Raw genomic sequence first — 57,671 nt, forward strand, 5'->3', positions numbered from 1 at the left:
CGACACGCAGGCCAGCACCGCCGCGAGCGTGCCCGGACGCGGCCCGAGCCGGGCGGAAAAACGCCCGCGCCGCGCCACTTCGAAGGTGCCGGCTTCCTGCTCCGGCAGTACGAAGCAGTGGTCGCGCAACTGCGCGGACCGGATGCTCGCGAAGCCGGCGAGCGGGCAATCGGCCCGCAGTGCAAGCACGAACCGGTCGCGGTGCACCGTGACGGCCTGAATGCCGTCGGCCAGCGGCATGGGCGGGCGCACATAGGCCGCGTCGAGCAGGCCGTCGCGCAGCATCGCGGCGACGTTGTCCATCGGCACTTCGCGAATTGAAATGTCGACCCCCTGATGCGTGCCGCGAAAGCCGCCGACCGCCCGTTGCAACACGCCCGCATAGGCCGCCGACGCCACATAGCCGACTTCGATCCGCCCCAGTTCGCCGCGTTCGGCCAGCACCGCGCGCTCCCCGGCGCGCGTGAGATGGTCTAGCGCACTGAGCGCCTCGGCGAGATATGCGCTGCCCGCCGCGCTCAGCGCCACCGAGCGCTTGCTGCGATGAAAGAGCCGTACGCCGAGCAGGCGTTCGGCTTCCTGGATCAGCTTGGTCAGCGACGGCGCGGCGATACCCAGTTCGTCGGCGGCACGCGAGAAATGCAGGTGTTTTGCAACGCAAACGAACGCGTGGATATGGCGAAGTTCGAGCTGTCGCATGATTTTCCGTATTGTCTCTGAGATTAATTATTTTGTGATTTTATGGCAATGACAGGTAATAGACGCATTGCTACCATGACGTGACTTCGAATCGTCCCCGCCTGCCCGTATGTCATCCGTCTCTACCACTAGCACAGCGCCCGCGCAGCCACCAGCCACCCAGCCGGCGTTCGTGCTCGCCACTGCGTCCGCCACCTGCGCGCTGATCGTGCTGGATACCAATGTCGTGGCCGTCTCGTTGCCGTCGATCGCACGTTCGTTCCACGCGAGTTTCGCCGATGTCGAATGGGTCGTCAGCGCGTATATGGTTGCCTTCGCCGCGTGTCTGATGCCCGCGGGCGCGCTTGCCGATCGCGTCGGCCGCAAGAAGATGCTGCTGGTGGGTCTCGCGGTGTTCTTCTTCGCCTCCTTCGGGTGCGGCGTTGCGGGTTCGGCGGCCGCGCTGAACCTCGCGCGCGCGGTCAAGGGCGTGGGTGCTGCGATGCTGTTGACCGCCGCGCTGGCCGTGATCGCGAACACCTTTCACGAGGGACCCGCACGCGCGCGCGCATGGGCCGTGTGGGGGACCTGCATGGGCGTGGCCACCACGGTGGCGCCGCTGGTCGGCGGCGTCATCACGCAATGGTTCGGCTGGCGCTGGATCTTTCTGCTCAATCTGCCTGTGTGCGCGGTGCTCGCCTGGTGTGCGTCGCGTGTGCTGCGGGAGTCGCGTAATCCCGCGCGCGGACCGCTCGATGCCGCCGGCAGCCTGCTGTTCGGTGTCGCGCTCGCGCTCGGCATCTGGGCATTGATCGAGGTGCCGGCGCACGGCCTCGCGAGCTGGACTACCGGCGCGAGGCTTCTCGCGTGCGCGCTGCTGTTCGGCGCGTTCATCCAGGTGCAGCGGGTCCGGGCGCACGCCATGATCGATCTCGCGTTGTTCCGGCAAGCGCGGTTCGTCGCCGCCGTGCTCGCGATGTTCGGCTACGCCGCGTGCGCGCAGGTGATGATGACGTTCCTGCCGTTGTATTTGCAGAACGCGTTCGGTCTGTCGGCGGTGGCGGCGGGTGTCGGCATGCTGCCGTTCGCGCTGGCGATGGTGGTGGGGCCGTACCTCGGCGCGGCGCTTGGCAGGCGGATTTCCGCCATGACGCTGCTGTCCGCAGCCTTGCTGCTGATCGCGTGCGGCAATCTGCTGACCGCGTCGGTGGCACAGGGCGAGCGGTACGCGTGGGTCGCCCTCGGCATGATCGTGACGGGGCTGGGCGCGGGGATGCTGAACGGCGATACGCAGAAGGCCATCATGGCGTGCGTGCCGCCGGAGCGGACCGGGATGGCGTCCGGTGTCAGCACGACCACGCGCTTCACGGCGATCGTCACTTCGGTCGGCGTGCTCGGCGCGGTGCTCGCGGCGCGCACGCACGCGGCTTTTAGCGCGGCCGTCCCATTGACGCCCGGCGTGAAAGCCGCACTCGACGCGGGCTTCATGTCGCGCGTGTTGGCCGGCGACACCGCACAGGCCACTGCGCATCTGCCGCCCGCGCTGGGTGCTGCACTGACAGCGGCCGCGCACGCGAGCTTCGCCGATGGGTTTGCAGCCGCGCTTCGCGTGGCGGCGCTCGTCGCGGCGTCGGTCGCCGCTGGCGTGTGGTTGCTGGCCGGCAGAGCGCAAGCCCGGCCGGTACGTGGCGCGGGGCGGGACGGAACGTGAGTTGGCGTTGCCCGTGAGTGCCGTTTTCCGCTATCGTGCTGCATTCCCGCAGTCGAGTCCGTGCGGCATACATCGCCTGGTGGCTTTTCGCCATACTCCGGCCACGCACGACACAAGAAACAATGAGCCATCCCAACTCCGAACTGATCGAACGTTTTTACACCGCGTTTCAGCGACGCGATGCCGAAACGATGGTCGCCTGCTATGCCGATGACGTCGTCTTCAGCGATCCCGTGTTCGGTGAGCTGCGCGGCGAAGAAGCGCGCGACATGTGGCGCATGCTGGTGGAGCGTGCGCAGGATTTCTCGCTGACGTTCGGCGGCGTCGCCGCGGACGAGCATGCCGGTCAAGTCCATTGGGTCGCCCGCTATCAGTTCAGCCAGACGGGCCGCGCGGTGGTCAACCAGATCGACGCGCGTTTCGCGTTTCGCGACGGACGCATCGTCGAGCACCGCGACCGCTTCGGCCTGTGGCTGTGGCTGCGCCAGGCGCTGGGCGTGCGCGGCGCGCTACTCGGCTGGTCGCCGCTCGTGCATCGCTTGATCCGCGCGCAGGCACGCAAGGGACTCGCTACCTATCGCAATCGCGAACGGGATCGTTGAAAGCGGTGTCGTCGTTCTGAGATCATGCGCGCAGCGTGCTTGCTATGATTCGGGCAGTTGATCCAGTATCCGTTCAGGCCGACCGACAGGGAGTGCTATGCCAGTAGTGAATGCCGCGTGGGAAGAGTGGCTGGGCAGCAATGTGGCGCGCGGTTGCAGCCCGGACTCGATGATCGAGGCGATGGTGCGCGCGGGCTTCGCCGCCGACGCGGCGCGCGTCGCGGTGCATGAAACGTTTGAGCGGCGCGTAGCGCTTGCCGGGCTTGCCGCGCGGGCCTCGACCGAGGCGGCACTTGCGCAAGCCGCGCGGCAAACCTACCAGTACGACGAGTCGCCGGTCGCGCGCGGCAATGTGATTCGCGCGTACGACCGCGATGTGCGCGTGCTGATGCGCTGCGAACGTCCTCAGGTGATCGTGTTCGCTGACGTGCTGTCCGCCGACGAGTGCGGCGAGATGATCGAACGTTCGCGTCATCGGTTGAAGCGCTCCACCACGATCAATCCCGACACCGGCCACGAGGACGTGATCCGCAACCGCACCAGTGAAGGCATCTGGTATCAGCGCGGCGAAGATCCGTTTATCGAGAAGCTCGACCGGCGCATCGCGAGTCTGATGAACTGGCCGGTCGAAAACGGCGAAGGGCTGCAGATCCTGCACTACGGCACGACCGGCGAATACCGCGCGCATTTCGACTACTTCCCGCCCGATCAGCCGGGCAGCGCGGTGCATACCGCAAAGGGCGGCCAGCGGGTGGCGACGCTGGTGATCTATCTGAACGACGTGCCCGACGGCGGCGAAACCACTTTCCCGGAAGCGCGCATCTCGGTCGCGGCGAAGCAGGGCGGCGCGGTGTATTTCCGCTATATGAACGGCCAGCGGCAACTCGATCCGCTGACCTTGCACGCGGGCGCGCCGGTGCTTGCCGGCGACAAGTGGATCATGACGAAGTGGATGCGCGAGCGCGCTTACGGTTGAGTCCGCGTCATTCGGCTGCCTGGCGGGCGGGGGCAGTGCCGGTCGAGGTGGTCAACAGTTGCTTCAGCGCGTCGCGGGCGCTCGCATGGCCCATGCGCAGGATCAGCAGGCCGATCGCCGCGCCCGCGAGGTGATCGAGCATCGGCAAGCCCGCGAGACTGCCGGCCAGACCCATGGTCGCGACCAGTGCAGACACGGCATCGACGCGCGCATGGCAGGCGCTGGCATCAGAATGGCCGAGCCGCTGCGGCGGCCTTCGGCGCGCAGGTAGCGAAACAGCATTTCCTTGGCGACCATCACGAAACTGCTGACGGCGAGCGCGCCGGTGTGCATCGCGGTGCCGCCGCTCAGCGGCGAGCTTTGATCGATGCTCCGCCAGAGCATTTCCACGGCGGTGAGGATCAGCACGGCGGCGATCAACAGCGAGGCGAGGCCTTGCTCGATGGTGTGGTCGGTGTGGCGTGCGTCGCTCGCCGTCACGCTGATGTGTCTCGCGCTGAGGCACAGCACGACCAGCACGATGGCATCGGCGGCCACATCGCTCAGCGTATGAACGCCGTCGGCGAGCAGTCCGTCCGACTGTGCGGTGATGCCGAGGGCGATCTGCATCGGCGACAGAAACGCGTTGAGCAGCGCGCTGGTGGAGGCGGCCTAAGCAAGGCATCCGCCGTTCTGGATGGGGCCACGCTGGCGGCTGTCCCACACGTTCGATTGACGCATGGGCTGGGACTTTTTCTGATTGTCGCAGCAAAGTACCCGCCGAACGTGGCACGCCGATGACAGCGCGCGCTCGTGTGGTGGTGCGCTTACGCTATCCGCCAGATCTGCGCTCAAGCCGTTGTCTTGTAGACGTCCGGATCGTGCAACTCCATATAGCGCTCGGGATTCGCCACTTGCCTGAAGCCGTGCGGTTCGTAGACGTGGTGCGCGTCGGTCGTCACCAGCACGATTCTTCGCAGACCTGTGAGCGACGGGCTCGCGAATATCTGCTTCATCAAGGTCGACGCATAGCCTCTGCCGCGATACGCGGGCAGCACGAATACGTCGCACAGGTAAGCGAAGGTCGCCTCGTCGGTGATCAGGCGTGCGAACGCAATCTGCTTGCCGTCGATATAGCCGCCGAAACATAGCGAGCCCGCAACAGCCCGCTCGAACGTGTCGCGCGGCATGCCCTTGGCCCAGGCGGTTTCCTGCGACAGGAACGCATAAACCATCTCGATGTCGAGCAAGGTCTTGTCGTTCGAGACGGTCAGTTCACTGGTTTGCACCGCGTGTCTCCGCTTGGTTTCGGGTTGCCGACGCCAGCCTCACTCGCCATCACCCTTTCGCTGGGTCCTCGCTGCCGCGCGAGCCGCCGCCGATGCTCTGTCCGGCGTTGGGTGCGAGGCCCATGTAACCCGCCACGGACACCAGCGTCAGCACCCCGGCAAATAGAAACGCGAGCCGGAAGTCGTCGAGCGTGAAGATGCGCCCTGTCGTCTCGCCGTTGAAGAACGCCGCCGCGCGCAGCGAGACCGCGCCGAACGCGATGCCCAGGCCGATGGTCATCTGCGCCGCCGCGCTCCATAGTGTGCTCGCCGCGCTCATCTGCGGCTGCGCGACATCGGCGTAGGCAAGCGTCGCGAGCGTCGAGAATTGCATCGAGCGCGCCACGCCATACACGAACACGACGAACAGCACGAGCGCGAGCGGCACGTTCGGCGTCAACAGCCCGCATGCGATGATGAATATCCCGGCCACCGCGACATCGACGATCGACACCATGCGGAAACCGTAGCGCTGCAAGATGCGCGTGGTCAGCGCCTTCATGCCGAGGTTGCCGAGCGCGCTCGCGAGCAACAACAGCCCCGATCTGAACGCGGACAAACCAAAGCCGACCTGGAACAGCAGCGGCATCAGATACGGCACCGCGCCGATGCCGATGCGCGTGAACGAGCCCGTCACCACCGTCACAGAGAACGTGGGAATTTTCAGGGTCGAGACGTCAATCAACGGATAGGGATGGTGCTTCGCATGCTGAAACGCCACCACGCCCGCGAGCAGGCCGCCTAGCACCACCGCACCAGCGATCCACGGATTCGTGCCGGGCTGGCTCGCGAGTTCCGCGCCGTACAGGATCGCGGTGAGCGTGAGGCCGCTCAGTAGCAGGCCGACCACGTCGAGCGGCTTGCGTTCGGCGCCGCGCAGATTCGGCACCAGCGCGAGCGCGAGCGCCATCGCCGCCAGACCGAACGGTACGTTCAGCAGAAAGATCCAGCGCCACGACGCGTAGGTGGTGATGAAGCCGCCCACCGGCGGCCCGACCACCGGCGCGGCGATGGCCGGCCATGTGATCGTCGAGATGGCCTGCATCATGCGGCTCTTCTCGGTGCTGCGGACCACGATCAGGCGGCCCACCGGCACCATCATCGCGCCGCCCACGCCTTGCAGCACGCGCGCCGCGGTGAATTCGCCGACGTTCTGCGACAGGCCGCACAGCACCGAGGCCGCCGTGAACACGGCGATCGCGCTGAAGAATACCGTGCGCGCGCCGCAGCGGTCCGCGACCCAGCCGCTGGCCGGAATGAAGATCGCCAGCGCCAGCATGTAGGCGGTCATGCCGAGACTGAGGCTGTTCGGGCCGACGCCGAACGAGTGCGCCATCTGCGGCAGCGCGGTGGCGATCACCGTGGTGTCGAGATACTCCATGAAGAAGGTGGCCGCGACGAGATACGGCAGCCAGCCGACATGCGCGTTGGGTGTGCTGGCGCTGGTCATTGCGCGGTCTCCGCTGCAATGCGTGCGGGGGCGTCGAGGTTGTGGGCGTGCTGGCGCAGGGCGGGCGATGGAGTGGACTTCATGTTGGTTGCGACTACCTTTCGATAACGTGTTTCCGGCGTCCGGGTTTCCGGCGTCGGAGCTTCATGCATCCAGGCTTCCGGCACCGGGGCATCCGGCATCGGGCATCCTGCGTTCGGCTTCCGGCGCCCCCCGTCCGTGCGAGACCCCCGGGCTTCAGCATGGCCGGCGCTGGGCCGGTGCACGCGTGAAGCCGTAATGGATCGCACGCGCGCGGCCAGCCCTGAATCCTAACGCAATAAATCGCGCCATACCGTTGCCGAACACAGGACGCGCCGCTAAACGCACCCTCCAACGCACAGCCAGCACGGCGCGTGCCGGTGCGCCGGCCGGTCCGCGCGGCGCGCCGCGCAACGGACGGGCGCGGGAAACACGCTCGTCGCGCGCCGCTCAGTCCTTCGCGGCGTATTCGCGATCCAGCCGGTCGTACAGCGGCTTGTTGACGAGCCGCTGGCGTTCGCTGAACGGCGCGACGAGCGTCGCGTCCTCGTCGAGACGGCCGTTGCTCTTCAGGCTGCCGAGCGCGCGCTGCATGCCCAGGACCGCGCCCTGCAGCGCCGCGTTCGCATACAGCACGATGCCGTAGCCGAGCTTCGCGAGCGCCTCGCGCGACTGCACCGGCGTCTTGCCGCCGATCACGATGTTGATCAGTTGCGGCTTGTCGAACAGCGCCGGCAGCCGCTCGATGTCGGCAAGCGACTCGGTCGCCTCGATGAACAGGATGTCGGCGCCGGCTTCGATGAAACGATGGCCGCGCTCGATCGCATCCTCGATGCCGTGGACCGCCGCGGAGTCGGTGCGGGCCATGATCTGCAGATTGCCGTCTTCGCGGGCGTCGACAGCCGCGCGGATCTTGCCGACCATCTCGCTCGCCGAGACCACTTCCTTGCCGGCAAAGTGGCCGCATTTCTTCGGCATCACTTGGTCTTCGAACTGGATCACGTCGGCGCCGCTGCGCTCGAGCACGCGCACGGTCTGGCGCACGTTCAGCGCGTTGCCGAAGCCGGTGTCGGCATCGACGATCAGCGGCAGTGCGACCGCGTCGCGAATGCGCGCCGTGTGTTCGGCGACTTCGGCGAGTCCGATGAAACCGAGATCGGGCAGTCCGAGCGACATATTCGTGACGCCCGCGCCGGTGATGTAGAGCGCCTCGAAGCCGGCGTCCTCGATCACGCGGGCGCTCATCGCATTAAAAGCGCCGGGCACGAGGAGGCCTTGGCGTTGGTCGACTTTGGCGCGGAAGGCGGCGCGACGGGTAGCGGAAGTGGTCATGACAGTGAGTCTCCAGAAGGAAAGTCGTTGGGGGATGGGGCGCTATAGTGCAGGAAGCGTGCCATTTGCCGACGGTCGCGGTTTTGTCTCGAATAATCAATGAGTTGGGTCGTTTTGGCCAGGTTGTGCCGTTCGTGGCAGAATACGGTCTCGGTTCCATGAAACGTTTCATGGAACGTTTCAACGCTCTGGCATCGAAAGCTGAACGTCCAGCCTCGAAGCGTAGGAAAAGGAGTGCCTGCGGTGTCCACCCTCACGTCGTCTCTTGTCAATTCCAATCCCGGCCGGCCGGGCGTCGCACTCGTGAGTATCAGCCGGCTGCAGTCGCTTTGCGAGACGGTCGCGCCGCGCTACGCCGAGCGCGCGAAATTTTTCCCGGTCCGGGAAGGTTATGGCGCGGCGGTCGCCATGCTGCAAGCCTACGTGGATGCGGGCGCGGTCGACGTCGTGCTGGCCGCCGGCTCGAACGGCGCGTATCTGCGCGAGCATCTGAACGTACCGGTCGTGATGGTCAAGGTGAACGGCTTCGACGTGCTGAACGCGATCACGCTCGCCGCCACCACGTGGCCCGGCGCGCGGATCGGCCTCGCGCTGCATGAAACGGTCTCGCAGGAACTCGCCGAGCTGGGTCCTTGGCTGAACGTCGGCCTGAATCAGTGCGCGTACCGCTCGGTTGACGAAGTGCGGCTCGCCGTCGACAAGCTCGCCGCCGAAGGCTGCGGCGTGATCATCGGCCCCGGCATGGCCTGCGATCTCGCGCAGCAGGCCGGCATGGAGAGCGTCTTTCTGTATTCGCTCGGCGCGGTCGAAGAGGCGTTCGAGCGTTCCGTCGAGCTGGCGCGCGTGAGCCGTCAGAAGGAGTCCAAGCGCGTGCGGCTGAACACGATCGTCGCGCATCTGCGCGACGGCGTCGCCGCCTTCGACGACGCCGGCCAGCTCGAAGCGGTCAATCCGGCGATGCTGGAACTGCTCGGCCTGGGTGCTCCGAAGGAGGCCCGCTTGGCCAACGCCCTGCAGGAAGCGCCCGTTGGCGGCCTTGAACACGACGTGGCCGCGCAGGTGGCGCGCCTGGTTGCTCCGCTGCTGCGCGAAACGCTCGCGCACGATCAGCCGATCGAGGAGCGCATCGAGCAGATCGGCGGCCGCGCGCTGATCGTCAACTGCGTGCCGATCGTCGAGCACGGCGTGCGCTCCGGCTCGGTGGTGACGGTGCAGGACGCGCTGGTCGCGCAGCGGATCGACCGCTCGCTGCGCACCAGCCAGCGGCCGAAACATCTGGTGGCGCGGCACCAGCTCGACGATCTGATCGGCGGCTCGCCGGCGCTGGAACGGGTGCGCCGCCTCGCGCGGGCCGGCGCGGCGCACGACGCGACCGTGCTGCTCACCGGCGAAAGCGGCACCGGCAAGGAGCTGGTCGCGCAGGGCATCCACAACGCCAGCCGGCGGCGCGGCAACCCCTTCGTCGCGTTCAATTGCGCGGCGCTGCCTGAAGGCTTGATCGAGAGCGAATTGTTCGGCCATGAAGAGGGCGCGTTCACCGGCGCGCGCCGCGGCGGCAAGCCGGGCCTGTTCGAGATCGCGCACACCGGCACGATCTTCCTCGATGAAATCGGCGAGATGCCGGCCGCGCTGCAAAGCCGGCTGTTGCGTGTGCTGCAGGAGCGCGAGGTGATGAAGCTCGGCTCGGGACGGGCGACGCCGGTCGACGTGCGGGTCATTGCCGCAACCCACCGCGACTTGCATGCGCTCGTCGAGCAGGGCGCGTTTCGGGCGGATCTGTATTTTCGTCTGAACCTGCTTCAGATAAAATTGCCGCCGCTGCGCGAGCGGCGCGGCGATGTCGCCCAACTGGCGCGGCACCTATTGAGCCGCGGCGCGCTCCAATATGGTTTGCCGGACGCTGCGCAGCAGCGGGTACTGGCGTTTCTCGCGCCCCTATTCGAGCACTACGCGTGGCCCGGCAACGTCCGGGAACTGGAAAACCTGCTGGTGCGCGCGGCGATCTATTTCGGCGACGCCGCGGCGGATGCGTCGCAGGATTGGCCGGCGGTGTTCCCCGAGTTCGGGCGGACGACGCGGGCGTTGCCGGTCAAGACCGCGCCGGGCCTCGCGGATGCGACCATCAGCAATATTTCTGCCCGCGCCACGCCCACCCGCAAGGACGTGCTGCATGCCCTCGAACATTCCGGCGGCAATCGCGCCGCGGCAAGCCGGGCGCTGGGAATCAGCCGTACCATGCTGTGGCGGCTTCTGAAGGACTGACCCGGTGCGATAGGCGGTAGGGACAAGATAAATAGTGTAAAACTATCGCAAAGATTAAAACAATCCGCTTTACCTATTAAGCGTCGTCTGACATACTGACTCTACTTTCCAACCCACTCAGAAAGAGGATTCAGTAAATGCCGATCATCAACAGTCAAGTCAAACCGTTTAAGGCACAGGCTTATCACAACGGCGATTTCACGACCGTTACTGAAGAAAGCCTGAAGGGCAAGTGGTCGGTTTTCGTTTTCTATCCGGCTGACTTCACGTTTGTGTGCCCGACCGAACTGGGTGACCTGGCCGACCGCTACGCCGATTTCCAGAAGCTCGGGGTCGAAATCTATAGCGTGTCGACCGACACGCACTTCACGCACAAGGCATGGCACGACACGTCGGACACGATCCAGAAGATCAAGTACCCGATGATCGCCGACCCGACCCTGGCAATCTCGCGCAACTTCGACGTGCTGATCGAAGAAGAAGGCTTGGCGCTGCGCGGCACGTTCGTGATCAACCCGGAAGGCGAGATCAAGCTGTGCGAAATCCACGACAACGGCATCGGCCGTGACGCTGGCGAGCTGCTGCGCAAGGTGCAGGCTGCGCAATACATCGCGGCTCACCCGGGTGAAGTTTGCCCCGCCAAGTGGACGCCGGGCGCAGAAACGCTGACCCCGTCGCTCGACCTGATCGGCAAGATCTAAGGTCTTCGGACCTTTCGCAGTCCGCGCCTTACAGCGCACCTGCAGCACCGTGCGGACCGCTTCATGCAGCGGTTCGCGCGGCCCAGGGCCGTACCTGTCCTATCCGGACTGCGTGCGGCGCCGGGAAACCAACACCCCTCGTCACGGAATCGAATCGCCATGCTTGACGCCAATCTCAAGAATCAATTGAAAACGTACCTCGAAAAGGTTAGCAGGCCTATCGAAATCGTCGCATCGCTCGACGACGGTGCAAAATCGCAAGAGCTGCTGGCACTGCTGAACGATATCGCGGCGTTGTCGGAACGCGTGACTGTGGTCCAACGCCGCGGCGACAACGAACGCAAGCCGTCGTTTTCGATCAGCGAGCCGGGCAAGGATACCGGCATCCGCTTTGCGGGCATTCCGATGGGGCATGAATTCACATCGCTCGTCCTCGCACTGCTGCAGGTCGGCGGCCATCCGGTCAAACTCGACGATGCGGTGATCGAACAGATCCGCAATCTCGACGGCGATTATCAATTCGAAACGTATTTTTCGCTGTCATGCCAGAACTGCCCGGAAGTCGTCCAGGCGCTGAACGTGATGGCGCTGATCAACCCGCGCATCCGTCACGTGGCGATCGACGGCGCGCTGTTCCAGAACGAAGTCGAAGCGCGCCAGATCATGGCGGTACCGACGATGTTCATGAACGCCGAAGTGTTCGGCCAGGGCCGCAGCGGCGTGAAGGAAATTCTCGCGAAGCTCGACACCAACGCGGGCGCCCGTGCCGCGAAGGAGCTGGAAAAGAAGCCGGTGTTCGACACGCTGATCGTCGGCGGCGGCCCGGCGGGCGCGGCTGCGGCGATTTACTCGGCGCGCAAGGGCATTGCGACGGGGGTGGTTGCGGAACGCTTCGGCGGCCAGGTGCTCGACACGCTGGCAATCGAGAACTTCGTCTCCGTGACGGAAACCGAAGGGCCGAAGTTCGCCACGGCGCTCGAACAGCATGTGAAGGCCTATGACGTCGACATCATGGACGTGCAGCGCGCCGACGCGCTGATTCCGGGACGCATCAACGAAGTGCGCCTCGCCAATGGTGCGGTGCTCAAGGCCAGGACCATCATTCTGGCGACTGGCGCGCGCTGGCGTGAAATCAACGTGCCGGGCGAGCGCGAGTATCGCAACCACGGCGTCGCGTATTGCCCGCACTGCGACGGCCCGCTGTTCAAGGGCAAGCGTGTCGCGGTGATCGGCGGCGGCAACTCGGGTGTCGAAGCGGCGATCGACCTCGCGGGCATCGTGCGGGAAGTGACGCTGTTCGAATTCGGCGCGACGCTGCGTGCCGACGAAGTGCTGCAACGCAAGCTGCGCAGCCTCGCCAACGTGACCATCGTCACGCAGGCACAGACCACTGAAATCACCGGCGACGGCAAGAAGGTCAATGGTCTGGTCTACAAGGACCTGCGTTCGGGCGAAGTGAAGACGGTCGAACTGGAGGGCGTGTTCGTGCAGATCGGCCTCGCGCCGAATACCGAATGGCTCAAGGGCACGGTGGAGTTGTCGAAGCACGGCGAAATCGTCGTCGATGCGCGTGGCGCGACGTCGGTGCCGGGCGTGTTCGCCGCGGGCGACGTGACCACGGTGCCGTTCAAGCAGATCGTGATCGCCGTGGGCGACGGCGCGAAGGCCTCGCTCTCCGCATTCGATCACCTGATCCGCAACAGCGAAGAAGTGGAAACGGTCAGCGAGGCTGAAGCCGAAGCGGCGGTTTGATGCGGTAGCGCTAGCGTGAGTGGAGAGTGGCGGCCTGCGGGCCGCCGCTCTCGTTGGTGAGTGACATTAAGCCCGCGTGAATGGGGGCTTTGCTTTTTCGGCGAGGGCCGCCTCTCGCAGTTCGCGGCGGGTAAGCCTGAAAGATTACGCAAAAAAGCCGCGCGGCGTACGTGCCGAGCGGCTTTTTATCGATCTGCCAGAACGTGTTGTCAACTCCGGTCAATCGAATACTTGCCAGCACCGGTGACACACAACAGCAGCAGCCCGCCGATGATGCTGATGTTCTTGTAGAAGTGAATCATGTTGTCGTACTGCACTGCGCCGGTCATGTTCCAGTAGTGGTGGCCGATGATCGCGGCGCCCAACGTATAAACCGCAAGCAGCAGCGCCAGCGGCCGCGTAAAGAAACCCACCAGCAGCGCGATGCCCACGACGAACTCCATCACCACGGCGATGATCGTCGACAACTCGGGCATGGGCGCGCCGCTCGACGTCATGTAGGCGACGGTGCCGGAAAAGCCCGTCAGCTTCGACCAGCCGAACATCACGAACAGCACCATCAACAGGATGCGGGCGACGAGAATGACCGCGTCTCTCTGGTTTTCTAACAGGGTATAGCGCATAATTTTTTCCAATAGTCCGGGAGGGACGTGGCTCGCCGCAATTCGTCCCGCGAGCCACGCCTGAGTTAAACAAGCGATCGAGGCCTCAAGCCCACAGCGCCGACGTCTCGATGTTGCGCAAATCGAACACCAGCACTTCCGCGTCATGGCCTTGCGACAAGTTCAGCGCTTCTTCGCCGCGCACTCGCACGCCGTCGCCTGCGCCGAGCTCCACGCCGTTCACCGTCACACTGCCGCGCGCTACGTGGATGTACGCATAGCGGTCGCTCGCCAGTTCGAGCCGCGCGGTTTCAGCCCCGTCGAAAAGCCCGGCGTACACGCGCGCATCCTGTTGCAGCGTCAGCGAATCGTTCGCGCCGTCCGGCGACAGCACGAGGCGCAACACGCCGCGCTTGTCAGCCGCGCTGAAATTCCGTTGCTGATAACGCGGTGCGGTGCCCTGCGCGCCCGGGGCGATCCAGATTTGCAGGAAGTGCACCGGCTCGCGCTTCGAATGGTTGTATTCGCTGTGCGCCACGCCGGTTCCCGCACTCATCAGCTGGATGTCGCCCGGCACGATCACCGAGCCGGTGCCCATCGTGTCCTTGTGCTCCAGCGCGCCTTCCAGCACGTACGAGAAAATTTCCATGTCGCGGTGCGGATGCTTGCCGAAGCCTTGCGCCGGCGCCACGCGGTCGTCGTTGATCACGAGCAGATCGGAGAAGCCGTTCTGCTTCGGGTCGTGATAATGCGCGAAGGAAAACGTGTGACGCGAGCTGAGCCAGCCGTGTTCCGCGCGGCCGCGTTGATTGGCATGTCTGATTTCAAGCATCTTTTTCTCCTTTGAGTTGTGCGATCCGGGCCAGATGTTTGTCCGCGATCCATGAATGACAGTGTAGGTCAATCTGGTTGGCTATAATCGATCTCGACAGTGAAACACTGTCGCCAATCAGTGGACAATACGATGCAACTCGATGACATGCGGATCTTCGTCGCCACGGTCGACGCGCACAACTTCACCGCGGCGGCCAATCGGCTCTCGCTGTCCAAGCAGTTCGTCAGCCGCCGGGTGATGGCGTTGGAAGAAGCGCTCGGCGTGCAGCTACTGATCCGCAATACGCGCAAGCTCGCCGTGACCGACCTCGGCCAGGAGTTTTACGAGCGCGCGAGGCGCATCCTCGCTGAAGTCGAGGATGCCGAGCAGGCCATGTCGCTGCGGCGCGCGGGTCCGCGCGGGCTATTGCGCGTGAGCGCGCCGATGTCTTTCGGCATGCTGCATCTGTCGCCGCTCGTCGCGCTGTTCCTGCGCGAGCACGGCGACGTGCGCTTCGACATGGAGTTGAGCGACCGCACCGTCGACGTGGTGGGCGAGGGCTTCGACATGGCGATCCGCATCGGCACGCTGGCCGATTCCACGCTGATCGCGCAGAAGCTGGTCGACGTCAGGATGGTGGCGTGTTGCAGTCCGGGGTATGTGAGGCGCCGCGGGGCGCCCGCCGTGCCGGCCGATCTGCAACGTCATTCATGCCTGTTGTACGGCCATGGCGGCGCGGTCAGCTGGGACTTCGTCGTGGACGGGGTGGTGAAGGGCGTCGAAGTGCGCGGACCGTTGCGGGCCAACAATGGCGATCTGATCCGCGACGCCGCCGTGGCCGGGCTGGGAATTGTTCGGCTTCCCGATTTTATCGTCGCGGACGCGCTCAAAAACGGTCGACTGGTCCCCGTGCTCGACGCCTTCCTGCCTGACGCGACCAGCGTCTACGCGGTGTATCCGCAGCATCGGCAAAGCTCGGTCACGATCCGCGCGTTTGTCGAGTTCTTGCGCAAGCATTTGAAGAAGAATCTGGCGGCTTGAGGGCTTGAGGGCTTGAGGGCTTGAGGGCTTGAGGGCTTGCGCGTGGTGCGGCTGGCTGGCGGAGCACTACGGCGCGCCGCCGCCGCGCACGTCACGGCAACCTTCTCATGACCTCACGCCGCCCACTGAACAGCATCACCCATTGCGAAAGATAAAGCTGTAACCATTCAACGCCGGCACGCCACCCAGATGCGCGTACAACACGCGCGAGCCCGCGGGAAATTCCCCATTACGCACCATGTCGATCATCCCGTGCATCGATTTGCCCTCATAGACCGGATCGGTCAACACGCCTTCGAGCCGCGCGCACAAGCGGATCGCCTCCAGCGTGCCGTGGTTCGGCAGACCGTATTCCGGACCGCCGAATCGCTCGTCGAGCACCACGTCTTTCGCGGTGATATCACGGCCGAGGTCGACCTGCTGCGCGGTCTGCTGTGCGATTCGCGTGATCTGCTCGCGCGTCTGTGCCGGTTTCGCCGATGCATCGATGCCGATCACGCGCTCGGCGCGGCCATCTGCGGCAAAGCCGACCACCATGCCGGCCTGCGTGCTGCCGGTCACCGAACACACGACGATGTAGTCGAACTTGAAGCCCAGCTCGGCTTCTTGCTGACGCACTTCTTCCGCGAAGCCGACGAACCCGAGTCCGCCCAGCGGATGATCGGAGCAGCCGGCCGGAATCGCGTAGGGCTTGCCGCCCGCGGCGCGCACGCTGTGCAGCGCATCTTCCCAGCTCTTGCGAAAGCCGATGTCGAAGCCGTCTTCGACGAGCCGCACATCCGCGCCCAGAATCCGCGACATCTGGATGTTGCCGACGCGGTCGTACACGGCATCCGAATAGTTGACCCAGTTCTCCTGCACGAGCACGCACTTCATGCCCAGATGGGCGGCGACGGCCGCCACCTGGCGGGTCTGGTTCGACTGGATTCCGCCGATCGACACCAGCGTGTCGCAGCCCTGCGCCAGCGCTTCCGGAATCAGATATTCGAGCTTGCGGGTCTTGTTGCCGCCGAACGCAAACCCGCTATTGCAATCCTCGCGCTTCGCGTACAGATGCACCTTGCCGCCGAGATGATCGCTCAGGCGTTTGAGCGGCTGGATCGGCGTCGGTCCGAAGGTGAGTGGGTAGCGAGGGAATCGTTGCAGGTTCATGGCAGCTCCGTGGTGAGTAGATGTGCGACGCGACGCGAACAGCGGGCCGTCGTGTGGAATCCATGGTAGGTAAAACCGGCCGAAATGAGCTTGCGAAAAAATTCCGTTTGGCATAGTTTTAGAAATGAACCGGACTTGGTTGCTTAATAAAAAAACGTAGCAGCTACAATGAACGCAATAAAAATTCGCACCGCGCCCAAAGCATCCAAGGCTTCGCCTGCTCCGGCCGAACCGCGTCAGGCGCTCGATCGCATCGATCGCGCGATCCTGCGGCAGTTGCAAACCGACGCGTCGATCTCGAACGTCGCGCTGGCGGCGAAGGTGAAGCTGAGCGCGCCCGCCTGCTTGCGGCGCGTCGAACGGCTCAAGGAGTCGGGGCTGATTCGCGCCGTGGTCGCGCTGATCGACCCGAAGGCGGCCGGCGCAGGGATGCTGGTGATCATCGGCGTGGTGCTGGACCGCTCGACGCCGGAGTCGTTCGCCGAGTTCGAGAAAGCCGCGCAGAGGGTCGCCGGGTGCATGGAGTGCCACGTCGTCACCGGCGAATTCGACTATTTCATGACGATCCGCACGCGCGACAGCGACAGCTTCAACCGCCTGCACGCCGAGCAGTTGCTGTATCTGCCCGGGGTCCGGCAAATCCGCTCGTTCATGGTGCTCAAGGAAATTCTCTCGACCACGCAATTTCCGCTGTGACGCGCCGTCCCGCAAAAAGACGCGCATGCTGTCATAAAACGCGCTCCCGAACGACCCATCTCAGGATCATTCGCGCACGGCGCGCGCTGCGTCGGAACGGGTGAACGGTACGGACTTTCCGGAGCGATCATCATGGCTTGCAACAGACGGGTATTTCTCAGGTTGATGGGCGCGGCGTCGCTGGCCGGCGGCGCGTGGGCGGCCCGCGCGGCGCGCGCGGCGCAGGCGGCAGACCCGGGCGCGGCGGCTTACGAGGTCTCGCACAGCGACGCCGAGTGGCACAAGCTGCTGACCGACGCGCAGTACCACGTGCTGCGCGAGGCGGGCACCGAACGCCCGTTCAGCAGCGCGTTGAACGACGAGCACCGCGCCGGCACGTTCGCGTGCGCGGGCTGCAAACTGCCGCTGTTCTCATCGAAGACCAAGTTCGACAGCGGCACCGGCTGGCCGAGCTTCTGGCAGCCGCTGGATCATGCGGTCATCACGCACACCGACCGGTCGTTCGGCATGACGCGCGACGAGGTGCTATGCCGCCGCTGCGGCGGCCACCTCGGCCACGTGTTCGACGACGGCCCCAAACCGACCGGCCTGCGCTACTGCATGAACGGTCTTGCGTTGACATTCACGCCCGCCACGGGCGGCGTGAGCTGATCGAATCGGAACGGACATCATGGACATCCAGGATCGCATTGACGGCAAGCGGGCCCGCTCGCGCACGGCGGCTCTTCTGCTCTCGCTCGGAATCGGCACGCTGGCGCTGCTGTTTGCGCAGCGCGCCGCGTTCGCGGCCGAGACCGCGGTGGTGATCGCGCCGCCCGCGCTCGACGAGCCGATCTCGGCGACCACGGCCCGCGAGGAAACCGCAGTGTTCGCGGGCGGCTGCTTCTGGGGCGTGCAGGGCGTGTTCCAGCACGTGCGCGGCGTGACGAAGGCGGTTTCCGGCTACTCGGGCGGCACGCGCGAGACCGCCGACTACGAGATCGTCAGCGGCGGCGAGACGGGCCATGCGGAATCCGTGCAGGTCACGTTCGACCCCGGCAAGGTGACTTACGGCCAGTTGTTGCAGGTGTATTTCTCCGTGATCCACGATCCTACCCAGCTGAATCGTCAGGGGCCGGACAGCGGCACGCAGTACCGCTCGGCGGTGTTTCCGCTGAACGACACGCAGCGGCGCGTCGCGCAGAGCTATATCGCGCAGCTCGAGAAAGCGCATGCGTTTGCCGCGCCGATCGTCACCCGCATGGAGCCGTTCAAAGGCTTCTATCCGGCCGAGCCCTATCACCAGAACTACCTGACGCTGCATCCGAACTCCGCTTATATCGCATTCAACGACATGCCGAAGGTCGCCAATCTGAAGCGTCTGTTCCCCAATCTGTATCGCGACAAACCGGTTCTGGTCGAAGCGTCGCAATAGTACGAGCGGCGCTCGCCGCAAGTTCTTCCCGGCGTGGCGGCTGGCGCTGCCGCCGCGTCCCGTCCGGCAAGGTCCGTGACGCCGGCTTTGTCCGCGTGCCAGACTCTCACCTATAGGCCCGCCGGCCTCGCGTGCGGCCATTCGAACGTGTGCTCCAAGCACCTGGCGCATATTTTGCGCACGCCTGTCTTCGTCGGCCGATCGTCCGCACGGGCATGTTCATACAAAAACCCCGCCCAGTGTGGCGCGGCGGCCGCAGCGGATGGTGCGGCTTCGCCGTGCAGAGCTTGTCGTTCTCTGAAAAAATTACATGCCGTAAGTAACAGCGTGGCGGTCGCCCGGGCGTTTCTTATCCGTCGGGCAACTCGAACAGGAATTGAACCCCCTCGCGATAGGCGAGATCGGAGGCTTCTGGTGTTGAACAGCCGTAGAAAGAAGCGGGGCCGCGCGCTCTGCAACAAACAAACAGGCATTGCGGCAGCCTCTCTGGTCGCCGTGACTCTCGGCGGCATTGCCTTTCTTCCGGGTTCGGCGTCGGCTCAGACGCCTTCGCCACTGGGCGAATGGCAGTACTCGGTGGGCGTTCCGCTGCAGAAGATGTGGCAACCGAACATTCCTGACTGGCAGGTGCGTCTTGGCGTGGCGACCTCGTTCCAGCCGCGCTTCGAGGGCTCGGACCGCTATCACGTGGTGGCCGGGCCGAGCATCGACGTGCGCTACAAGGATTTGTTCTTCCTGTCGAGCGGCGAAGGCTTCGGCGTCAACTTCGCGCAGGGCGCGAACTGGCGCGTGAGTCTCGCCGGCGTCTACGACCTGGGACGTCGCGGGCAAGACGATCCGCAGGAACTGAATGGGCTCGGCAATATCAACGTGGCGCCCGGGCTCAAGCTCGCGGGCGAATATGTGGTGTCGAAGGACTTCCCCCTCGTGATCCGCGCCGACGTGCGGCGTTATTTCGGCGGCTCGAATGGCTGGATCGGCGACCTCGGCGCCTACATGCCGATGCCGGGCAGTTCGAAAACGTTCTTCTGGTTCGCCGGTCCGAACGTCGCGCTCGCGGACTCCAAGTACATGAACAGCTGGTTCGGCGTGAATCAGGAACAGGCGGCGCACTCGCAGTATCCGCAGTACCACGCGAGCGCCGGGTTCAAGTCGGTGGGCTTCGGCGTCAGCGCGATCTGGCTGTTCAACAAGCACTGGTTCGCGACGGCGGACGGCGCGTTCGAACAGTTGGTCGGCGGTGCGGGCAATAGCCCGATCGTGCGCACCAGGGCGACCGGCGTGGCCGACGTTTCGATCAACTACCGCTTCTGACGCAACGGCCCGGGTGCGAGCCGAGGCACGGCGGCGCGTCCGCCGTCGTGCGTCGATGCATCACTCGATCGCCGCATCGTCGCGGCATTGAGCATCGCCTGCCTGCCTGCTCGCGACCGGGTCATCGCGGGTACATGGTTTGCTGACTCCCTGATTGCGCGTGACACCGGACATTCCATCGCCGCGCCCGAACACAAGGAGCAGATCCCCATGGCAGGTAAGACGAGCACACGGAAGCCCGCGGCGCAGGCCGCGTCGGCGAATGATCCGAAATCGAAGGATCTCGAACAGTTTCGAGTCAGCCCTGACGGCGAAGCGCTGAGGACCAATCAGGGCGTCAAGATCGCCGACAATCAGAACACCTTGCGCGCCGGTCCGCGCGGTCCTTCGCTGCTGGAAGATTTCCTCATGCGTGAGAAAATCACGCACTTCGACCACGAGCGCATCCCGGAGCGGATCGTGCATGCGCGCGGCTCGGCGGCGCATGGCGTGTTTCAGGTGTACGAATCGATGAGCGAGTACACCAAGGCCGCGTTTCTCCAGGACCCCGCCGTGCAGACGCCCGTCTACGTGCGCTTTTCGACGGTGCAGGGGCCGCGCGGTTCCGCCGACACCGTGCGCGACGTGCGCGGCTTCGCGGTGAAGTTCTACACGCAGGAAGGCAATTACGATCTGGTCGGCAACAACATCCCGGTGTTCTTCATTCAGGACGCCATCAAGTTTCCGGACTTCGTACACGCGGTGAAACCGGAAGCGCCCAACGAGATGCCGACCGGCGGCTCCGCGCACGACACCTTCTGGGACTTCGTGTCGCTCGTGCCCGAGTCCGCGCACATGGTGCTGTGGACCATGTCGGACCGCGCGATTCCGCGCAGCCTGCGCACGATGGAAGGCTTCGGCGTTCACACGTTCCGCTTCGTCAATGCACAAGGCAAGGGGCGTTTCGTCAAATTCCACTGGCGGCCGGTGCTGGGTTCTTACTCGCTGCTGTGGGACGAGGCGCAGAAGCTCGCGGGCAAGGACCCGGATTTTCATCGGCGCGATTTGTGGGAAGCGATCGAACGGGGCGACTTCCCCGAATTCGAACTCGGTGTGCAGATCATCGAGGAAGAGGACGAGCACAAGTTCGACTTCGACCTGCTCGATCCGACCAAGCTGATCCCGGAAGAACGGGTGCCGGTGAAAATCATCGGCAAGATGACGCTCAATCGCAATCCGGACAACTTCTTTGCCGAGACCGAACAGGTCGCGTTCCATCCGGGGCACGTCGTGCCGGGCATCGATTTCTCGAACGATCCGCTGCTGCAAGGGCGGCTCTTTTCATACACGGATACGCAGATCAGCCGCCTGGGCGGCCCCAACTTTCACGAGATACCGATTAACCGGCCCGTGTGCCCGTTCGTCAACAACCAGCGCGACGCGATGCACCGCCAGGCGATCCACGTCGGGCAGGCTTCGTACGAGCCGAATTCGTTGAACGGCGGCTGGCCGAAGGAGACCGATCCGGCGGGGTCGGACGGCGGGTTCGAAAGCTATCAGGAGCGGGTGGAGGGCACCAAGATTCGCGTGCGCAGCGAATCGTTCGCCGATCACTTCTCGCAGGCCGCGCTGTTTTATAACAGCATGTCCCAGCCGGAGAAAGACCACATCGCCGCGGCGTATCAGTTCGAACTCGGCAAGGTGACCCAGCCCGACATCCGGGCGCGCGTGGTCAATGACATTCTCGCCAACTTCGATGCGGACCTCGCCGCGAAAGTCGCCGAAGGTTTGGGCTTGCCCGCGCCGAAGAAGGGCACGGCGAAGCTTAAGGGTCCGAAGGAATCGCCCGCGCTGAGTCTGCTCAATCGCGTGAAGCCGGGGATCAAGACGCGCAAGATTGCGCTGTTGGCCGCACCGGGCTCCGATGGCGCCGCGATCAGGCAACTCCAGCAGGCGCTGCAAGGCGAGGGTGCGGCGGCGATGCTGATCGCGCCGACGCTGGCCGCGATCGACGGGATGGACCCCGACGCGACGATTGCGGGCCTGCCGTCGATCATGTTCGACGCGGTGATCGTGGTGGGCGGCGACGCCGGTGCGAAGACGCTCGCGCAATCGGGCGATGCGCGCCATTTCGTGCTCGAAGCGTTCAAGCATCTGAAGGCGATCACGGCGATCGGCGCGGGGCGCGAGGTGCTGGCCGCCGCGCATCTGCCCGACAATGCCGATGGTGTGGCGACCGGCGACGACAAGCAGGCCAAGGACGTGCTGAAGGCGTTCATCAAGGCCGCCGAGCAGCATCGCGTGTGGTCGCGCGCGGCGCAGGCGGAGACGGTGCCGGCGTAAAGCTGCCGAAGGCCCGACGGCCCGACGGCCCGACGGCCCGATGACTCGATGGTTCGACGCAAAACTGGCCGGGGCGACCCGGCCAGTTTTTTGTCGCCAGCCGAAACGCGGCGGCGGAAAAAGCCTACGGATTCACCCGCGCCGCATGGAGCCGATGCGTATTCTTAGGCGCCGCGGCAGCGGACGCTGCGGCAGCCGACACGCCCGCCGGACCCTCGGGAATATCGCTCGGCCGCGACGCCCGCACCGTTTGCGGATACATGGCGAGCAGCACGCGCAGCACGCCGTTGGTCCAGCCGAAGCCATCCTGCAGCGGATATTCGCCGCCGCCCGCGGCCACGCCCGGCGTGCTTGCATCGACATCGTATTTCTCGACCAGCTTGCCGGTGTGCTGGTAATACGCGACGATGGTGCGGATCCAGCGCGTCGCGATGGTTTGCGCGAGCGCCGGCTCGCTATAGCGCCGCAAGCCGATCACCGCCAGGTACTGCAACGGCGCCCAGCCGTTCGGCGCGTCCCATTGCTGGCCGCTATTGACCTCGGTGGTGGCGAGTCCGCCCGGCCGCAGCAACTCGCGCTGCAGGGTCGCGGCAAGCGTCTTCGCCTGCTGCCGGTTGGCTACGCCCGTATACAACGGGTACACCGTTGCCGCCGTGAGCCTGTGCGTCAGCATGTGGTCCGCGAAATCGTAGTCGCCGAACGCCTGCAATTGCGGGTCCCACAGCACCCGGCGGATCGCATCCGCGCGCGTCGCCGCGCGCTGCTCCATATTCTCCGCATGCGTGAGGTCGCCCCGCACCCGGTACGCTTTCGCGAGCGTGCGCTCCAGATCGACCAGCAGGCAATTCAGATCGACCGGCACGAGGGAAGTCACATCGACGGTGGCGAGCGTCTTGCCGTCGGCAAACCAGCGCGAACTGAAGTCCCAGCCGGTCTCGCCGCCCGCGCGCAGATTGCGCCATAGCTGCGCGGGGTCGCGCTGCGGCGTTTGTTGCGCGGTGAGCACGTCTTCGCGATACGACTCGTCGCGCGGCGCCGCGCGTTCGTCCCAATAGCGGTTGAACAGCGTGCCGTCCGCGAGGCGCACCACATGGCGGCTCGCATGGCCCGCCGGCAGACCTTCGCTGCCGTTCATCCAGTATGCGTATTCGCGCTGCAACTCGGGCAGATATTGCGCATAGATGCTGTCGCCGTCCTTGTCCGCGACGAGCCGCACCATCGGCGCGAAGAACGGCGGTTGCGAACGGCTCAAGTAGTACGTGCGGTTGCCGTTCGGAATATGCCCGTAGCGGTCGATCAGCGTCGCGAAGTTCTTCAGTTCGTCGACGACCAGCGCATGCTGGCCGCTCTGTTCGAGTCCGAGCATGATGAAGTACGAGTCCCAGTAGTAGATCTCGTCGAAGCGGTCGCCCGGCACGATGTACGCGTTCGGCAACGGCAGCAGCGACGACCACGGGCTCGCGGTCGCATCCGGTTCGCGGCGCAGCACGTTCCACAGGGTGTCGATATGGCCGACCACGTCCTGGTTCGGATCGGACACATAGACCTTCGCAGCCCGCGTAGGCAGCGTGAAGTTGCGCTTTACGAAGTCGGCGAGATTGAAGCTCGGCTGCTGCTTCGCGGCGTCGTACGCGGTCTCGATCTGTGCGGGCGGCGCTGACGGCACCATGTCGGCGAAGGTCTTGCTGTCGGGGTAGAGGTGCGCGAGTTGCACGTCGCGATAGAGCGCCGCGTACTGTTCGGACGGCGGCACCGGCACGACCGGCGACGCCTGCGTGGGCGGCTCGACGTGCACGGCGACCGTTGCGACGCCGGCGGCCGGCGCGGCGGAAGGCTCGGTTGACGTAGCCGGCGACGCATGCCACACGAGCGAGGCGGCGAAGGCTGCGCGCGCCAAAGCGGCGAGATGAGCGGCGAGATGTGAAGAGGGCATCGGCAACCGGGTGAGAGAGTGGATGGATGAACCACGGAGCAGCGTGCCGCGCAGGAAACTGACTGCATCGGAGGATTGACCCACGCGCGCCGCGCAAAGTTGCGTGCGTGGGCAACAGCCCCGTCCAGTAAGGCTAGCGCGCCGGATCGTGTCTCAAAAAAAGACCTCCGTCATGTATCATGACCGGCGTGGCGCGGAGACCAGAACTACCACGCGATAATCCGAAAAATATTCCGAATCGACTCGATTCGTTATGCCGATGACAGAAAAAATGACCGCATCGCAGGCCGTCAATCAGCAACGTTTCCGCAGCATCATCCGCCGCAACATCGCGCTGCCTTTAGGAGTCGGCCTCGTCACGATGGCGGTGTTCGTGGGCCTGATCGCGTATCTGGTCTCCACGATGAACTGGGTCGAGCATTCCGAGCGGGTGATCGGCTCGGCCAATGAAATGCTGCGCCTCGCGGTCGATCGCGAATCGTCGATGCGTGGCTTCCTGATCACCGGCGACGAAACCTTTCTGACGCCGTATGAAACCGGTGGCCCGAAGTTCAAGACGCAAATTGAAGCGTTGCAGGCGCTGGTCTCCGACAACCCGCCGCAAGTCGAAAGGCTCCGGCAGATCCAGGCGATCCAGCAGCGCTGGAGCCGTTTCGCCGAAGACATGCTCGACGCGCGCCGCCGCAATCAGGACTTCGAATCCGCGGTGGCGAGCGGGCGCGGCAAGATCGAATTCGACGAAACGCGCCGCGAGTTCAAAGATTTTCTCGATGTCGAATTGCGCCTGCGCCAGGAACGCGCCGAGGCGACACGCCGCGTCACGACCTCGCTGGTTAGTGTATTCCTGCTGTTCAGCCTGGTCGTGAGCGCGTTGCTTGCGTGGATGGGCCGCCGTGAACTGATGAGCCTGTCCGCGACCTACGACGGCGCGTTGCATCAGCAGGCCGAACAGACCGAAGCGTTGCAGGGGCAGGTGTGGTTGCGCTCCGGGCAGCGTCTGCTGGCCGAACGTGTGGTCGGCCAGGCAAGTCCGCCGCTGGTGGGCCGCGCGATGCTCGACTTTCTCGCGCAGTATCTGGACGCCGTGGTCGCCGTGCTCTACGTGCGCGACAAGCAGCATGGCACGCTGCGCCGCATCGCCTCCTATGGCTTCAGCCGCGCAAGCGAGCAGGCAGCCCCAAGCGAGCTCGAAGCAGGCGAAACATTGGTCGGCCAGGCCGCGCTCGCGCGCCGCACGCTCGTGTTGCGCGACGTGCCGGAGAGCTATGTGCAAGTGGTGTCCGCGACCGGACGCAGCGCGCCGAAGAACCTGCTGATCATGCCGATCGACAACGACGGCCAGGTCAATGGCGTCGTCGAACTGGGCTTTATCCGCGAGTTGACGCCACGTGACCAGGAGTTCATGGAACTGGTCAGCAACAGCATGGGCGATTTCATCGAGGCGGCGTTGTATCGCGAGCGGCTGCAGGACGCGCTCGTCGAAACGCAGCAGTTGAACGAGGAGCTTCAGGTTCAGCAGGAGGAACTCCGCGTTTCGAACGAAGGGCTCGAAGAGCGCGGTCGCGCGTTGATGGAATCGCAAACGCGCCTGGAAGCGCAGCAGGCCGAGCTAGAGCAGACCAACGTACAGCTCGAGGAATACGCGCAGCGGCTCGAACGGCAGAAGTCGGACCTGCTGCGCGCGCAGGATGAACTCGCGGCCAATGCGGAGCGCCTCGAACAGTCGAGCCGCTACAAGTCCGAGTTTCTCGCCAACATGTCGCACGAACTGCGCACGCCGCTGAACAGCTCGCTGATTCTCGCCAAGCTGCTGCAGCAGAACCGCACCGGCAATCTGACCGAAGAGCAGGTTCGCTACGCCGAAACGATTCATGCGTCCAACAGCGATCTGCTGGTGCTGATCAACGACATTCTCGATCTGTCGAAGGTCGAAGCCGGGCAGGTCACGGTCGAACTCGAAACGGTGTCGATCGACGCGACGCTTCAATCGCTGGAAGAAATGTTCACGCCGCTGGCAGCGTCGAAGCACTTGCGGCTCGCGTTCGAACGCCAGCCGGGCACGCCGGAGACGTTCGTCACCGACGGCCAGCGCGTCGCGCAGATTCTGCGCAACCTGCTGTCGAACGCGGTGAAGTTCACCGAGCACGGCGAGGTGGCGCTCTCGGTGGCGCCGGCTGAAGAGGGCATGCTGCGGATCGACGTGCGCGATTCCGGCATCGGCATCGCGGCGGACAAGCTCGACATGATCTTCGAAGCGTTCCAGCAGGCGGACGGTTCCACCAGCCGTCAGTACGGCGGCAGCGGCCTGGGCCTGTCGATTTCGCGCGAGTTTTCGCGTTTGCTCGGCGGGCGCATCACCGTCGCGAGCGAGCCCGGCAGGGGCAGTGTGTTCACGCTGTGGCTGCCGCTCGATGCCGAGGCTGCGCTGGCGGCCATTGCGGGGGCATCGTCCGCGCCGCCGACGGCGTTCACGTCGGCTCATACTCAAGCTCAGGCTGACACGCAGGCCGCCGCCGACACCGCCGGGGAGCCGGCGCTGATCCGCGCGGCCTCGGGCAACGCCCAGAGCGCAGTGATCTCGCCGGCCAACGGACTCCTGGCGGGCAACGCGTCCGAGAGCGCCGGCGGCGCCATCGCCGATGATCGCGACAACCGCACGCGCGCCGGCCGTCTGATCGTCGCCGTCGAGGACGACTTCGCATTCGCCGAAATCCTGCGCGATCTGACACATGAACTCGACTTCGATTTCGTGCACGCCAGCGACGCGGCCAGCGGTCTGGCACTGGTGCGCGACATGCACCCGGCCGCCGTGCTACTCGATGTCGGGCTGCCGGACCGCTCCGGGCTGACCGTGCTGGAATGGCTGAAGAACGATCCGCTCACGCGCCACATTCCGATTCATATCGTCTCGGCCACCGACCACGCCGACAAGGCGCTGCACCTCGGCGCGATCGGCTACACGCTCAAGCCGACTGCGCGCAGCACGATGGAAGCGGCAATCCGCCGACTCGAAGCGCGTCTGCAGCAGCGCCTCAAGCGCGTGCTGGTGATCGAGGACGACGCGCCGATGCGCGAGAGCATCCGCGCGCTGCTGCAAAGCGAGAACACCGAGATCGTCGCGGTCGCCACGCTCGCGCAGGCGCTGGAGTATCTGGGCCGGTTCACGTTCGACTGCGTCGTGACCGATCTCGCGCTGCCCGACGGCACCGGCTTCGATCTGCTCGAACGGCTGGCCGCGGATAGCGCGCGCGCCGCGCTGCCGGTGATCGTCTACACGGGCCGCATGCTGTCCGACGACGAAGAGCACCGCCTGCGCCGCTATTCGAAGTCGATCATCATCAAGGGCGCGAAGTCGCCCGAGCGTTTGCTCGATGAAGTCACGCTGTTCCTGCACAGCGTGGAGTCGTCGCTCGCGCCCGAACAGCAGCGCATGCTGCGCACGGTGCGCCAGCGCGACAACGCGTTCGAAGGCCGCACGATCCTGCTCGCCGAGGACGACGTGCGCAATATCTTCGCGCTCTCGCACGTGCTGGAGCCGCTCGGCGCGCAACTGCAGATCGCGCGCAACGGACGCGAGGCGCTCGAAGCGCTGGAAAACGGCCCCGAAGTGCATCTGATCCTGATGGATGTCATGATGCCCGAGATGGACGGTCTGACCGCGATGGGCGAGATCCGCCGCAATCCGCGTTTCGCGCATCTGCCGATCATCGCGCTGACCGCGAAGGCGATGGCGAACGACCGCACCCGCTGCCTCGAAGCCGGCGCCGACGACTACGTGTCCAAGCCGATCGACGTCGACAAGCTGGTCGCGCTGTGCCGCGTCTGGTTGCGGCAACGGTAGTGGAGACGGCAGTGGAAACGGCAGGCACGAGCGGGATCACGATGAGCCAATCCGAAATTGAAGCGCCACATGAAGCGCCGCACCGCCTGAGTGACTTCGACATCGAGTTGAAGCTGCTGCTGGAGGCGATCTACCTCAAGTATCAGCACGACTTCCGGCACTATGCGATGTCGTCGCTGCGGCGGCGTCTGTCGCACGCGCTCGACGAATTCAGGCTCACCACGCTGTCGCAATTGCAGGACCGCATCATGCGCGACGGCGACGAGTTCTCGCGGCTGTTCCAGTACCTGACGGTGCAGGTCAGCGACATGTTTCGCGATCCCGCGTATTTCCTCGCGCTGCGCGAACACGTGCTGCCGCGGCTGCGCACCTACCCGTCGATCAAGGTGTGGGTGGCCGGCTGCAGCACCGGCGAGGAACTGTGGTCGCTGAAAATCCTGTTCGACGAAGAGGGCCTGACCGAGCGTACGCTGTTCTACGCGACCGACATCAACCCGGATGCGCTCGCGCGCGCCGAGTCCGGCATCTATGCGCTCGAGCGCATCCAGGGCTTCACGCAGAACTATCTGGCGGCCGGCGGCAAGCGTTCGCTGTCGGACTACTATCATGCTGCGTATGGCGGCGCGCGATTCTCGGGCTCGCTCAAGGAGCGCGTCGTGTTCGCCGACCACAGCCTGTCCACCGACGAAGTGTTTCTCGAAGCGCATCTGGTGTCGTGCCGCAACGTGCTGATCTATTTCGATCGCGGCTTGCAGGATCGCGCGCTGGGTCTGTTCGAAAACGCGCTGGTGCGGCGCGGTTTTCTCGGTCTGGGCAGCAAGGAAAGCCTGCGCTTTTCCCGTCATGCCGAAGCGTTCACCGAGTTCCGCCCGGGCGAGCGCATTTATCAGAAGCGCTAGCACGCACGCTCATCATGGCACCCTCAACTGTCACGTCAGCCGCCGATTCCCAGCCGGACGCCGCCGCCGCGCGCCGCTACGAGCTCGTCGTGATCGGCGGCTCGGCGGGCGGCATCGAAGTGCTGAACCTGCTGCTCGGCGCGTTGCCCGAGGGCTTTGCGCCGGCCGTGATGATCGTCACGCATCTGCCGCCCGATTCGCCGAGCTACCTGGTGCATGCGTTCACGCATCGCTGCGCGTTGCCCGTGATCGAACCCGATGCCGGCGAGCCGATCATGCCGGGCCGCGTGCACATCGCGCCGCCGGGCTATCACATGCTGGTGGAAGCAGACCGCACCGTCGCGTTGTCGACCGACCCCGCGGTGCGCTTCTCGCGGCCCTCGATCGACGTGCTGTTCGAGTCGGCGGCCGTCGTGTACGGCGAGCGCCTGCTGGCGATCCTGCTGTCCGGCGCCAACGACGACGGCGCGCAGGGACTCGCGCAGGTGCGCGCGCTCGGCGGCACCGCGTGGGTGCAAGCGCCGGACAGCGCCGCTTCGCCGGAAATGCCGCGCGTCGCGATCGAACGCGGCGCGGCCGACTCCGTTTTCAATCCCGCAACCATGGCCCGGCGGCTCGCCGCATTGCCGGCCTTTCTCTGACCCGATGCCATGACGAATTCACCTGTGAACATCCTGATCGTCGACGACATCGTCCACAACATCACGGCGCTCGAAGCGCTGCTGACGCGTCCGGATGTCGCCGTGCTGGTGGCCGATTCCGGCACCGCCGCGCTCGACCTGCTGCTCAAGCACGAAGTCGCGCTGGCGATTCTCGACGTCAACATGCCGGGCATGAACGGCTTCGAACTCGCCGCGCTGATGCGCGGCAGCCCGCGTACCTCGCACGTGCCGATCATCTTCCTGACCGCGACCGCGCAGGATGCGTCGCGCACCTTTCGCGGCTATGAGGCCGGCGCGGTCGACTTCCTGTACAAGCCGTTCGATCCGCGCATTCTGCAATCGAAGGTCGATGTGTTCGTGCAGCTCGAACAGCAGAAGCGCCAGCTCGCCGCGCAGCTGGTGACCACGCGTCAAATGCTGGAAGCCAACGAGATGCTGATGGCGGTCTTGAGTCACGATCTGCGCACGCCGCTCGGCGCGGTGCTGGCGTCGGCGGAATATCTGATGCGCACGGCCGCCGACGAACAGTCGGTAACGGTGGCCGCGCGCGTGAAGAACAGCTCGCTGCGCATGGCGCGCATGGTCGATCAGCTGCTCAACCTGGCGCGTTTGCAGGGCGGCCGTCTGCCGTTGCAGCCGCGCTCGATCGAACTGGCGACGCTGTGCCGCTCCGTCATCGACGAGTTCGCGTCGCAAAAGAGCGGCAGGCGCATCGTCTTCCACAGCCGTGGCAACACGGCGGGCGCGTGGGACACGGATCTCGTCTGGCAGGCCGTGTCGAATCTGATCAGCAACGCGCTGCATCATGGCGCGCCGGGCGGCGATATCGGCGTCGAGGTGGATGGCGACGCGGTCGAATCCGTGCGCCTGAAGGTCTCCAATCACGGCACGATTCCAGCCGAGGTGTTTCCGCATCTGTTCAAGGCGTTTGGTCCGAACAACGGCGGGGCGCGCTCGCGCGAAGGCCTGGGGCTCGGCTTGCATATCGTGCAGGAGATCGCGCGGATGCATGGCGGCCATGTCAGCGTCGAGTCCAGTGAGCCGGCCGGCACGGTGTTCACAATCGAATTGCCGAGGATGGTCACGTTGCAGCGCGGCTCGTTCACGCGCAAGTAGACGCGCCGCGCGAAAAGGAGGTAGCCGGTTCCGCTGTGCTACGCTTGCCCAACCGAATTCACGCAACGCGAATCCCATCATGCGTTCATGGCGCATCGCTCCAACGCAACGAAGCGGGCAGATCAGCACCGCGCGCGCGACCGACCTCGTCATGTCGATCTCGCATCCCGACGCCGACGCGCTCGCCGCGAACATGCTGAAAGCCGTCGGCGACGCGCTGCCCGTCTCGCAGTGCACCATCTTCGCGTACGAATTCGACGCGCGCCCGCGCACCGTGTCGGCCGCCGATCATCGTGGCGGCCGCTTTCTGCGCGATGTCGCGGATCGTTACGCGACGCACTTTTACGCACTCGACGGCAACCGCGCGATCATCGGCCGCGCGTCGCGCGCGCAGGCTCGTGATGCGTTGGTGCTGCATCAGCAGCGCAGTGAAGAGATTGAAAACGAAGCCTATCGCGCGGCCTGCTACGCACAGCCCAATGTGTCCGACCGGTTGTCGCTGCTGGTGCAACCTATGGAAAGCGTGTGGCTGTCGATCAATCTGTATCGCGACAGTGCTGACGGCGTATTTGCGCCGGGCGAACTGGAGCAGGTCGAAAGTCTCGCGCATCTGTTGGCGCACGCGGCGAAAAGCCATTACGCGCTTAACGGGCAGCATCAGCAAGGTCCGGCCGCCGCGATGCTGGCGCGGGTTCGGCGCGCGTGCCCGGCGCTCACGCCGCGCGAGCTCGATGTGCTGCGTGGCACGCTCGAAGGCGCGAGCGCCGCTGAGATCGCCGTGCAGATGGGCGTCAAGCCCGCGAGCGTGCTCACGTATCAGAAGCGCGCTTATGCGCGGCTCGGCATCTCCAGTCAGCGGCAGTTGTTCGCGCTGTGCATGCAGCCCGAGCGGGCCTGATTCAGGCAGCCTGAAGTCATTCGTCGCATTGCGCTGTCTCTGCGCTGTTCCTGCGCGGTGTGTCGCCCGCGCTATGCGCGTCGTGCCCGCGCCTCGGCCTGGGTCTCGCGGTCCCAGCGTTTCAGCCACGGCATCAGGAAATCCGCGAAGCCATCCGCGGGCGGCGACAGCGCGCGTTCGGTCGAGCGGTACACGCAGACCTGGCGGATCGTTTCCGGATCGACGATGCGCTTCATCACCAGCCCGAACGTGCGCGCCAGCGGCGCGACGTAGGCGGGCGCGAGCGTCACGGCCAGCCCTTGTGACGCGAGCCCGAATGCGGTGGTGACGTTGTCCACCACGTTCACCGGAACGATGCGCGCTTCCACCGGCAGATTGGCGAGCATCTGCCCGACCGCGCGCTCGTGATCGCGGCCGGTCGCGATGATCGGCACGTCGCGCAAATGCTGCCACTGCACGCGGCGCCGCGCGCCCAGCGGATGCGTGGCCGCGCACCACATCACCCAAGGGCTCGCAAACGCCGGATCGCCGCGCACGCGCGCGCCGCATTGCCGGTCCGGACCGATTGCGAGGTCCACGTCGCCGGTTTCCACGCGCTCCACCAGTTGCTCGACCACGGTGTCGCAAATGCGCACGACCACCTTCGGCTTGTCGCGCGCATAGTCGGCAATCGCCGCGGGCAACGCGGTGGCTGCCAGCACCAGCGGCGCGCCCACCCGCACGATGCCGGCGGCGCGATTGCGGATGTCGTCGGCGGATTGCGCGGCGGCGCGCACATGGCGCAGCACCGATTCGGCCGACGACAGAAAATCCTGCCCCGCGCTCGACAGATTGACGCGCCGGGTCGTCCGGTCGAACAGGCGGAAGCCGAGTTCCGTTTCCAGTTCGGCCAGCAACTGGCTGACCGCCGACGAGGTCAGCCCGAGCCGTTCCGCCGCCGCGCCGATGCTATGCAGATCGACGATGGCGAGGAACGCTTCGAACTGGCGGATGGTGGTGCGTGCAAGTGGCATCGGGCGATTCTAAAGAAAAACTTACGAATCGTGAAAAATCGATTGATTGTGCGTGACGAGTGCATGACCGACACTCGCTCGATCGACGCACAGGCGGATTCCCGCTTAGACTTCCGGATTCTCCCGTCGTCCGCGGCCCGGCTTCAAAGGTTTAACGCCGGCTTACGGCCAGGCCACAGCGACGCACCATCGACGCCGCCTTCGAGGACCTATCATGTTCGACCATATTCCCGCCTACCCAGGCGACCCGATTCTGAGCCTGAACGAAGACTTTCAACTGGACCCCCGGCCGAACAAGGTCAATCTGAGCATCGGCATCTATTTCGACGATGCCGGCAAGCTGCCGGTCATGGACGCCGTGCGCCGCGCCGAAACCACGCTGCTCGGCTCGATCGGTCCGCGCTCGTATCTGCCGATGGCGGGCCTGCCGCAGTATCGCGAGGTGGCGCAGGCGCTGGTGTTCGGCGCGCAGAGCGAAGCGCGCGCCGCCGGGCGCGTGGCGACGCTGCAGACCATCGGCGGCTCGGGCGCGCTGAAGGTCGGCGCCGACTTCCTGAAGCGCTATTTTCCGGCTTCGCAAATCTGGATCAGCGACCCGAGCTGGGAAAACCATCGCGTGGTGTTCGAAGGCGCGGGGCTGACCGTCAACACCTATCCGTACTACGACGCGCAGACAGGCGGCTTGCGTTTCGCCGACATGATCGAAACGATCGGCGGCTTGCCTGAACGCAGCGTCGTCCTGCTGCACGCGTGCTGTCACAACCCGACCGGCGTCGATCTGAGCCCGGCGCAATGGGCGGAACTGGTGCCGGTATTGCAGCGCCGCAAGCTGATCGCGTTCGTCGACATGGCCTACCAGGGTTTCGGCGGGGGCCTCGAGGAAGACGCAGCGTGCGTGCGTCTGCTCGCCGAGGCGGGCGTGCCGTTGATCGCGGCGAATTCGTTTTCGAAGAATTTCTCGCTGTACGGCGAGCGTTGCGGCGCGTTGAGCGTGGTGTGCCAAAGCGCGGAAGAGGCGGCCCGCGTGCTTGGGCAATTGATGTCGGCGGTGCGCGCCAACTACAGCAATCCGCCCACGCACGGCGCGCGCCTCGTGGCCAGTGTGCTCGCCGATGCGGGGTTGCGCGCGTCGTGGGAAGCCGAGCTCGCCGCGATGCGCGAGCGGATTCTGGCGATGCGCGGCACGATCCACGCGGGACTCGCGGGCCGTGTCGATGAAGTGATGCGCGCGCGTTACGTGGCGCAGCGCGGCATGTTCACCTATACGGGCCTGACCGAGAGCCAGGTGCAGCGTCTGCGCAGCGAATACGCGGTGTACGTGCTGCGCTCGGGCCGCATGTGCGTGGCGGGCCTGAACGAACGCAACGCCGGCTATGTGGCGTCGTCCATTGCGGCGGTGGTGTCGGGCGCATAACGGCGATTTCCCGCAGCGGCACAACGATAACCATGGAGACCTTGATGACGACCGTTGAAACGCAACCGGCGAGCGCGCCGAAGCTTCCCGTCATGCATCCGGATGAATGGCAGGCGCGCGTGCAACTGGCCGCGTGCTATCGCATCTTCGACATGCTCGGCTGGACCGAGATGATCTACAACCACATCACGTTGCGCGTGCCCGCGAGCGTAAGCGGCGGGCAGCGGCAGTTCCTGATCAATCCGTTCGGCCTGCACTATAGCGAGGTGACGGCGAGCAATCTGGTGAAAATCGATGCGCACGGTCGCGTGCTCGACGGCTCGCCGTATCCGGTGAATCCGGCCGGGTTTGTGGTTCATGCGGCGATTCACGAAGGCTTGCCCGACGCGCACTGCGTGATGCACACGCACACCACGGCGGGCGTCGCGGTGGCGTGTCTGGAAGACGGCCTGCAGCAGACCAACTTCTATAGCGCGCAGTTGCACGATCGCATCGCGTATCACGACTTCGAGGGCATCACCGTGCATGCGCAAGAAGGGCCGCGCCTCGTCGAACATATCGGCGACAAGCAGGCAGTGATCTTGCGTAACCACGGCCTGCTTGCCTGGGGCCGCACGCTGCCGCAAACTTTCGCGATCCTGTGGACGCTCAATCGCGCATGCGAAATCCAGATGGCGACATTCGCGATGGGCCGCGCGCGGCCGGTCCCGGAAGAGGTGGCGATCCGCTGCTCGCGCGACGCGTTGCAGTTCGATCCGCGGCACGGCGCGGGGCAGGACGTGTTCGACGCGCTGGTGCGGCGGGTGGATCGGATCGACGCGAGCTATAAGGATTGACGCACAAACTAACGCAAGGATCGAAGCGATGAAAGTTGTTATCTACGGCGCAGGCGCGATCGGCGGCTGGATCGGTGTGAAGCTCGCGCAGGCCGGCCACGAAATCGGCGTCGTGGCGCGCGGCGCGACGCTCAGCGCGTTACGCGAGCAGGGCTTGGGTCTGATCGAAGGCGGCCTCACGCACGCCGTGAAGGTGAAAGCGAGCGACCAGCCAGCGGACCTCGGCGCACAGGATCTGGTGGTGGTCGCCGTCAAGGGGCCGGCGATGGCGTCGGTCGCCGCGCAGATCGCGCCGCTATTGGACCCGCAAACGATCGTGCTGACGGCGATGAACGGCGTGCCGTGGTGGTTCTGCGACGGCCTCGGCCGCGACTTCGCGGGCCAGCGTCTGAAGTCGATCGATCCCGACGGCGCGATCGCCGCCGCGATCCCGAGCGAGCGGACGGTGGGTTGCGTGGTGCATGCGAGTTGCCTCGTCGAAGCGCCGGGTGTGATCCGGCATCATCAGGGCAATGGGCTGATCGTCGGCGAGGCGGCGGGGCGCGCGAGCGAGCGCGTTCAGGCGCTCACCGCCACGCTGGCCGCCGCGGGCTTCAACGCGACGATGTCCGCGCAGATTCAGCGCGACGTCTGGTACAAGCTGTGGGGCAACATGACGATGAATCCGGTCAGCGCGATCACTGGCGCGACGACCGACCGGATTCTCGGCGACGAACTGGTGCGCGGCTTCGTCACGAGCATCATGCTGGAGGCCAAGGAAATCGGCGCGCGTTTCGGCATTCCGATCGACCAGGCGCCGGCGGATCGTCACGAGGTCACGCTCAAGCTGGGCGCGATGAAAACCTCGATGCTGCAGGACGTGCAGGTGGGCAAGGCGGTCGAACTCGACGCGCTGGTGGGCGCCGTGCGGGAACTGGGGCAATTGACCCACGTGCCGACGCCGTACACGGATGCGTTGCTCGGTCTTGCGCGGCTGCACGCGAGCACGTTGGGCCTGTATCCGGGGAAGTGACGCTTCACGTATGAACGTAACGAAAGGCCGCCGCGCGTTGACCGCGAGGCGGCCTTTCTGTTTTTCAAGCTGCCACTGCCGGCACGGGCGGCAGCTTCGCCGCGTCGATCAGCGACAACGCGCGCTGCGGGTCGTCGAGCCCGGTCAGGCACAGTAGCGCGAGGCGCGCCAGATAGAGCGGCGCCTGCGCTTCGCCTTCGGCCGTGAGGGTTTTGCAGAGCGTCGTGTAGACGAGGTCGAGATCGCTATCGGTCATGATGGAGTCCTTTTGCGTTAGATGGTCAACGTCGCGGTCAACGCGCGCTGGGCGGCCGCCGCGCTGCCCTTGCGCCAGCGCGCGAGCACATGGCCGTCGGGACGGATCAGATAGACGGTGCCGGGCGTCGCGTCGAGCATCTCGTGCAGATGGCCGGTTGGGTCGATCGCATAGGCAGCGGCCGTGCACCGCGTGTCGCGCTTGACCAGCGTGAGCGCTTCGAACGGAATGCCTCGCTCAGCGAGCGTGCGTTGCAACTGCTGCCACGCGTCGTCGTGCTCTGCATCCGCGCCGAAGCGCAGCGCAGTGAAGCAAGGTCTGAGCAGATCGGTGAGGTGAATAGCGGCGCTGGTGCCGTCGTTTCCGCGTTGGAGTAGCCGGCATTCCGGCAGCACGGCTCCGGGCGGGGGGCCTTTGCTGAACGCGTCTGCGTTGTTGCTCGCAGCATCGGCCGCCGCCTCGTTCAGCGGCGAGCGGACATACGCGATCGCATGCGTCTGCCTTGGATTGATCAGCGGCCGCACCGCCGCGTGCCGCTGCGCGAGACCGAGCACGGCCGTGCGCATCAGATCGAACGCGAACGACGGCGGCGCCATGAACTCGGTGCTCTTCATCCCATAGCTCAGATTCTCGCGCGCCGCGAACACCCGCTCGTCGCTATAGCTGTCGAGCAGGCGCGGCGAGGCGATGCCGTTGACCACGCAGCCGAGCTTCCAGCCGAGATTGTCCGCGTCGTCGATACCGGAGTTGGCGCCGCGCACGCCGAAGATCGGCACGAGATGCGCGGCGTCGCCCGCGAACAGCACCGCGCCGTGCCGGTAGCGTTCGAGCGTCAACGCGTTGGCCTTGTAGACCGTGATCCAGATCGGCGACCACGCGCCCGTTTCGCCCATCGAGTCGAGCACGCTCTGCACGCGCGGCATCACGTTCTCGGGCTTGACGGCCGCTTCCGGGTCTTCGTCGTCGCGCAGTTGATAATCGATGCGCCACACGTTGTCCGGCTGCTTGTGCACGAGCACCGTCGAGCCGGGGTTGGACGGCGGATCGAAATAGGCGAGGCGTTCGGTGGCGCGCGCGCTGTCCAGCGCGATATCGACGATCACGTAGCGGCCCTCGTAGGTGGTGCCGGTGAGCTTGAGGCCGAGCGCGTCGCGAATCGTGCTGCGCCCGCCATCGCACGCGACCACCCAGTCGGCGCGCAGATGCCACGCGGTGTCGCTGGTGTCCGCGGCGCCCGCTGTGCTCCCCGTGCGCAGCGCGAGCGTGGCGCCGCCTTCAGGCGACTGCTCGATGCCGGTCACGCAAGTTTGCCAGCGCACTTCGATCAGCTCGGCCTGACGCTCGATCTCGTCGAGCAGCAATTGCTCGATCTGGTATTGCGCGATGTTGATCATCGGCGGCAGCGACTGCTCGTCGTCCTGGTGCATCGCGAAGCGGAACACTTCGGCATCACGGTAGAAGCTGCGGCCGCCGGTCCACGGCAGGCCTTTTTGCAGGAAGCCGTCGACCACCCCGAGGCGCTTGAAGATCTCCAGGCTGCGCCGTGAGATGCAGATCGCGCGGCTGCCGGTGCAGACGCTGTCGTCCGCTTCGATCAGCACCGAGCGCACCCCCTGGCGCGCGAGTGCGAGCGCGGCGGTCATGCCGACCGGTCCGCCGCCGACGATCGCCACGGGTCTGACTATCGGGTCCTGGCCGTCGACGAGCGGCGGCACCTCGCCCAGGTAGTGCCTGGGCGAAAAGGGATAGGGTTTGAAGGGTCGGCTCATGCGTGTCTCCTGATCGTCGATGCTTGTGGATCGCCCGCCGGGGCTGGTTGGCTTTGCAAAGGCGGTGCGGATCGTCAGCGAAGTATGCAGGAGGGCGCGCACGGGGCTGTCCTCATTTTGGGTACAACAACGGGCGGCTCGCCAATGCGCGCTCGCTGCAGGCGCGTGCGATGAAACGCGTGCGAAAAAAAACCGCAAGGCACTCACGCGCCCCGCGGCTTCATCGATTCGTCCGTTCAATCACGGGCGCGCAAAGACCCGCGTCACTCCGCCCCGGCCACGTGCGAAGGCTGACGCAGATGCTGCACACTCGCGGCCGCCCGGCATTCCTCGATCATCGCGCGGAAGGTCGGCGCCGCGTGCGACGCGCCGGTCGCGCCCGACTCCGTGCCATTCTCCGGCAAGCCGCCGACGCCCACCACCAGCGTCGCGCGCGGCCGCCATTCGCGCGTGCGCCGCAGCATGTTGCGCAGATACGGCGGCGAGTCCGGCGCGTCGAGCGTGACGATGCAGATGATCGGCGCGTCCTTGAAGCTCGGTTCGTCGGCGCGCGCGCTGCGATAGCCGGAGTGCGTCGCCATCATCGGCGCGAGACCCTGGCGGCCGAGCAATTGCACGGCGATCGCGGTCGTCACTTCGTCGAACGCGCCGCGTCCGGGCACGCACAGCACGGACGTCCGCTCCGTTTCGTGAGCGTCCTGCGCGTGCGTCGACACGGAGTGCTCGTGGCGCTCCGACAGATCCGCCGACGCCGACGCCAGCAGCGCACTGGCGCTCCCGGCCGGTTCGGCGCGCGACAAACGATCCGGCAGGCCGTCCGCGATTTCGAGGTTCTCGACGATGTCGGCCAGCGACTCGTTGATCCGCTGCAACTGGTCCGGCATCAGCACGCCGCGCATCGCATCGTTGCGGGCGAGCTTGAGGCCTTCCAGCGCCACGTTGTCGTAGTAGTCGATCAGCGACATCTCGCGCAGCAGACGCTCGGCCTGCACGATTGCCTCATGCGGATCGTCCGCGAGCAGCCGCTGATAGAAGTTCTGCGCGGGCGTGAGCGCGGGCTGGTCGCCCAGCAGCACGGTAAGAAAATTCAGCCGGTCGGCGTAGCGCCCGAGCGTGACGACGCACAACGTGAGCGGCGTCGACAGCACGAGGCCGACCGGTCCCCATAGCCAGCTCCAGAAGATTGCCGCGACCACCACCGCGAGCGGCGAGAGCCCCGAGCGATGTCCGTACAGGAACGGCTCGGCAATCTGCCCGGCCACCACGTCGACGACGATGAACAGAATCAGCGTGTAGACCGCCATCGTCCATTGCGGCTGGATCGCGGCGGCGAGGAACACCGCGAGGATCGCCGCGATCCAGATGCCGATGTACGGCACGAAGCGCAGCAGCGCGGCGATCACGCCGAACAGCAGCGCGCCCGGCACGCCGATGATCGCGAGGCCGATCGCGATGATGCCGCCCGCGCTGAGGTTCACGCCCAGTTGCGCGACGAAGTAGCGGCTCAGCCGCACGGCGGCGTCGTTGATCGCGGTGGTGGTGCGGTGCAGATCGCGCGAGCCGAACAGGCTGATCAGGCGGTCGCGCAAATCCTCGCGTTGCAGAAGAATGAAGATCGTCACCACCAGCACGATGAAGGTGGTCTCGATCGGCGCGATGGCCGGCGACAGCGCGCGCTGTGCGAGTTGCATCGGCGTGGGCGACGGCTCGTGCACCTCGACCGGTTGCGGCACGGCGGGCGCATTGCGCGCGGCGCGCCCGGTCGGGCGCGGTGGATTCGGCTTGGACGGCGCAACCCGTTGCAGTGTCGCGGCGGCGCGGCTCATCAGCGAGTCGGCGCGGCCCACGGTCTTTTCCTGAACCGTCTCGATCTTCTGTTCGATCGCCACCTGATACTGCGGCAGGTCGCCCGCCAGTTGCACCAGTTGCGCGCCGATCAGCGCGCCGAGCGCGAGCAGCGAAGCGAGCGCGAACAGCACGGCAATGAAGATCGACGGCAGTTGTCCCATGTGCAGCCGGCGCAGCATCTGCACGAGCGGCGCGAGCAGGAAGCTCAGCAGCACCGAGAGGGTGATCGGGATCAGCACCGCGCGGCCGAAGTACAGCCCGCACACCACCACGACACCGGTGATGACCGAGGCGAGACCATGCAGACTGGGCGGTCCTGGCGGGTACACGCGGTTCGGCCGCCCGGGCGGCGGTAACGATATTTTCATGAACACACTTTCCGATTGAGAAGCGCTGTCGTTCGCTGTTGCCTTTTCAGCGGCCGCGCGCGGATTCCATCGCGCCGCGCTGCGTCGTCCCCAGGCAAAGCGCTTCAGCAAGACATATGCCCGAATTGTAGGCGCTTTGACGGGCGCGGAACCAGCCGGCTAGCCCAGATGCAGCCGCAACAGTTCGAACAGTTGTGAGCTTGCATACAACAGCAGGCCGATGAAGCCGCCCACGATCGTGCCGTTGATGCGGATGTATTGCAGGTCCTTGCCAATGTTCAGTTCGATCTGCCGCGACATCTCGCGCGAGTCCCAGTTCTTCACGGTATCGCTGATATGACGTGTGAGGAATTGCGCAAAGTCCGGCGCCATGGTGCGCGCCGCGTCTTCGAGATGATCGTTCAACGACTGGCGCAGCGCCGGATCGTGCGCGAGTTCGCGGCCCACCCATTGGCCCATCGCCACCACGCGCGCGTGCAGCGCCGAGTCGGCGCTTTGCAGATCGCGCTTGAGCCACGCGCGCAATTCGCCCCACATGTCCTTCACGTACGCGCCGAACGCTTCGCCTTCCACCAGATAACGCTTGAGTTCTTCGCCCTGTTGCAGAAACACCGGATCGGTCTTGAGTTTGACGATCAGCTTCTGCGCGGCCTCGTCGAACTTGTGACGCAACTGATGCGTGGGGTTCTCGCTGATCTGTTCGAGCATGCGGTTCACCGCCTTGGCGATCGCTTCGGCGCCCTTCTCGCCGAGCCACGCGGACGGCAGGATCTTTTCCATCTTCGGATACTCGCTTTTCACCCAGTCGACGATGCGCTCGGCGATAAAGTCGCGCGCCTGCGGTTCGCGCAGGAACGCCAGCACCTGGCGGATGCCGGCGTCGAGCAATTCCTGATGACGGCCGTCGCGCGTGAGCGTGTCGAGAATCGCGCCGAGCGATTGCGACAGATCGACTTTCGCGAGCACGTCGCGCAGCGCGTCCTTGATGAACACCTGGATGCGCACGTCGTCGGTCAGTTCGAGGATGCCGCCGGTGAGCCTGACGACGTAGTCGCCCAGGCGCGCGGTGTTGGCCGGCTGGGTCAGCCAGCCGGTGATGCTGCGCGCCGGGTCGTGCTTCTGGATCAGGCCGACCAGCGACGGCACGTCGAGAAACTTGTCCTGCACGAATACCGCGAGGTTGTCGGCGATCTTGTGCTTGTTCTTCGGGATGATCGCGGTGTGCGACGAGACGATCGGGATCGGCACGCGGCGAAACAGGGCGGCCACCGCGAACCAGTCGGCGAGCGCGCCGACCATCGCAGCCTCGGCGATCGCCTTGATGCCGTCCACCCAGATGCCGCGCGGCATGAAAGCGGTGATGACGAAAACGCAGGCGGCCGCGAGCAGGAGCAGCAAGGGCGTGCGCTTGGCCTTTTTCAGTTCGAGTGTCTTGTTCATCGGCGGCGGGGCAGCGGGTCCGGTTCGATTGATTGGCGGGGCGCTCGGCGCGCGCGTTCGCGCAACCGCGAGTGTAGCGCCGCTGATCGTGCCGCGCGCCCGCTGCGCGGCACACGCTTTGCCGCGCCCGCGCGGTAACATGTGCGGTTAGACTGCGAGGCCGCGCGCGGCGCGAGCGCAGGGTGACGCAATGCAAGGGATGTATGAACGCAATGGAGGCAGGGTGATCAGGTTTCTGCACACAGCGGATTGGCAGATAGGCACGCAATTCGGCCAGTTCGAGCCGGATGAGGCGGCGCATCTCGCGCAAGCGCGCCTCGACACCGTGCGCCGCATCGCCGACGAAGCGGCCGCGCGCAAGGTCGACGCGGTGCTGGTCGCGGGCGACGTGTTCGATTTGCAGACCGTGTCGGACACGGTGATCCGGCGTCTGTTCAGCGCGTTGCAGGGGTTCTCGGGCCCGTGGATCATGCTGCCGGGCAATCACGACGCCGCGCTCGTCGAAAGCGTATGGACCCGCGCGCAGCGGCTGAACTGCATCGCGCCGAACGTGCGGGTCGTGCTCGAACCCGGCGTGGTGCTGCTCGACGCGAGCCGCGCGGCGCTGCTGTGCGCGCCGCTCACGCAGCGCATCACTTACGACGACACCACCGGCTTCTTCGATACCGCTGAAACCCCGCCGGGCTATCACCGCATCGGGCTCGCGCATGGCAGCGTCAGCGGGATTCTGCAGGAAGGCATCGACTCGTCGAATCCGATCGCGCCGGCCCGTGCGGCCAGCGCGCGTCTGGACTATCTCGCGCTCGGCGACTGGCACGGTCATCTGCGCGTCGACGAACGCACCTGGTACGCCGGCACGCACGAGCAGGACCGTTTCCGCGCGAACGAGCCGGGCTTCGTGCTCGACGTCACGCTCGATCAGCCGGGCGCCTCGCCGCGGGTCGAAGCGGTGCGGGTCGGTCAATATCAGTGGCATCGCTGGGACGAAACGATCTCGGTGCCCACCGATGTAGAGGCGCTCCAGGCACGGCTTCGCGCATTGGGCGATCGGGACGTGCTGCGCGTGAGCGTGAACGGCGCGGCCGCGCTCGCCGACGCCGAAGCGCTGCACGTAGCGCTCGAGGAAGCCCGCGCGCGCGTGCGGGCGCTGCGCGTCGATCTGAGCGGCCTGCAAGTGCTGCCCACCGCCGACGACCTCGCCGAACTCGGCGCGCAGAGCGGCTACCTCGCGAAGGTGGTGGAGCGGTTGCGCGGCTTGCAGGAAGACCCGCAAGCCGATCCGCAGCAGGTCAAGCGCGCGGCCGAGGCACTGTTGCTGCTGGCGCGTTTCCAACGTGAATTGCCGCGCGAAGCGAGGTCCGCATGAAGCTGCAAAGTATCGCGATCCAGGAGTTCAAGCAGTTCGGCGCGCGGTTTGTCATCGACGATCTGCAACCCGGTCTCAATCTGTTCACCGGCCCGAACGAAGCGGGCAAGAGCACCGTCGCCGAAGCCGTGCGCGCGGTGTTTCTCGAACGCTACAAGGCCTCGCATCTGAAAGATCTGCTGCCTTGGGGCAAGGCGAGCGGGCAGCCGTCGGTCGAGGTGAGCTTCGAGCTGGACGGAGTCCAGTGCCGGCTGTCGAAGCAATTCGTCACGCGCCAGCGCTGCGAACTGCGGATCGGCCAGGCCGTTTTCGGCGAGGACGAAGCCGAGGACAAGCTCGCTGCGCTGCTCGGGTTTTCGCGTGCCGCGCGCGGTCCGCTGAAGGCGGAGAACGCCGGCGTGCCGGGGCTCCTGTGGGTCCAGCAAGGCGGCACGCACGAGCTGCGCGATTCGACGGGGCACGCCGCGCACTATCTGCGCGATGCGCTGTCGCAACTGTCGGGCGGCAGCGAGTCGGCGGGCGAGGATGCGTTGATCGCCGCCGTGCAGCGCGAGTTGCGGCAACTGCTGACGGCGCGCACGCAGAAGTCCACCGGCCCGCTGGCCGAAGCCGAAACGGCGCTGGCCGCGTCGATTGCCGAGCGCGACGAACTGCAACAGCAGCGGCAACAGTTCGAGGAGAACATCACGCGCCTCGCGTCGCAGCAGGAAGCGTTCGACGACACACAGCGCAAACGTCCGTGGGAGCTTCACGAACAGAAAGCCGTGCTCGCGCAGCAGCGCGCCGATGCCGCCGCGGAACTCGAACGCAGTCTGCATGGACTCGCGCAATCGCTGCAAGTGAGTGAAGCCGAACTGGCGTTGTCGCTGCAACAGGAGCAGGGCGCCGCCGAACTCGAAGCGGCCGTCACGCGCGAGCGCCAGCAGCTCGATGCCGCGCGGGCCAACGTGTCGGCGGCGCAGACCGAATATGCGCAAGCGGCGACCGGCGTCGCGCAATTCGAGCAGGCCGCCGCCGATGCGAACCGAGCGCTCGAACTGGCCAATGCCGCTGTGACTGCCGCCGACTTGCGCAGCCAGATCGGCTTCTATCGCACCGAGAGCGAGCGGCTCGACGCGGCGATCACCGCCGCGGGCAAGGCGAACGACGCGGTGCTCGAAGCCGCGCGCGAGGCGGCGGCCGTCGAGATCGACGAAGCGAGGCTCAGGCGCCTCAGCGCGCTCGATGGCGAGCTGATCGTGTTGCGCGCCCGCACCGAAGCGGCGATGACGCGCATCGAGTACCGGCTGAGCGGCGCGCTGACGGTCGACGGCGCGCAGATCACCGGGGAAGGCGTGCTGCGCGTCGACGACGAGAAGCTGATCGGTCTCGGCGAACTCGGTGAATTGCGCGTGATTCCGGGCGTCTCCGATTTATCCGGCCAATTATCCGAACTCGCGTTGCTCGAAGCCGCACACGCGCAGTTGTTGCAGGCGCTGGGTGTCGCGTCGCTCGGAGACGCGCAGGCGCGCCACGAAAAGTGGACGACGCTGATCGCGCAGCAGAAAAGCCAGGCGAAGATTCTCGATGTGCACGCGCCGCAAGGCATCGAGGCGCTGCGGGCCGCGCTGGCTTCGGCGGCAGCGCGCTTGCAGGCGTCGAACGAACGGCTGGCCGGCTTGCCCGATGTGTCCGCCGCGCCGCCGCTCGACGAAGCGCGCCGCAACGCGGACATCGCGCGCGATGCGTTGGAGGCCGCGAGAAAAGTGCTCGCGCAAGCAGCGGAAAAGCGATCGACCGGCGTCGCGACCGCCGAATCGCTCGCCGCGCAGTTGCAGCGCAAGGAAGCGCAGTTGAACGACGAAGCTTATCGCCGCAACCGCGCGCAGTGGCAGACGAAAATCGTCGAGCAGCGCGTGCAGGTCGACGCGTTGAGCAAGCAGCGCGAAGCGCGCGAACGCGAGCTGGACGCGGCGCGTCTCGACGATCCGGCGGCCCAGGCGAAGCGCTATCGCGCGTCGGCGGAACTCGCGCGCAACGAGCAGCACGAGCGGCAGGTGCGAATCGCGCAATTGCGCAGCCAGTTGGAGACGGTCGGCGCGTCCGGGCTCGGCGAGCGGCTCGCGGCGCTCGAAGCGCGGGTCGAGCAGGCCACGCGCCGCAAGGACGAGCTGAGCTTGCGCGCGAGCGCGTTGAGTCTGCTCGACGAGGTGCTGGTCGACGAACGCGACGCGGCGCTCGCGCAACTGCGCGCGCCGTTGACCGAGCGGCTCGGGCACTATCTGAAGCGGATTTTCCCGCAGTCGACGCTCGCGTTCGGCGACGATCTGAGCCCCGCGACGCTGGATCGCCATGGCCGCGCGGATATGCTCGATGCGCTGAGCTTCGGCACCCGCGAACAGCTCGGCATTCTGACGCGGCTCGCGTATGCGGACCTGCTGAAGGCGTCGGGCCGGCCGACCCTGGTGATGCTCGACGACGCGGCGGTGCATACCGACGCCGCGCGGCGCGACGCGCTCAAGCGCGCGCTGATCGACGCGGCGACGCGCCACCAGATTCTGGTGTTCACTTGCCATCCGGAGTTGTGGGACGACCTCGGGGTGAGGCAGCGGGCGCTCGAGGACCTGAGGGTGGCGGCGTAGCGCGTTCAGTGGCGAAGGGCCGGCGCGTGCCGGCTCACTCGTACCAGCGTGGCGTGTACACCCACTGCGCGCCGTCGATACCACTCGCGAATTTGCGCGTGGTCGACGACCCGACGATCACCATCGTGCGCATATCCACATCGGACGAACGCAACTCGCCTAGCGTGAGCGTGCGCAGCGTGCCGCCGGGGCGGCCGATGTCGCGTCCCAGCACGACCTGGGTCGTGTCCGCGCGACAGGTCCGCACGATGTCCAGCGCTTTGTCGAGTTGCCACGGACGCGCCCGCGAAATCGGGTTGTAGAACGCCATGACCAGATCGGCTTCGGCCGCGTGCCGTAGACGCTTTTCGATGATGGTCCACGGCTTCAGGTTGTCGGACAGCGACAGCATGCAGAAGTCGTGGCCGAGCGGCGCGCCGGCTTGCGCAGCGGTGGCGAGCGCCGCCGACACGCCCGGCACGATCGACAGTTCGACGGCGGCCCACGCCGGGTCTGGCGACGCTTCGAGTGCTTCGAGCACGGCGGCGGCCATCGCGAACACGCCCGGATCGCCCGACGACACCATCACCACCGACCGTCCTTCGCTCGCCAGTTCGAACGCGTGCCGCGCGCGTTGCATTTCCTCGCGATTGTCGGTGCCGTGCACGCGTTGGCCGGCGCGCAGCGGGCCGGCCATTTTCACGTAGGTGTCGTAGCCGAGGATATCGGTGGCTTCGTCGAGCGCTTTGCGTGCGGCGGGCACCATCAGGTCCGCGCTGCCCGGGCCCAGGCCGATCACCGTGAGACGGCCGCGCGCGCGGCCGATCGTGGCGGGGTCGATTGCGAGCGGCGCCAGGGCCAGCGTGACGCCTGTGCCGATGTCGTCGTGCAGCGTTTCGTACGGGATGCGCAGCGCGGCATGCAGCAGGTTGGCCGGCGGTTCTCCATCTTCGGGACGGGGTTGCGCGAAGCGCAGCGGCACGTTGAAGCTCGCGGCGGCTGCGGCAAGCGCCGGATCGGCCATGCTGTCGGACGCAGCGAGCAATGCGGCGAGCGAAAGCGGCGCGAGATCGTGAGCCTCCAGCGCGTCACGCACGCGTGCGACGATCTCCGCACCCGCACCCGCACCCGCACCCGCACCCGCACCCGCACCCGCACCGATCACCGCCGCCACCACGCTGCGCGGATGAATCACCAACTCATCCTCAGACCCGTTCCACGCGCGCGGCGTCACGCGGATCGCGAGCCGCGCCGATGCGGCGCGCGGCAACTGCGCATCGTCGAGCCACGGCGCGTCGCCTTCGATGCGCGTGCTTTCCCCCGCCAGCAGATCCGACACGAAGCGCTTGCCTTGTCCGATATCGGCAAGCGCGTAGCCATCGGGCGGATTGAGCACGCAGGTGCCGAAGCGCAGTTCGCCGCTCGTCGTGATCGCGGGCGGCACTGCCAGCGCGGCGGCGATCTCGCGCGCCATCACGTTGACACCCGCCAGGCCGCCGAGCAACGGCACGACCGCGCTGCCGTCCTCGGCGACGGCCAGCACCGGCGGCTCGACGCCCTTGTTCGACAACAACGGCGCAACGCAACGAATCACGATGCCGGCCGCGCACAACGCGATGATCGGCGTGCCGCGCGCGTACAGCTCGCACAGATGCGCGCCGAGTTCGGTGTACGGCACGTCGGCGTCGACTCGTCCTTGCAACGCATGCACCTGGCAATTCGCACCGGCGTCCCGCTCGACGTACAGCGCCTGAATGCGCCGCGCGGTCGCCAAAGCGCCCGCGCCGAGAATCACGATCGCGGGCGCCGTCATCCTTGCCATTTTTCCCCCGGCACGACGAGCAGCGAAAAATACGGCGACGCCATCGGATCGACTTCGGCGAGCGGCACGATGCGCTGATTGCCCATCGTCGCGCGCTCGACGTAGAGCGCGCGCTGCGCGAGGCCGAGTTCGCCGAGCACGCGCCGCACCTTGTCGAAATTGCGGCCGAGCTTCATCACGACGGCGGCATCGGCATCGGCGAGACGGCGGCGCAATTCGTCTTCGGGCAGCACGCCCGAGAGCACCGAGAGACTCTGGTTGCGATACACGAGCGGCGCACCGAGCACCGCCGCGCCGCCGAGCATCGAGCAGACGCCGGGCACCACCTCGCTTTCGTAGCGTGGCGCGAGCCGGTCGTGCAGGTACATGTACGAGCCGTAGAAGAACGGATCGCCTTCGCAGATCACGGCGACATCGCGGCCCGCATCGAGATGAGCGGCGACGATCTGCGCGGCGGTGTCGTAGAAGTCGGCGATGATGGCCTCATACGAGAGCGGCGGTTCGAGCGCTTCGGTCGTGACCGGATAGACCAGCGGCAGATGCCGCTGGGCATCGTGCAAATGTGCTTCGATGATGCTGAACGCGTTGCCTTTCTTTCCCTTCGCGACGAAGTACGCGACCACCGGCGCCGCCTTCAACAGCCGCAGCGCCTTCAGCGTGATGAGTTCCGGGTCGCCGGGGCCGACGCCGAGTCCGAACAGCCGTCCTTGCACGCTCATTTATTCGACCTCCGTCGCCAGGGCGTTGACGGCGGCGGCGGCCATCGCGCTGCCGCCGCGCCTGCCGTGCACCACCACATAGGGCACGCCGCGGCTGTGGGCGGCGAGCATCGCTTTCGATTCCGCGGCGCCGACGAAGCCCACCGGAAAGCCGAGGATCAACGCGGGCTTGGGCGCGCCGGCGTCGAGCATGTCGAGCAGATGAAACAGCGCGGTCGGCGCATTGCCGATCACGACGACGCTGCCCGCCAGATGCGGACGCCACAATTCGAGCGCGGCGGCCGAGCGCGTGTTGCCCAGCTCACGCGCGAGCGCCGGTACGTCAGGATGCGTGAGCGTGCAGATCACTTCGTTGTGCGCGGGCAGCCGCGCACGCGTGATGCCCTGCGCGACCATGCCGGCATCGCACAGAATCGGCGCGCCTTGCGCGAGCGCATGGCGGCCCGCCGTGCCTGCGTGCGCGGAAAACTGCAGCGCGTCGACCACGTCGACCATACCGCACGCGTGGATCACCCGCACCGCGAGTTTTTCGAGGTCGGCGGGGATGCGCGAGAGGTCGGCTTCCGCGCGGATCGTCGCGAACGATTGGCGATAGATCTCCTGACCGTCGCGTATGTAATCAAGCATCTGTGTCACTCCGGGACAGGTGGTCGAGCATGTCGGCGGCCTGCGCGATCGTCAGTCGGTGCGCGACGCACTGGCCGAAACCGGGCCGGCCGTCGCGCCGATAAAGGTCATAGTGGCCGGGCGCGGCGGCCAGCAGCGTGTACGGCGCGCAATGCGCGGCGGCGCAGGAGCGCGCGCAGCCGCTCAGATGCACGTCGACGTTGGCGGGCAGCAGCGCGGCGAGTTGCAGCGCGTCGGCTTTGGTGTCGGCGAGACTCTTTGCGCAGCCGCTCGAACCGGCGCATGCGATCAGCCGCGCGATGGGTTGCGCGGGATCGCAGGCGAGGCCGAGCGCGTTCAGTCCGGCCAGCGCGGCAGCCAGCGCGTGCGTCGGGATGTCGGGCAGCAGCACGCTTTGCCAGGGCGTGGCGCGCAGCGTGCCGTTGCCGTGTTGTTGCGCGAGGGTGGCAAGGCCTTGCAGCATCGCGGCGTCGAGACGGCCGAGCGGCGGCTGGGCGCCCGCGTGCCACGTTCCTGACCCACGTTGAGGGTGCGCGCCTAGACGAAGTGTGGGATCGGCTGGGGTGCTGCGGCGCCATTCCATGAACGTTGCGTCGCGTGACAACGGGAACTCGACGTAGCGTTGGGCATGCTGCAACAACGCGTCGACCTCATGCGTGGCGAGCAGGTGACGCATGCGGGTGGCGTCGGCGGGTGCGAGGTCGAGGAACGTATGCAGCAGCGCGCGCACGAGAGCGGCGACTTGCGAAGGCAGTATGGCGGCTAGTGCGCCTGTGGCGTTGACGCGGGATTGTTGAGTTGAGGTGGCTGCGGTTTGCGCGCCGGTGATCGCATGGGCGGACGAGGGTGCATCGGCAAACTCAGTCGCATTTGCTTGCCCGCTCACACCCGCAGGCGGACAACCCGCCAGCCCGAACACGAATCGCACGCCATCGAGACTTTCCATTGCCGCGAACCAGACATCGTGCGGATGATCGATTCTCGCAAGACGCTCGCCGCCATCGAGCAGCAGCGCGAATTTCGGCGACAGCGCAGCGAAACGCGATTCGCTTTGCAGCAGCACGAGCAGTTCGGCGCATAGCGGTGTCGTATCGATCAGCGCGAACGGGTCGCGTCCGGCAGCGGGGCTGATCATCACGTTGCGCACGTCGTCCGCGGCGTTCACCGCTGCGGTGCTCGAAGAGTCCGCCGCGTCCGTGGTTCGCGGCGGCGTCGGCCCAAGCCCTGCATCGACCAGCTCCGTGATCAACGCCGCTTCGTGCCCGCTGCGCACGCCGCGCACTTGCAGGTTCGCGCGATTGGTCAGCTCGATCACTCCGGCCGCGTGCCGTGCGCTCGCCTCGGCGACGACGCGCGCCTGGTCCGCGCTCAGCTCGCCGCCCGGCAGTTTGATCCGGCAGATCCCGCCGTCGCGCGCGGCGACGATGCGCAGCAGCCCGGGACACGCCGAGGGCCGCGGTGTCGCAGCCGCGTGGGGCAAAACAGTGGAGGGGGAAGCTTGAGTCAAGACGGACACCGGGCATAGCGTCGCGCGACGGCCCGCGCAAGCCGCAAGGCGGATTGCTGCGGCACCGGTACACCGCGCCCGAGGTTGGCCGGCACGAAGAGTCTCGCAGACAGGACTCGTGGCTGGCGGATCATTGGACGCCGCGGCCTTGCCGGCCGAACCAGTGGCGCGCAGCGCAGGCGGACTCGCTGCATATAGTTGCGGGGTAGTTCCAAGGGTTCAGTGCAGACGATGTCAAAACCCACGTCAGGCTCGCCTTTGCCGCGCTTTTTGATGTCGGAAATACGGGCTTAAAACGCGTTTGGGCAATCGGTGGGCAATCGGCCGCTCATTATAGCGCGACCCGCTTTCTTTCCAGTCGCCGCACAGGCTTTATTCACGGCCGGGCACCCCTGCGGCGCGACTCTTCGGTCCTGCCTTCCTGCACGACTCGCTCGTTCGCACACTGCGATTCACAGTCTGACCCATGAACTGGGGACACGGTTGTTTCTGATCAGTCCGATACCTGGCAGAACAGCCTGGGCATATCCTCTGATCGAACTTTTTGAGATCCTTACGGAGACTGCCATGAGCCCCTTTTCCCTGATTGAAGTCACGCAACTGCACAGCCGCGCAGGCATTACGCGCAACAGCCATTTCGGCCTGAATCCGTTGCGTCTGTTTTCCGCACTGCGAAAGCTGTTCGCTTCGCGGCCCCCGGCCTGCGATTGCCGCTGAATAGGGCAGGCCACGTTATGAGTCCCTTTTACGCGGTCGCCGGGCTCGCCATATTGATGATCGGGTTCGGCGTCGTCGTGTGGCGCGGCCGCAGCGGGTATCAGTTCGACCGTGGCGATGCCTCGACTTTCCCGGCTTCGCTTGCCGCGACGTTTCCGGACCAGTCCGGCAGCGTCGACCGCAGTTCCGTCATCAGCCGGATTCCAGCCGCGCGCTGATCCTGCGCTTCTCGTAGTTCAGTCCCATCTCCACGCATTCGCGCTTGAGCGTGGGGCGTGCCGCGTCCATGTTCCTTGCCGCGCGGATTTTTTTCCTTGGTCGGATCGATCCAGAGACGCGCAACCCCACCCACGAGCAGCGCGCGTAAGCCGAATGCGCCTCGATGCAATTGGCGCACCTTCGGTGCAACGGCAGTTTGCCCCGGTCCATCGCTTTCCATAGCCACATGCCATAGAACGGCGACGCGAAGTTCCCGCTTCGGCCCCGAAGGGCACAGGCGGCTGTATCATGCCTTTTTTCGAACCGCGTAACGAGGCTGGACGCTTTGACCGGCGTGGCCTGGCGCACTAGTTGAACACCCAGAATGAGGATGGTTGCATGCCGGCGTGGCTGACCGTGGTGGGCATTGGCGATGACGGCTTCGCCGGTTTGGGACGGCCCGCGCGGCGTGCCTTGCTGACGGCGTCGGTGGTGTACGGCGGCGAGCGTCATCTGGCGATGCTGCCCGCGCGGCTCGCCGCGCGCCGCGCCACGTGGCCGCGTCCGTTCGATCTCGCGCCTCTGCTGGCCGAGCGCGGCGGCGCCGTGTGCGTGCTGGCAAGCGGCGATCCGATGCTGTTCGGCGTCGGCGCGACGTTGGCGCGGCAGTTGCCGGCCGGTGAATTGCGGGTGCTGCCCGCGCCGTCGTCGTTGTCGCTAGCGGCCGCTCGGCTGGGCTGGCCGTTGCAGGAGGTCGCGACGGTGTCGCTGGTGGGCCGCCCGTTGGCATCGCTGAACGCGCATTTGCATGAAGGCGCGCGTGTGTTCGTGCTGAGCGCGGACGGGCACACGCCCGCGGCGCTCGCGGCGCAGTTGAGCGCGCGGGGCTTCGGCGCCACCCGCATGATCGTGCTCGAACACCTGGGCGGCGAGTTGGAGCGCCGCCTCGACGGCCTCGCGGATCAATGGTCCGCGAGCGATGTCGCCGCATTGAATCTGATCGCGCTCGAATGTCGCGCGAGCGCCGACGCGCCGCGTCTGCCGCTGACCTGCGGCTTGCCCGACGACGCGTTTCGCCACGACGGCCAGTTGACCAAACGCGACGTGCGCGCGATCACGCTCGCGCGCCTCGCGCCGACGCCCGGCGAATTGCTGTGGGACGTGGGCGCGGGCAGCGGCTCGATCGGCATCGAATGGATGCGCGCGCATCCGGCTTGCCGCGCAATCGCGATCGAGGCGGATGAGGCGCGGCAACGCTTCATCGAACACAATCGCGATGCGTTGGGCGTGCCGGGGCTGCAACTCGTCGCCGGGCGCGCGCCCGGCGCGCTGCAGGGGCTGCCTGCGCCGGATGCGGTGTTCATCGGCGGTGGCGTGACGGCGCCGGGCGTGCTCGACGCGTGCTGGGCACGGCTGCGCGACGGCGGCCGGCTGGTGGCGAACGCGGTCACGTTGCAGGGCGAGGCCGTGCTCGCCGCGTGGCGCGAGCGGCACGGCGGCACGCTGACGCGGATCGCGCTCGCGCACGCGCAACCGCTGGGCGGTTTCGATACCTGGCGCCAGGCATTGCCGATCACCATGCTGGAAGCGACGAAGGGGGCGGGCGGCGGCGCCCCCGGCCAGGCGTAATGCGCGAAGAATCGCCCGAACAACCCGCGCCGCTGCGTAGCGGCTACACGACCGGCAGTTGCGCGACGGCGACGTCGCTCGCAGCGGCGCGTCTGCTGCTGGCAGGAGTGGTCAGCGAGGTCGCGGAGATCGTGCTGCCGAAGGGCCAGCTGGTGCCGATGCCGCTGGTGTTCTGCCGCCTCACTGACGATGGCGCTGAAGCGGGCACCATCAAGGATGCCGGCGACGACCCCGACGTGACGCACGGCGCGCTCGTATTCGCTCGCGTGCGTCTGCTACCCGAACCGGGCGTGACGTTCCGCGCCGGACCGGGCGTCGGCACGGTGACGCGCGCGGGCTTGACGCTGCCGGTCGGCGAGCCGGCCATCAACCCTGTGCCGCGCAAAATGATCGCCGGGCATCTGACCGACCTCGCAGCGGAGCACGCATATCGCGGCGGCTTCGAGGTGACGATCGGCGTCGAAGGCGGCGAGCAGCTCGCGCTGAAAACGATGAACCCGCGCCTGGGCATTCTCGGCGGCTTGTCGATCCTCGGCACCACCGGCATCGTGCGGCCGTTCTCGTGCTCGGCGTATATCGCCTCGATCCATCAGGGCATCGACGTCGCGCGCGCGAACGGTTACACGCATCTGGCCGCATGCACCGGCAACGCGAGCGAAGACGCGATGCGCGCGCGTTATGCTCTGCCGGATATCGCGCTGATCGAGATGGGCGACTTCGTCGGCGCGGTGCTCAAGCATATGAAGCGCGCCCCCGTCGAACGGCTGAGCCTATGCGGCGGCTTCGGCAAACTGAGCAAACTGGCGGCGGGCCATCTCGATCTGCATAGCCGCAATTCGAGCATCGATCTCGAACGGCTCGCGCAATGGGCCGCCGAATACGGCGCCGACGCCGCCTTGCAGGCCGCGATTCGCGCGGCCAACACGAGTCAGCAGGCCGTGGCGCTGGCGCTCGCGCAGCAGGTGCCGCTCGCCGATATCGTCTGCCGGCATGCGCTGGCGGTGGCGCGCGAGATCGTGCCGCCGCAGGTCAACGTGGAAACGTTCGCGATCGACCGTCAGGGCAAGCTGATCGGAGCGGCGCAATGACGCGGGTCCTGTTGCTCGGCGGTACCGGCGACGCATTGCAGATCGCGCGCCAGCTCGGTCCCGCTCACGTGTACAGTCTCGCGGGTCTCGGCAAGGTGCCGGTCGATCTGCCATGCGCGGTGCGCGTGGGCGGCTTCGGCGGCGCCGAGGGTATGGCGCGCTACATCGAAAGCGAAGGGATCGGCCTCGTGATCGACGCGACGCATCCGTACGCCGCGCGCATCAGCGCGAACGCGTTCGAAGCGTGCCGCGCGGCGTGCGTGCCGTGCTGGGCGCTGCGCCGTCCGGGCTGGCAGCCGCAAGCCGGCGACGACTGGCGCATGGTCGGTGACTGGAACGAACTGACGGCGGCGCTCGCGCCGTTCCGGCGGCCGCTTTTCACGCTCGGCCGCGAACCGCTCGCGCATCTCGACGACATTCCGCCGCGCCAATTCTGGACGGTGCGTTGTCTCGATCCGCAGCCGGATCACGCACGGGCGCGCATCCTCGCGGCGCGCGGCCCGTTCACGCTCGAAGGCGAACGCGCGCTGTTCGCGCTGCAAGCGTTCGACGTGGTGGTCAGCAAGAACAGCGGCGGCAGCGCGACCGAAGCGAAGCTCGAAGTCGCGCGTGAACGCGGCTTGCCGGTCATCATGTTGCGCCGTCCGCCGTTGCCGGCGCTCGAGCGCGAATTCGAGCGCGTCGCCGATCTGCTGGACGCGTTGCGGGCTCATCGGATCGAACTTCGAGCGCAGCCGCACGCGCCCGATATCGCGGCCAAATGAATCATTGGAGTACTGAATGACGGTGTTTTTTATCGGCGCGGGTCCAGGCGACCCGGAATTGATCACGGTGAAAGGGCAGCGCCTCGTGCGCAGTTGCCCGGTGATTCTGTATGCAGGATCGCTCGTGCCGGCCGCGGTGCTCGAAGGTCACAGCGCGGAGCAGGTCGTCAATACCGCCGAACTCGACCTCGATCAGATCGTCGCGCTGCTTAAGGCCGCGCATGATAAAGGCCAGCACGTGGCGCGGGTGCATTCCGGCGACCCGTCGCTGTACGGGGCGATCGGCGAACAGATTCGCCGCTTGCGCGAGTTGCGGATTCCCTACGAGATCGTGCCTGGCGTGACCGCCACGGCCGCGTGCGCGGCGGCGCTCGGTTGCGAACTGACGCTGCCCGGCGTGTCGCAGACGCTGATCCTCACGCGCTACGCGAGCAAAACCACGATGCCCGAAGGCGAACAGCTCGCCGACCTCGCGCGGCATCGCGCGACGATGGCGATCCACCTCGGCGTGCGGCATCTCGCGCGCATCGTCGATGAATTGCGGCCGCATTACGGCGGCGCGTGTCCGATCGCGGTGATCTATCGCGCGAGCTGGCCGGATGAGGAGAAGATCACCGGCACGCTCGACGATATCGTGAGCAAAGTGGAATCGAGCGCGATCGAGCGGACCGCGCTGATCCTGGTCGGCGAGGTGCTGGCCGCCGAAGGTTTCGCGGAGTCTACGCTGTACGCGAAGGGCGGTTGATGGACCTCGCGGCGGCAATCGAACTAGTTTGCCACTTCAGGCTGCCGCGCTGCCAGCTTCACGCGTAAAGCCTCCGCCGCCCGAACCATGTTCGTCAACGCCGCTTCCGTCTCGGGCCAGCCGCGCGTCTTCGGCCCGCAATCCGGATTGACCCACAGGCGCTCGGCCGGAATCACTTCGCACGCGCGTTCCAGCAGCCGCTGCATCGCTTCGGCGCTCGGCACGCGCGGCGAGTGAACGCGAAAGCCCCGAAGCCGTCGAGCAGTTCCATCGCTGAACGCGAGGTCTCGATGGTGATCACGTCGGCGTCCATCGCCGCGATCGACGGCAGAATGTCGTTGAATTCCGAATAGCACATGTGCGTGTGAATCTGCGTGCGATCGCCGACGCCCGCCGCCGAAATGCGGAACGCGCGCGTCGCCCATTCCAGGTACGCGGTCCGATCGTCCTTGCGCAACGGCAGGCCTTCGCGGAACGCCGGTTCGTCGATCTGGATGATGCGGATGCCGGCCTTTTCCAGATCGACCACCTCGTCGCGGATCGCGAGCGCGAGTTGTAGCGCGGTGCTCGAGCGCGGCTGGTCATCGCGCACGAACGACCATTGCAGCATCGTCACCGGGCCGGTCAACATGCCTTTCATCACACGCGGCGTGAGCGATTGCGCGTAGCGGGTCGTGTCGACCGTGATCGGCTCGGGGCGGTACACGTCGCCGTAAATGATCGGCGGCTTCACGCAGCGCGAGCCGTAGCTTTGCACCCAGCCGTTCTCCGTGAACGCGTAGCCCCACAATTGCTCGCCGAAATATTCGACCATGTCGTTGCGCTCGGCTTCGCCATGCACGAGCACGTCGAGGCCCAACGCTTCCTGTTTGCGCACGGCGAGTTCGATCTCGGCGCGCATCCGCTGCAGGTAGTCGAGCGCGCGCAATTCGCCGCGTTTGTAGGCGGCCCGTGCCTGGCGGATCGACGCTGTTTGTGGAAAGGAGCCGATCGTGGTGGTGGGCAGCAAAGGCAGGTCGAGCGCCTCGCGCTGCACGCGGTTGCGTTCGCTGAATGGGCTTTGACGGTCGGCCATCGCGTCGGTCACGGCGGCCATGCGCTTTTGCACCAAGGCATTCACGACCGCGCCCGATTGACGGCGCGCCGCGAGCGCACGCCCGGCGGCAGCGAGCTTCGGTTCTGCCGCGGCCGGATCGCGCAATGCGAGCGCGAGCGTGCCGACTTCGTCGAGTTTTTCGGTGGCGAACGCGAGCCAGGATTTCAGATCGGCGTCGAGTTTCTTTTCCTGGGCGAGCGAGACCGGCACATGCAGCAACGAGCACGATGGCGCGATCCACAAACGTTCGCCGAGTTCCGCATGCAGGCCCTGCAACGACTCGACGATCTCGCCGAGATTCGCGCGCCAGATATTGCGGCCGTCGATCACGCCCGCCGATAGCACCATGTGCGCAGGCAACGCCGCGCGCCACGCGTCGAGCTGTTGCGGCGCGCGCACGAGGTCCAGATGCACGCCGGCGACCGGCAGCCGGGCGGCGCGCGGCGCGTGTTCGGCGGCGGTGTCGAAATACGTGGCGAGCAGCAGCTTCACGTCCGACATGCCGAGTACGTCATACGCGGCGGAAAACGCTTCGAGCCACGGCGCGGGCAGGTCGACGCACAACGCGGGCTCGTCGAGCTGCACCCATTCGATACCGCGCTGCTTGAGCTTCTCCAGAATGCGGCAGTAGCGGATCACCAGCTTCGGCAGCAACGACAAACGATCGAAGCCAGCGACATGACTCTTCGACAGCCACAGGTAGGTGATCGGCCCGATCAGCACTGGCTTGACCGGCACATTCAGCGTGAGCGCTTCGTCGATCTCGTCGAACAGCCACTCGACACCGCCGTCGAACGAGGTCTGCGGTCCGAGTTCGGGGACCAGATAGTGGTAGTTCGTGTCGAACCACTTGGTCATTTCCATCGCCGGTTGCGGGGCGTTGCCGCGCGCGAGTTCGTAGTACTGCGCAAGCGAGAGCGCCGCCGGGTCGAAGCAGAACCGCTGCGGCAACGCGCCCAGCAGCGCGCTCAGCGTGAGCATCGGGTCGTAGTACGCGAAGTCACCGCCGGTGATGAAATCGAGCCCGGCGTCTTGCTGCAATTTCCAATGGCGTACGCGCAACTCGTGCGCGACGCCACGCAGATGGTTCTCGTCGGTTTCGCCGCGCCAGAACGACTCCTGCGCGAATTTCAGTTCTCGCTGCGCGCCGATGCGCGGAAAGCCGGGGATGTGTGTGCGGGCCATGCGAAATCCTGTTGTGCGTTGTTTGAATTCGCGCCAGTGTGCGAGTCGCGCTATGATTCATCAAGCGACATGTTTTCACCAATGTATGAGCCATATTCATATCCAAAATGCCTGCCGCACGGAGCAATCGCATGCTTGAGCTTCGTCACCTGCGTT

At 66.1% G+C, this 57,671-nt stretch carries 47 protein-coding genes and 2 pseudogenes (1 of these 49 running past the window's edge); 29 read left to right on the forward strand and 20 right to left on the reverse strand.

From position 1 onward, the window contains the following. Nucleotides 1–699 (reverse strand): LysR family transcriptional regulator (locus tag PQR02_RS17255; protein WP_408233139.1); only part of this gene is annotated, 699 nt, incomplete at its 3' end. Nucleotides 700–808: 109 nt separating this feature from the next. On the opposite strand from PQR02_RS17255, the gene PQR02_RS17260 reads away from it, so the two are divergent. From PQR02_RS17260 to PQR02_RS17270, 3 genes are all read left to right on the forward strand, one after another. Then, nucleotides 809–2,389, forward strand: a complete 1,581-nt coding sequence (locus PQR02_RS17260) for an MFS transporter (RefSeq protein WP_408233142.1) — start codon at nt 809–811, stop codon at nt 2,387–2,389. 122 nt (nt 2,390–2,511) lie between these two features. Then, nucleotides 2,512–2,991: a nuclear transport factor 2 family protein gene (locus PQR02_RS17265; RefSeq protein ID WP_408233145.1), complete on the forward strand. Its 480-nt coding sequence runs from the start codon at nt 2,512–2,514 to the stop codon at nt 2,989–2,991. 97 nt (nt 2,992–3,088) lie between these two features. Further along, nucleotides 3,089–3,967, forward strand: coding sequence for a 2OG-Fe(II) oxygenase (locus PQR02_RS17270; protein ID WP_408233148.1), 879 nt, complete (start codon nt 3,089–3,091; stop codon nt 3,965–3,967). A 7-nt stretch (nt 3,968–3,974) separates the two neighbouring features. Here PQR02_RS17270 and PQR02_RS41090 read toward each other — a convergent pair whose 3' ends face one another. From PQR02_RS41090 to PQR02_RS17290, 5 genes are all read right to left on the reverse strand, one after another. Beyond that, nucleotides 3,975–4,109: a hypothetical protein gene (locus PQR02_RS41090; RefSeq protein ID WP_494478094.1), complete on the reverse strand. Its 135-nt coding sequence runs from the start codon at nt 4,107–4,109 to the stop codon at nt 3,975–3,977. Beyond that, nucleotides 4,070–4,576 carry a cation efflux transmembrane domain-containing protein gene (locus tag PQR02_RS17275; RefSeq protein ID WP_494478095.1) on the reverse strand — a complete coding sequence of 169 codons (507 nt, stop codon included), beginning with the start codon at nt 4,574–4,576 and terminating at the stop codon, nt 4,070–4,072. The genes PQR02_RS41090 and PQR02_RS17275 overlap by 40 nt, the downstream gene beginning before the upstream one ends. A 221-nt stretch (nt 4,577–4,797) precedes the next feature. Continuing rightward, nucleotides 4,798–5,235, reverse strand: a complete 438-nt coding sequence (locus PQR02_RS17280) for a GNAT family N-acetyltransferase (protein ID WP_408233151.1) — start codon at nt 5,233–5,235, stop codon at nt 4,798–4,800. Nucleotides 5,236–5,284: 49 nt separating this feature from the next. Then, entirely contained in the window at nt 5,285–6,724 is a 1,440-nt protein-coding gene (locus tag PQR02_RS17285) for an MFS transporter (protein WP_408233154.1), read from the reverse strand. Between the two features lie 471 nt (nt 6,725–7,195). Beyond that, nucleotides 7,196–8,077, reverse strand: coding sequence for an isocitrate lyase/PEP mutase family protein (locus tag PQR02_RS17290; protein ID WP_408233157.1), 882 nt, complete (start codon nt 8,075–8,077; stop codon nt 7,196–7,198). A 243-nt stretch (nt 8,078–8,320) separates the two neighbouring features. Here PQR02_RS17290 and prpR point away from each other — a divergent pair, with 243 nt between their 5' ends. The 3 genes from prpR to ahpF all read left to right on the forward strand — a co-directional run bounded on the left by prpR (nt 8,321) and on the right by ahpF (nt 12,792). Then, complete coding sequence (prpR, locus tag PQR02_RS17295; protein ID WP_408233160.1) at nt 8,321–10,339, forward strand: propionate catabolism operon regulatory protein PrpR; 2,019 nt, start codon at nt 8,321–8,323, stop codon at nt 10,337–10,339. Between the two features lie 137 nt (nt 10,340–10,476). Then, nucleotides 10,477–11,040 (forward strand): alkyl hydroperoxide reductase subunit C, encoded by a 564-nt coding sequence (ahpC, locus tag PQR02_RS17300; RefSeq protein ID WP_408233163.1) that lies wholly within the window; start codon nt 10,477–10,479, stop codon nt 11,038–11,040. Between the two features lie 159 nt (nt 11,041–11,199). After that, entirely contained in the window at nt 11,200–12,792 is a 1,593-nt protein-coding gene (gene ahpF / locus PQR02_RS17305; RefSeq protein ID WP_408233166.1) for an alkyl hydroperoxide reductase subunit F, read from the forward strand. A gap of 209 nt (nt 12,793–13,001) precedes the next feature. Here ahpF and PQR02_RS17310 read toward each other — a convergent pair whose 3' ends face one another. Continuing rightward, on the reverse strand, nt 13,002–13,415 hold the full coding sequence (locus tag PQR02_RS17310) for a DoxX family protein (RefSeq protein ID WP_408233169.1): 414 nt from the start codon (nt 13,413–13,415) through the stop codon (nt 13,002–13,004). 85 nt (nt 13,416–13,500) lie between these two features. Then, nucleotides 13,501–14,226 carry a pirin family protein gene (locus PQR02_RS17315; protein WP_408233172.1) on the reverse strand — a complete coding sequence of 242 codons (726 nt, stop codon included), beginning with the start codon at nt 14,224–14,226 and terminating at the stop codon, nt 13,501–13,503. 132 nt (nt 14,227–14,358) lie between these two features. Between PQR02_RS17315 and PQR02_RS17320 the strand changes: the two genes are divergently transcribed. Beyond that, nucleotides 14,359–15,249, forward strand: coding sequence for a LysR family transcriptional regulator (locus tag PQR02_RS17320; RefSeq protein WP_408233174.1), 891 nt, complete (start codon nt 14,359–14,361; stop codon nt 15,247–15,249). 135 nt (nt 15,250–15,384) lie between these two features. Here PQR02_RS17320 and PQR02_RS17325 read toward each other — a convergent pair whose 3' ends face one another. After that, nucleotides 15,385–16,401: a 1-aminocyclopropane-1-carboxylate deaminase gene (locus PQR02_RS17325; RefSeq protein ID WP_408233177.1), complete on the reverse strand. Its 1,017-nt coding sequence runs from the start codon at nt 16,399–16,401 to the stop codon at nt 15,385–15,387. A gap of 168 nt (nt 16,402–16,569) precedes the next feature. Between PQR02_RS17325 and PQR02_RS17330 the strand changes: the two genes are divergently transcribed. From PQR02_RS17330 to katE, 5 genes and pseudogenes are all read left to right on the forward strand, one after another. Then, on the forward strand, nt 16,570–17,097 hold the full coding sequence (locus PQR02_RS17330; RefSeq protein WP_408233180.1) for an Lrp/AsnC family transcriptional regulator: 528 nt from the start codon (nt 16,570–16,572) through the stop codon (nt 17,095–17,097). 132 nt (nt 17,098–17,229) lie between these two features. After that, nucleotides 17,230–17,748, forward strand: a complete 519-nt coding sequence (gene msrB / locus PQR02_RS17335) for a peptide-methionine (R)-S-oxide reductase MsrB (RefSeq protein ID WP_408233183.1) — start codon at nt 17,230–17,232, stop codon at nt 17,746–17,748. Nucleotides 17,749–17,767: 19 nt separating this feature from the next. Next, nucleotides 17,768–18,511, forward strand: a complete 744-nt coding sequence (gene msrA, locus PQR02_RS17340; protein WP_408233186.1) for a peptide-methionine (S)-S-oxide reductase MsrA — start codon at nt 17,768–17,770, stop codon at nt 18,509–18,511. Between the two features lie 414 nt (nt 18,512–18,925). Further along, nucleotides 18,926–19,825 (forward strand): MipA/OmpV family protein, encoded by a 900-nt coding sequence (locus tag PQR02_RS17345; protein WP_408233189.1) that lies wholly within the window; start codon nt 18,926–18,928, stop codon nt 19,823–19,825. A gap of 12 nt (nt 19,826–19,837) precedes the next feature. Then, nucleotides 19,838–22,147 (forward strand): annotated as a pseudogene (katE, locus tag PQR02_RS17350) (catalase HPII); the annotation flags it as partial. Between the two features lie 124 nt (nt 22,148–22,271). On the opposite strand, the gene treF reads toward katE, so the two are convergent. After that, nucleotides 22,272–24,080 (reverse strand): alpha,alpha-trehalase TreF, encoded by a 1,809-nt coding sequence (gene treF / locus PQR02_RS17355; protein WP_408233192.1) that lies wholly within the window; start codon nt 24,078–24,080, stop codon nt 22,272–22,274. A gap of 271 nt (nt 24,081–24,351) precedes the next feature. On the opposite strand from treF, the gene PQR02_RS17360 reads away from it, so the two are divergent. The 5 genes from PQR02_RS17360 (at nt 24,352) to PQR02_RS17380 (ending at nt 31,496) form a co-directional block, all read left to right on the forward strand. Then, nucleotides 24,352–27,921 carry a response regulator gene (locus tag PQR02_RS17360; protein ID WP_408233195.1) on the forward strand — a complete coding sequence of 1,190 codons (3,570 nt, stop codon included), beginning with the start codon at nt 24,352–24,354 and terminating at the stop codon, nt 27,919–27,921. A 41-nt stretch (nt 27,922–27,962) separates the two neighbouring features. Next, nucleotides 27,963–28,820 (forward strand): CheR family methyltransferase, encoded by an 858-nt coding sequence (locus PQR02_RS17365; protein WP_408233198.1) that lies wholly within the window; start codon nt 27,963–27,965, stop codon nt 28,818–28,820. Nucleotides 28,821–28,834: 14 nt separating this feature from the next. Next, on the forward strand, nt 28,835–29,461 hold the full coding sequence (locus PQR02_RS17370; protein ID WP_408233201.1) for a chemotaxis protein CheB: 627 nt from the start codon (nt 28,835–28,837) through the stop codon (nt 29,459–29,461). A 9-nt stretch (nt 29,462–29,470) separates the two neighbouring features. Then, a complete protein-coding gene (locus tag PQR02_RS17375) occupies nt 29,471–30,598 on the forward strand; it encodes a hybrid sensor histidine kinase/response regulator (protein ID WP_408233204.1) in 1,128 nt (375 codons plus the stop codon). Between the two features lie 79 nt (nt 30,599–30,677). After that, a complete protein-coding gene (locus PQR02_RS17380) occupies nt 30,678–31,496 on the forward strand; it encodes a helix-turn-helix transcriptional regulator (protein ID WP_408233207.1) in 819 nt (272 codons plus the stop codon). A gap of 71 nt (nt 31,497–31,567) precedes the next feature. On the opposite strand, the gene PQR02_RS17385 is transcribed toward PQR02_RS17380, so the two are convergent. After that, entirely contained in the window at nt 31,568–32,509 is a 942-nt protein-coding gene (locus PQR02_RS17385; RefSeq protein ID WP_408233210.1) for a LysR family transcriptional regulator, read from the reverse strand. Nucleotides 32,510–32,723: 214 nt separating this feature from the next. Between PQR02_RS17385 and PQR02_RS17390 the strand changes: the two genes are divergently transcribed. The 3 genes from PQR02_RS17390 to PQR02_RS17400 are packed head-to-tail and all read left to right on the forward strand — an operon-like array spanning nt 32,724 to nt 35,771. Next, entirely contained in the window at nt 32,724–33,923 is a 1,200-nt protein-coding gene (locus PQR02_RS17390; RefSeq protein ID WP_408233213.1) for an amino acid aminotransferase, read from the forward strand. Between the two features lie 44 nt (nt 33,924–33,967). Beyond that, nucleotides 33,968–34,759 (forward strand): class II aldolase/adducin family protein, encoded by a 792-nt coding sequence (locus PQR02_RS17395; RefSeq protein WP_408233216.1) that lies wholly within the window; start codon nt 33,968–33,970, stop codon nt 34,757–34,759. Nucleotides 34,760–34,787: 28 nt separating this feature from the next. Continuing rightward, on the forward strand, nt 34,788–35,771 hold the full coding sequence (locus tag PQR02_RS17400; protein WP_408233219.1) for a 2-dehydropantoate 2-reductase: 984 nt from the start codon (nt 34,788–34,790) through the stop codon (nt 35,769–35,771). A 64-nt stretch (nt 35,772–35,835) separates the two neighbouring features. On the opposite strand, the gene PQR02_RS17405 is transcribed toward PQR02_RS17400, so the two are convergent. From PQR02_RS17405 to PQR02_RS17420, 4 genes are all read right to left on the reverse strand, one after another. Then, the gene (locus PQR02_RS17405; protein ID WP_408233222.1) at nt 35,836–36,027 is read right to left on the reverse strand and encodes a hypothetical protein; all 192 of its coding nucleotides are present in this window, start codon (nt 36,025–36,027) and stop codon (nt 35,836–35,838) included. A 17-nt stretch (nt 36,028–36,044) separates the two neighbouring features. Beyond that, entirely contained in the window at nt 36,045–37,796 is a 1,752-nt protein-coding gene (locus PQR02_RS17410) for an FAD-dependent oxidoreductase (RefSeq protein ID WP_408233225.1), read from the reverse strand. Nucleotides 37,797–38,059: 263 nt separating this feature from the next. After that, complete coding sequence (locus PQR02_RS17415) at nt 38,060–40,012, reverse strand: AI-2E family transporter (RefSeq protein WP_408233228.1); 1,953 nt, start codon at nt 40,010–40,012, stop codon at nt 38,060–38,062. A gap of 159 nt (nt 40,013–40,171) precedes the next feature. Next, nucleotides 40,172–41,452 carry a DUF445 domain-containing protein gene (locus tag PQR02_RS17420; protein ID WP_408233231.1) on the reverse strand — a complete coding sequence of 427 codons (1,281 nt, stop codon included), beginning with the start codon at nt 41,450–41,452 and terminating at the stop codon, nt 40,172–40,174. 223 nt (nt 41,453–41,675) lie between these two features. Here PQR02_RS17420 and PQR02_RS17425 point away from each other — a divergent pair, with 223 nt between their 5' ends. Together PQR02_RS17425 and PQR02_RS17430 are read left to right on the forward strand one after the other, a co-directional pair. Then, a complete protein-coding gene (locus PQR02_RS17425; protein WP_408233234.1) occupies nt 41,676–42,818 on the forward strand; it encodes a metallophosphoesterase family protein in 1,143 nt (380 codons plus the stop codon). Continuing rightward, nucleotides 42,815–45,439: an AAA family ATPase gene (locus PQR02_RS17430; protein WP_408233236.1), complete on the forward strand. Its 2,625-nt coding sequence runs from the start codon at nt 42,815–42,817 to the stop codon at nt 45,437–45,439. The genes PQR02_RS17425 and PQR02_RS17430 overlap by 4 nt, the downstream gene beginning before the upstream one ends. 34 nt (nt 45,440–45,473) lie before the next feature. Here PQR02_RS17430 and cobJ read toward each other — a convergent pair whose 3' ends face one another. The 4 genes from cobJ to PQR02_RS17450 are packed head-to-tail and all read right to left on the reverse strand — an operon-like array spanning nt 45,474 to nt 50,102. Next, nucleotides 45,474–47,231, reverse strand: a complete 1,758-nt coding sequence (cobJ, locus tag PQR02_RS17435; RefSeq protein ID WP_408233389.1) for a precorrin-3B C(17)-methyltransferase — start codon at nt 47,229–47,231, stop codon at nt 45,474–45,476. Beyond that, a complete protein-coding gene (locus PQR02_RS17440; protein WP_408233239.1) occupies nt 47,228–47,959 on the reverse strand; it encodes a precorrin-2 C(20)-methyltransferase in 732 nt (243 codons plus the stop codon). The genes cobJ and PQR02_RS17440 overlap by 4 nt, the downstream gene beginning before the upstream one ends. After that, complete coding sequence (locus PQR02_RS17445) at nt 47,960–48,586, reverse strand: precorrin-8X methylmutase (protein ID WP_408233242.1); 627 nt, start codon at nt 48,584–48,586, stop codon at nt 47,960–47,962. Beyond that, nucleotides 48,579–50,102, reverse strand: coding sequence for a ferredoxin-like domain-containing protein (locus PQR02_RS17450; RefSeq protein ID WP_408233245.1), 1,524 nt, complete (start codon nt 50,100–50,102; stop codon nt 48,579–48,581). Before PQR02_RS17450 ends, PQR02_RS17445 begins: the two co-directional genes overlap by 8 nt. 558 nt (nt 50,103–50,660) lie before the next feature. Here PQR02_RS17450 and PQR02_RS17455 point away from each other — a divergent pair. The 6 genes from PQR02_RS17455 (at nt 50,661) to cobM (ending at nt 55,234) form a co-directional block, all read left to right on the forward strand. Next, nucleotides 50,661–50,810 carry a hypothetical protein gene (locus tag PQR02_RS17455; RefSeq protein WP_408233248.1) on the forward strand — a complete coding sequence of 50 codons (150 nt, stop codon included), beginning with the start codon at nt 50,661–50,663 and terminating at the stop codon, nt 50,808–50,810. Between the two features lie 17 nt (nt 50,811–50,827). Then, on the forward strand, nt 50,828–51,028 hold the full coding sequence (locus tag PQR02_RS17460) for a hypothetical protein (RefSeq protein WP_408233251.1): 201 nt from the start codon (nt 50,828–50,830) through the stop codon (nt 51,026–51,028). Between the two features lie 379 nt (nt 51,029–51,407). After that, nucleotides 51,408–52,637, forward strand: a complete 1,230-nt coding sequence (gene cbiE, locus PQR02_RS17465; protein ID WP_408233392.1) for a precorrin-6y C5,15-methyltransferase (decarboxylating) subunit CbiE — start codon at nt 51,408–51,410, stop codon at nt 52,635–52,637. Next, the gene (locus tag PQR02_RS17470; RefSeq protein WP_408233254.1) at nt 52,637–53,725 is read left to right on the forward strand and encodes a cobalt-precorrin-5B (C(1))-methyltransferase; all 1,089 of its coding nucleotides are present in this window, start codon (nt 52,637–52,639) and stop codon (nt 53,723–53,725) included. The genes cbiE and PQR02_RS17470 overlap by 1 nt, the downstream gene beginning before the upstream one ends. Further along, complete coding sequence (locus PQR02_RS17475; protein WP_408233257.1) at nt 53,722–54,489, forward strand: cobalt-precorrin-6A reductase; 768 nt, start codon at nt 53,722–53,724, stop codon at nt 54,487–54,489. The genes PQR02_RS17470 and PQR02_RS17475 overlap by 4 nt, the downstream gene beginning before the upstream one ends. A gap of 16 nt (nt 54,490–54,505) precedes the next feature. Beyond that, on the forward strand, nt 54,506–55,234 hold the full coding sequence (cobM, locus tag PQR02_RS17480) for a precorrin-4 C(11)-methyltransferase (RefSeq protein ID WP_408233260.1): 729 nt from the start codon (nt 54,506–54,508) through the stop codon (nt 55,232–55,234). Nucleotides 55,235–55,257: 23 nt separating this feature from the next. Here the strand turns inward: cobM and metE are convergent. Further along, nucleotides 55,258–57,515: pseudogene (gene metE, locus PQR02_RS17485) on the reverse strand (5-methyltetrahydropteroyltriglutamate--homocysteine S-methyltransferase). Nucleotides 57,516–57,646: 131 nt separating this feature from the next. Here metE and PQR02_RS17490 point away from each other — a divergent pair. Then, on the forward strand, nt 57,647–57,671 hold the start of the coding sequence (locus PQR02_RS17490; protein WP_408233263.1) for a LysR family transcriptional regulator. It continues 905 nt past the right edge of the window; the window shows 25 of its 930 coding nt (coding positions 1–25); its start codon is at nt 57,647–57,649; its stop codon lies beyond the right edge, outside the window.

Source organism: Paraburkholderia sediminicola, assembly GCF_046026895.1.
GTDB lineage: Bacteria > Pseudomonadota > Gammaproteobacteria > Burkholderiales > Burkholderiaceae > Paraburkholderia > Paraburkholderia sediminicola_C.

Bases quoted from the DNA above. Each gene is read 5' to 3' on its own strand.
- PQR02_RS17260 (WP_408233142.1), top strand. From the start codon at position 809: ATGTCATCCGTCTCTACCACTAGCACAGCGCCCGCGCAGCCACCAGCC.
- PQR02_RS17265 (WP_408233145.1), top strand. From the start codon at position 2,512: ATGAGCCATCCCAACTCCGAACTGATCGAACGTTTTTACACCGCGTTT.
- PQR02_RS17270 (WP_408233148.1), top strand. From the start codon at position 3,089: ATGCCAGTAGTGAATGCCGCGTGGGAAGAGTGGCTGGGCAGCAATGTG.
- PQR02_RS41090 (WP_494478094.1), bottom strand. From the start codon at position 4,109: ATGCTCGATCACCTCGCGGGCGCGGCGATCGGCCTGCTGATCCTGCGC.
- PQR02_RS17275 (WP_494478095.1), bottom strand. From the start codon at position 4,576: ATGCAGATCGCCCTCGGCATCACCGCACAGTCGGACGGACTGCTCGCC.
- PQR02_RS17285 (WP_408233154.1), bottom strand. From the start codon at position 6,724: ATGACCAGCGCCAGCACACCCAACGCGCATGTCGGCTGGCTGCCGTAT.
- PQR02_RS17290 (WP_408233157.1), bottom strand. From the start codon at position 8,077: ATGACCACTTCCGCTACCCGTCGCGCCGCCTTCCGCGCCAAAGTCGAC.
- ahpC (WP_408233163.1), top strand. From the start codon at position 10,477: ATGCCGATCATCAACAGTCAAGTCAAACCGTTTAAGGCACAGGCTTAT.
- ahpF (WP_408233166.1), top strand. From the start codon at position 11,200: ATGCTTGACGCCAATCTCAAGAATCAATTGAAAACGTACCTCGAAAAG.
- PQR02_RS17310 (WP_408233169.1), bottom strand. From the start codon at position 13,415: ATGCGCTATACCCTGTTAGAAAACCAGAGAGACGCGGTCATTCTCGTC.
- PQR02_RS17315 (WP_408233172.1), bottom strand. From the start codon at position 14,226: ATGCTTGAAATCAGACATGCCAATCAACGCGGCCGCGCGGAACACGGC.
- PQR02_RS17320 (WP_408233174.1), top strand. From the start codon at position 14,359: ATGCAACTCGATGACATGCGGATCTTCGTCGCCACGGTCGACGCGCAC.
- PQR02_RS17325 (WP_408233177.1), bottom strand. From the start codon at position 16,401: ATGAACCTGCAACGATTCCCTCGCTACCCACTCACCTTCGGACCGACG.
- PQR02_RS17330 (WP_408233180.1), top strand. From the start codon at position 16,570: ATGAACGCAATAAAAATTCGCACCGCGCCCAAAGCATCCAAGGCTTCG.
- msrB (WP_408233183.1), top strand. From the start codon at position 17,230: ATGGCTTGCAACAGACGGGTATTTCTCAGGTTGATGGGCGCGGCGTCG.
- msrA (WP_408233186.1), top strand. From the start codon at position 17,768: ATGGACATCCAGGATCGCATTGACGGCAAGCGGGCCCGCTCGCGCACG.
- treF (WP_408233192.1), bottom strand. From the start codon at position 24,080: ATGCCCTCTTCACATCTCGCCGCTCATCTCGCCGCTTTGGCGCGCGCA.
- PQR02_RS17360 (WP_408233195.1), top strand. From the start codon at position 24,352: ATGACCGCATCGCAGGCCGTCAATCAGCAACGTTTCCGCAGCATCATC.
- PQR02_RS17365 (WP_408233198.1), top strand. From the start codon at position 27,963: ATGAGCCAATCCGAAATTGAAGCGCCACATGAAGCGCCGCACCGCCTG.
- PQR02_RS17370 (WP_408233201.1), top strand. From the start codon at position 28,835: ATGGCACCCTCAACTGTCACGTCAGCCGCCGATTCCCAGCCGGACGCC.
- PQR02_RS17375 (WP_408233204.1), top strand. From the start codon at position 29,471: ATGACGAATTCACCTGTGAACATCCTGATCGTCGACGACATCGTCCAC.
- PQR02_RS17380 (WP_408233207.1), top strand. From the start codon at position 30,678: ATGCGTTCATGGCGCATCGCTCCAACGCAACGAAGCGGGCAGATCAGC.
- PQR02_RS17385 (WP_408233210.1), bottom strand. From the start codon at position 32,509: ATGCCACTTGCACGCACCACCATCCGCCAGTTCGAAGCGTTCCTCGCC.
- PQR02_RS17390 (WP_408233213.1), top strand. From the start codon at position 32,724: ATGTTCGACCATATTCCCGCCTACCCAGGCGACCCGATTCTGAGCCTG.
- PQR02_RS17395 (WP_408233216.1), top strand. From the start codon at position 33,968: ATGACGACCGTTGAAACGCAACCGGCGAGCGCGCCGAAGCTTCCCGTC.
- PQR02_RS17400 (WP_408233219.1), top strand. From the start codon at position 34,788: ATGAAAGTTGTTATCTACGGCGCAGGCGCGATCGGCGGCTGGATCGGT.
- PQR02_RS17405 (WP_408233222.1), bottom strand. From the start codon at position 36,027: ATGACCGATAGCGATCTCGACCTCGTCTACACGACGCTCTGCAAAACC.
- PQR02_RS17410 (WP_408233225.1), bottom strand. From the start codon at position 37,796: ATGAGCCGACCCTTCAAACCCTATCCCTTTTCGCCCAGGCACTACCTG.
- PQR02_RS17415 (WP_408233228.1), bottom strand. From the start codon at position 40,012: ATGAAAATATCGTTACCGCCGCCCGGGCGGCCGAACCGCGTGTACCCG.
- PQR02_RS17420 (WP_408233231.1), bottom strand. From the start codon at position 41,452: ATGAACAAGACACTCGAACTGAAAAAGGCCAAGCGCACGCCCTTGCTG.
- PQR02_RS17430 (WP_408233236.1), top strand. From the start codon at position 42,815: ATGAAGCTGCAAAGTATCGCGATCCAGGAGTTCAAGCAGTTCGGCGCG.
- cobJ (WP_408233389.1), bottom strand. From the start codon at position 47,231: ATGACGGCGCCCGCGATCGTGATTCTCGGCGCGGGCGCTTTGGCGACC.
- PQR02_RS17440 (WP_408233239.1), bottom strand. From the start codon at position 47,959: ATGAGCGTGCAAGGACGGCTGTTCGGACTCGGCGTCGGCCCCGGCGAC.
- PQR02_RS17445 (WP_408233242.1), bottom strand. From the start codon at position 48,586: ATGCTTGATTACATACGCGACGGTCAGGAGATCTATCGCCAATCGTTC.
- PQR02_RS17455 (WP_408233248.1), top strand. From the start codon at position 50,661: ATGAGCCCCTTTTCCCTGATTGAAGTCACGCAACTGCACAGCCGCGCA.
- PQR02_RS17460 (WP_408233251.1), top strand. From the start codon at position 50,828: ATGAGTCCCTTTTACGCGGTCGCCGGGCTCGCCATATTGATGATCGGG.
- cbiE (WP_408233392.1), top strand. From the start codon at position 51,408: ATGCCGGCGTGGCTGACCGTGGTGGGCATTGGCGATGACGGCTTCGCC.
- PQR02_RS17470 (WP_408233254.1), top strand. From the start codon at position 52,637: ATGCGCGAAGAATCGCCCGAACAACCCGCGCCGCTGCGTAGCGGCTAC.
- PQR02_RS17475 (WP_408233257.1), top strand. From the start codon at position 53,722: ATGACGCGGGTCCTGTTGCTCGGCGGTACCGGCGACGCATTGCAGATC.
- cobM (WP_408233260.1), top strand. From the start codon at position 54,506: ATGACGGTGTTTTTTATCGGCGCGGGTCCAGGCGACCCGGAATTGATC.